This is a genomic window from Bradyrhizobium sp. UFLA03-84 (assembly GCF_002289535.1).
In the GTDB taxonomy this organism is placed as follows: Bacteria; Pseudomonadota; Alphaproteobacteria; order Rhizobiales; family Xanthobacteraceae; genus Bradyrhizobium; species Bradyrhizobium viridifuturi.
On record NZ_NSJY01000013.1, the window covers coordinates 1245140 to 1302810 of the forward strand.

General features: G+C 65.1%; 45 protein-coding genes (2 of these 45 running past the window's edge). 29 read left to right on the plus strand and 16 right to left on the minus strand.

Translation table 11 applies throughout. The features are described from left to right. Nucleotides 1-1499, minus strand: partial view of an ABC transporter substrate-binding protein gene (locus CK489_RS20010; protein WP_095733410.1) — the 5' portion only. Its footprint begins 115 nt before the window's first position; only the first 1499 of its 1614 coding nucleotides appear in the window; its start codon is at nucleotides 1497-1499; its stop codon lies beyond the left edge, outside the window. 442 nt (nucleotides 1500-1941) lie between these two features. Between CK489_RS20010 and CK489_RS20015 the strand changes: the two genes are divergently transcribed. Then, on the plus strand, nucleotides 1942-2241 hold the full coding sequence (locus CK489_RS20015; RefSeq protein ID WP_021077434.1) for an HU family DNA-binding protein: 300 nt from the start codon (nucleotides 1942-1944) through the stop codon (nucleotides 2239-2241). Nucleotides 2242-2362: 121 nt separating this feature from the next. On the opposite strand, the gene CK489_RS20020 is transcribed toward CK489_RS20015, so the two are convergent. Together CK489_RS20020 and CK489_RS20025 are read right to left on the minus strand one after the other, a co-directional pair. After that, the gene (locus tag CK489_RS20020) at nucleotides 2363-3142 is read right to left on the minus strand and encodes an SDR family oxidoreductase (protein WP_095733411.1); all 780 of its coding nucleotides are present in this window, start codon (nucleotides 3140-3142) and stop codon (nucleotides 2363-2365) included. A 364-nt stretch (nucleotides 3143-3506) separates the two neighbouring features. After that, entirely contained in the window at nucleotides 3507-4493 is a 987-nt protein-coding gene (locus CK489_RS20025) for an ABC transporter substrate-binding protein (RefSeq protein ID WP_095733731.1), read from the minus strand. Nucleotides 4494-4555: 62 nt separating this feature from the next. Between CK489_RS20025 and CK489_RS20030 the strand changes: the two genes are divergently transcribed. The 9 genes from CK489_RS20030 to CK489_RS20070 all read left to right on the plus strand — a co-directional run bounded on the left by CK489_RS20030 (nucleotide 4556) and on the right by CK489_RS20070 (nucleotide 13797). Further along, nucleotides 4556-4810, plus strand: coding sequence for a hypothetical protein (locus CK489_RS20030; protein WP_095733412.1), 255 nt, complete (start codon nucleotides 4556-4558; stop codon nucleotides 4808-4810). Nucleotides 4811-4966: 156 nt separating this feature from the next. After that, the gene (locus tag CK489_RS20035; RefSeq protein WP_095733732.1) at nucleotides 4967-6058 is read left to right on the plus strand and encodes an ABC transporter substrate-binding protein; all 1092 of its coding nucleotides are present in this window, start codon (nucleotides 4967-4969) and stop codon (nucleotides 6056-6058) included. Beyond that, on the plus strand, nucleotides 6036-7049 hold the full coding sequence (locus CK489_RS20040) for an ABC transporter permease (RefSeq protein ID WP_095733413.1): 1014 nt from the start codon (nucleotides 6036-6038) through the stop codon (nucleotides 7047-7049). The genes CK489_RS20035 and CK489_RS20040 overlap by 23 nt, the downstream gene beginning before the upstream one ends. Next, nucleotides 7043-7840 carry an ABC transporter ATP-binding protein gene (locus CK489_RS20045; protein WP_050632081.1) on the plus strand — a complete coding sequence of 266 codons (798 nt, stop codon included), beginning with the start codon at nucleotides 7043-7045 and terminating at the stop codon, nucleotides 7838-7840. Before CK489_RS20040 ends, CK489_RS20045 begins: the two co-directional genes overlap by 7 nt. Then, the gene (locus tag CK489_RS20050) at nucleotides 7834-9006 is read left to right on the plus strand and encodes an acyl-CoA dehydrogenase family protein (protein WP_095733414.1); all 1173 of its coding nucleotides are present in this window, start codon (nucleotides 7834-7836) and stop codon (nucleotides 9004-9006) included. Before CK489_RS20045 ends, CK489_RS20050 begins: the two co-directional genes overlap by 7 nt. 33 nt (nucleotides 9007-9039) lie before the next feature. Next, entirely contained in the window at nucleotides 9040-10134 is a 1095-nt protein-coding gene (locus tag CK489_RS20055) for an LLM class flavin-dependent oxidoreductase (protein WP_095733415.1), read from the plus strand. Next, complete coding sequence (locus CK489_RS20060) at nucleotides 10131-11072, plus strand: ABC transporter substrate-binding protein (RefSeq protein ID WP_095733416.1); 942 nt, start codon at nucleotides 10131-10133, stop codon at nucleotides 11070-11072. The genes CK489_RS20055 and CK489_RS20060 overlap by 4 nt, the downstream gene beginning before the upstream one ends. Nucleotides 11073-11446: 374 nt before the next feature. Beyond that, entirely contained in the window at nucleotides 11447-12292 is an 846-nt protein-coding gene (locus CK489_RS20065; protein ID WP_095733417.1) for a CmcJ/NvfI family oxidoreductase, read from the plus strand. Nucleotides 12293-12552: 260 nt separating this feature from the next. Next, on the plus strand, nucleotides 12553-13797 hold the full coding sequence (locus tag CK489_RS20070) for an MFS transporter (RefSeq protein ID WP_095733418.1): 1245 nt from the start codon (nucleotides 12553-12555) through the stop codon (nucleotides 13795-13797). Nucleotides 13798-13810: 13 nt separating this feature from the next. Here the strand turns inward: CK489_RS20070 and CK489_RS20075 are convergent, their stop codons facing one another. The 4 genes from CK489_RS20075 to CK489_RS20090 are packed head-to-tail and all read right to left on the minus strand — an operon-like array spanning nucleotide 13811 to nucleotide 17053. Then, nucleotides 13811-14575 (minus strand): anti-sigma factor family protein, encoded by a 765-nt coding sequence (locus CK489_RS20075; RefSeq protein WP_095733419.1) that lies wholly within the window; start codon nucleotides 14573-14575, stop codon nucleotides 13811-13813. Continuing rightward, complete coding sequence (locus CK489_RS20080) at nucleotides 14572-15102, minus strand: RNA polymerase sigma factor (RefSeq protein WP_050632087.1); 531 nt, start codon at nucleotides 15100-15102, stop codon at nucleotides 14572-14574. Before CK489_RS20080 ends, CK489_RS20075 begins: the two co-directional genes overlap by 4 nt. Beyond that, a complete protein-coding gene (locus CK489_RS20085) occupies nucleotides 15099-16556 on the minus strand; it encodes a YncE family protein (RefSeq protein ID WP_095733420.1) in 1458 nt (485 codons plus the stop codon). The genes CK489_RS20080 and CK489_RS20085 overlap by 4 nt, the downstream gene beginning before the upstream one ends. Further along, the gene (locus CK489_RS20090; protein ID WP_050632089.1) at nucleotides 16556-17053 is read right to left on the minus strand and encodes a DUF305 domain-containing protein; all 498 of its coding nucleotides are present in this window, start codon (nucleotides 17051-17053) and stop codon (nucleotides 16556-16558) included. The genes CK489_RS20085 and CK489_RS20090 overlap by 1 nt, the downstream gene beginning before the upstream one ends. A gap of 233 nt (nucleotides 17054-17286) precedes the next feature. Between CK489_RS20090 and CK489_RS20095 the strand changes: the two genes are divergently transcribed. The 3 genes from CK489_RS20095 to CK489_RS20105 all read left to right on the plus strand — a co-directional run bounded on the left by CK489_RS20095 (nucleotide 17287) and on the right by CK489_RS20105 (nucleotide 22489). Further along, nucleotides 17287-18939: a hydantoinase B/oxoprolinase family protein gene (locus CK489_RS20095; protein WP_095733421.1), complete on the plus strand. Its 1653-nt coding sequence runs from the start codon at nucleotides 17287-17289 to the stop codon at nucleotides 18937-18939. 7 nt (nucleotides 18940-18946) lie between these two features. After that, nucleotides 18947-20986, plus strand: coding sequence for a hydantoinase/oxoprolinase family protein (locus tag CK489_RS20100; RefSeq protein ID WP_095733422.1), 2040 nt, complete (start codon nucleotides 18947-18949; stop codon nucleotides 20984-20986). Between the two features lie 252 nt (nucleotides 20987-21238). Then, nucleotides 21239-22489 (plus strand): ABC transporter substrate-binding protein, encoded by a 1251-nt coding sequence (locus CK489_RS20105; RefSeq protein ID WP_050632032.1) that lies wholly within the window; start codon nucleotides 21239-21241, stop codon nucleotides 22487-22489. Between the two features lie 191 nt (nucleotides 22490-22680). On the opposite strand, the gene CK489_RS20110 is transcribed toward CK489_RS20105, so the two are convergent. Next, on the minus strand, nucleotides 22681-23895 hold the full coding sequence (locus CK489_RS20110) for a mandelate racemase/muconate lactonizing enzyme family protein (protein ID WP_095733423.1): 1215 nt from the start codon (nucleotides 23893-23895) through the stop codon (nucleotides 22681-22683). Nucleotides 23896-24140: 245 nt separating this feature from the next. On the opposite strand from CK489_RS20110, the gene CK489_RS20115 reads away from it, so the two are divergent. The 7 genes from CK489_RS20115 to CK489_RS20145 are packed head-to-tail and all read left to right on the plus strand — an operon-like array spanning nucleotide 24141 to nucleotide 35367. After that, nucleotides 24141-26564: a CaiB/BaiF CoA transferase family protein gene (locus tag CK489_RS20115; RefSeq protein ID WP_095733424.1), complete on the plus strand. Its 2424-nt coding sequence runs from the start codon at nucleotides 24141-24143 to the stop codon at nucleotides 26562-26564. Continuing rightward, nucleotides 26564-27640: an ABC transporter ATP-binding protein gene (locus CK489_RS20120; protein WP_095733425.1), complete on the plus strand. Its 1077-nt coding sequence runs from the start codon at nucleotides 26564-26566 to the stop codon at nucleotides 27638-27640. The genes CK489_RS20115 and CK489_RS20120 overlap by 1 nt, the downstream gene beginning before the upstream one ends. Further along, nucleotides 27637-28662, plus strand: a complete 1026-nt coding sequence (locus CK489_RS20125; RefSeq protein WP_095733426.1) for an ABC transporter ATP-binding protein — start codon at nucleotides 27637-27639, stop codon at nucleotides 28660-28662. Before CK489_RS20120 ends, CK489_RS20125 begins: the two co-directional genes overlap by 4 nt. After that, nucleotides 28659-30206, plus strand: coding sequence for an ABC transporter substrate-binding protein (locus CK489_RS20130; RefSeq protein ID WP_095733427.1), 1548 nt, complete (start codon nucleotides 28659-28661; stop codon nucleotides 30204-30206). Before CK489_RS20125 ends, CK489_RS20130 begins: the two co-directional genes overlap by 4 nt. Nucleotides 30207-30209: 3 nt before the next feature. Next, on the plus strand, nucleotides 30210-31166 hold the full coding sequence (locus CK489_RS20135; RefSeq protein ID WP_095733428.1) for an ABC transporter permease: 957 nt from the start codon (nucleotides 30210-30212) through the stop codon (nucleotides 31164-31166). Beyond that, the gene (locus CK489_RS20140) at nucleotides 31163-32047 is read left to right on the plus strand and encodes an ABC transporter permease (protein ID WP_095733429.1); all 885 of its coding nucleotides are present in this window, start codon (nucleotides 31163-31165) and stop codon (nucleotides 32045-32047) included. The genes CK489_RS20135 and CK489_RS20140 overlap by 4 nt, the downstream gene beginning before the upstream one ends. Nucleotides 32048-32064: 17 nt before the next feature. Then, nucleotides 32065-35367, plus strand: a complete 3303-nt coding sequence (locus CK489_RS20145) for an acetyl-CoA carboxylase family protein (RefSeq protein ID WP_095733430.1) — start codon at nucleotides 32065-32067, stop codon at nucleotides 35365-35367. Nucleotides 35368-35482: 115 nt separating this feature from the next. On the opposite strand, the gene CK489_RS20150 is transcribed toward CK489_RS20145, so the two are convergent. From CK489_RS20150 to CK489_RS20160, 3 genes are all read right to left on the minus strand, one after another. Beyond that, nucleotides 35483-36223 (minus strand): outer membrane protein, encoded by a 741-nt coding sequence (locus CK489_RS20150; RefSeq protein ID WP_050629696.1) that lies wholly within the window; start codon nucleotides 36221-36223, stop codon nucleotides 35483-35485. 184 nt (nucleotides 36224-36407) lie between these two features. Beyond that, a complete protein-coding gene (locus tag CK489_RS20155) occupies nucleotides 36408-36674 on the minus strand; it encodes a hypothetical protein (protein WP_050629695.1) in 267 nt (88 codons plus the stop codon). Between the two features lie 285 nt (nucleotides 36675-36959). Next, entirely contained in the window at nucleotides 36960-38594 is a 1635-nt protein-coding gene (locus CK489_RS20160; protein WP_095733431.1) for a flavin-containing monooxygenase, read from the minus strand. Between the two features lie 229 nt (nucleotides 38595-38823). On the opposite strand from CK489_RS20160, the gene CK489_RS20165 reads away from it, so the two are divergent. The 8 genes from CK489_RS20165 to CK489_RS20200 all read left to right on the plus strand — a co-directional run bounded on the left by CK489_RS20165 (nucleotide 38824) and on the right by CK489_RS20200 (nucleotide 48385). Beyond that, nucleotides 38824-40047: a cytochrome P450 gene (locus CK489_RS20165; protein ID WP_050629693.1), complete on the plus strand. Its 1224-nt coding sequence runs from the start codon at nucleotides 38824-38826 to the stop codon at nucleotides 40045-40047. Between the two features lie 64 nt (nucleotides 40048-40111). Then, complete coding sequence (locus CK489_RS20170; RefSeq protein ID WP_095733432.1) at nucleotides 40112-41713, plus strand: GMC family oxidoreductase; 1602 nt, start codon at nucleotides 40112-40114, stop codon at nucleotides 41711-41713. Nucleotides 41714-41720: 7 nt separating this feature from the next. Next, nucleotides 41721-42170 carry a hypothetical protein gene (locus CK489_RS20175; protein WP_095733433.1) on the plus strand — a complete coding sequence of 150 codons (450 nt, stop codon included), beginning with the start codon at nucleotides 41721-41723 and terminating at the stop codon, nucleotides 42168-42170. A gap of 80 nt (nucleotides 42171-42250) precedes the next feature. Beyond that, nucleotides 42251-43273 (plus strand): S1C family serine protease, encoded by a 1023-nt coding sequence (locus tag CK489_RS20180; RefSeq protein WP_095733434.1) that lies wholly within the window; start codon nucleotides 42251-42253, stop codon nucleotides 43271-43273. Between the two features lie 337 nt (nucleotides 43274-43610). Beyond that, the gene (locus CK489_RS20185; RefSeq protein ID WP_028341777.1) at nucleotides 43611-43814 is read left to right on the plus strand and encodes a CsbD family protein; all 204 of its coding nucleotides are present in this window, start codon (nucleotides 43611-43613) and stop codon (nucleotides 43812-43814) included. Between the two features lie 69 nt (nucleotides 43815-43883). Then, a complete protein-coding gene (locus CK489_RS20190) occupies nucleotides 43884-44063 on the plus strand; it encodes a DUF2934 domain-containing protein (RefSeq protein ID WP_095733435.1) in 180 nt (59 codons plus the stop codon). 474 nt (nucleotides 44064-44537) lie between these two features. Then, a complete protein-coding gene (locus tag CK489_RS20195) occupies nucleotides 44538-45809 on the plus strand; it encodes an anaerobic sulfatase maturase (RefSeq protein ID WP_095733436.1) in 1272 nt (423 codons plus the stop codon). A 122-nt stretch (nucleotides 45810-45931) separates the two neighbouring features. Continuing rightward, nucleotides 45932-48385, plus strand: coding sequence for an arylsulfatase (locus CK489_RS20200; protein ID WP_095733437.1), 2454 nt, complete (start codon nucleotides 45932-45934; stop codon nucleotides 48383-48385). A 303-nt stretch (nucleotides 48386-48688) separates the two neighbouring features. Here the strand turns inward: CK489_RS20200 and CK489_RS20205 are convergent, their stop codons facing one another. The 5 genes from CK489_RS20205 to CK489_RS20225 form a co-directional block, all read right to left on the minus strand. Further along, complete coding sequence (locus CK489_RS20205; protein WP_095733438.1) at nucleotides 48689-49468, minus strand: alpha/beta fold hydrolase; 780 nt, start codon at nucleotides 49466-49468, stop codon at nucleotides 48689-48691. Between the two features lie 4 nt (nucleotides 49469-49472). Next, entirely contained in the window at nucleotides 49473-50768 is a 1296-nt protein-coding gene (locus tag CK489_RS20210) for an O-acetylhomoserine aminocarboxypropyltransferase (protein ID WP_095733439.1), read from the minus strand. A gap of 44 nt (nucleotides 50769-50812) precedes the next feature. Next, on the minus strand, nucleotides 50813-52117 hold the full coding sequence (pncB, locus tag CK489_RS20215; protein ID WP_095733440.1) for a nicotinate phosphoribosyltransferase: 1305 nt from the start codon (nucleotides 52115-52117) through the stop codon (nucleotides 50813-50815). A gap of 61 nt (nucleotides 52118-52178) precedes the next feature. Continuing rightward, nucleotides 52179-55682, minus strand: a complete 3504-nt coding sequence (locus tag CK489_RS20220) for a molybdopterin cofactor-binding domain-containing protein (RefSeq protein WP_245350438.1) — start codon at nucleotides 55680-55682, stop codon at nucleotides 52179-52181. A 29-nt stretch (nucleotides 55683-55711) separates the two neighbouring features. Beyond that, the gene (locus tag CK489_RS20225; protein WP_095733442.1) at nucleotides 55712-56179 is read right to left on the minus strand and encodes a (2Fe-2S)-binding protein; all 468 of its coding nucleotides are present in this window, start codon (nucleotides 56177-56179) and stop codon (nucleotides 55712-55714) included. Between the two features lie 277 nt (nucleotides 56180-56456). On the opposite strand from CK489_RS20225, the gene CK489_RS20230 reads away from it, so the two are divergent. After that, on the plus strand, nucleotides 56457-57671 hold the 5' portion of the coding sequence (locus CK489_RS20230) for a 6-hydroxynicotinate reductase (protein WP_095733443.1). 234 nt of this gene lie beyond the right edge of the window; only the first 1215 of its 1449 coding nucleotides appear in the window; it begins with the start codon at nucleotides 56457-56459; the stop codon falls past the right edge of the window.

Sequence of the window (57671 nt, forward strand, 5' to 3'; positions counted from 1 at the left end):
ACCGGCAGCTCGGTGTTCACCTCCTTGACGAAGTCGGCATAGAGTGCCTTGCGCTTGACCGGATCGACCTCGGTGGCGGCATTGTCGATGGTGGCATCGACGGTCTTGTCCTCCCAGCCCCACTGGTTGGTCCACGGCGCGCCCTTGGGCTGGCCGGAGCGGTACCACACCGTGGTCGAGACTGCGGGATCGTTGCGATATTGGTGCCAGCCGGTGGCGAGGTCGAAGGCGTGGTCGTCATAGACCTGCTTGAGGAAGCCGCCGCCGTCGTTGCGCACGATGTCGACCTGGATTCCGACTTCGCCCAGCGATTGCTGGATGAAGGTCGACCACAGCGAGATGTCCTCGCCCCAGGGCGCCGGCAGCAGCTTCAGCGCGAAGCGGTTGCCGCCGCTGGCCTTGAAGCCGGCCTCGTCGAGCAGCGCGATCGCCTTGGCCTTGTCATATGGATATTGCGGCGTATTCGGCCCGGGATAGAAGTCGGTCGAGGTCGAGGGGATCGGGCCGGTGCCGAGCTTGGCGAAATCGCCCAGGAAATTCTCGATGAAGAACGGCACGTTGATCGCATGCGCGATGGCGCGGCGGACGCGGATGTCGGCCAATTCCTTGCGGCGGAAGTTGAACTCGATGGTGTTGGTGCGGGCGTTGCCCTCATTGCCCTTGGTCGAGACGATGAAGCGCTTGTCCTTGCCGAGCCGCGCCATGTCCGAGATCGTCAGCCCCGAGAACGGACTGTAGTGCAGCTCGCCGGCCTCCATCTGCGCGGCCGCGGCGGCGCGGTCGGTGATCACCTTCCAGACGATGCGGTCGAGATAGGGGGCGTTGGGTCGCCAGTAGTCCGGGTTGCGGTCGGCGATGATGTATTGCCCGCGCTCGTATTTGACGAACTTGAACGGCCCGGTGCCGACCGGCGCCAGGTTGGTCGGGTTCTGGCGGATGTCGCCGCTCTCATAGAGATGCTTGGCGGAGACATAGCCGAGGTCGGGCAGGGCGCGGAGCAAGAGGTTCAGCGGCATCGGCCGTTCGTAGCGGAAGATCGCGGTCTGCGGATCGGGCGTATCGACCGCTGTCAGGAACAGCTGCAGCGTCGATCCGTAGTTGAGGATCTTCTTCCACATGTTCATCGCGGTGAAGGCGACGTCCTCCGAGGTGAACGGCTTGCCGTCATGCCAGGTGATGCCCTTGCGCAGCTTGAAGGTGACGGTCTTGCCGTCCGGCGTCGCCTCCCAGCTCTCGGCGAGCACGCCGACCGGCTGTCCCTGGGCGTCGAGGTCGACCAGGTTCTCCTGGATCTTGCCGCCGATGATGTAGACGCCGGTCGAGGCCTGGATGCTGGGGTTGAGCTGGCGCTGCTCGGCGCCGTAATGGACGTTGAACACGCCGCCCTTGCGCGGGGTTTCCTGCGCGAAGGCCCGCATCGGATTGATGACGTTGGCCGCAATCGCGGCCGAGGTCAGAAGGGCCGTGCGGCGGTTGATCTCGAGGCGGGACAAATCCATACGCGGGTCTCCGGAACTGGTCAGGACGTACATAAAGGCTTGGATCGGGGCGGCCAGCAGGTCGGTCGTGGTGCCCTTTGCGATGTTACGATGGAATGGGAACCCGAGTCATTTTCTAATGCCTCGGCCTTTTGGAGGACCGTTTCCGAAACCTGAAGTGGCCTGCTGCAGTGCTTCGCAACCCGGATTGCGCGCCGCATTGTCGCATGGCGACGGCGCGAGATGCGCCAGGTGATTCTCTCGAAGGCCCGTTTCGGGAGCCCCGAAGCGACGCAAAGCCTGTAATTTTAGGGGTCGGAAGCACCTTGACTGGAAAAAACACTGGAAAAATCCCTGATTCGGGGGCTGTCCACAGCGATATTGTGGTGGGGAGTGCAGAAAACACTGTTTTTCTCGGCGTTTTCCGCCATATCGTGCCCACTCCAGAATCAATGGAGCAACCATGGCTACCCAACTGTCGAAGTCGCAAGTGATCGAGAAGATCGCGACCACCACCGAACTCTCCAAGCGCGACGTCAAGAACGTTTTGGACTCGCTCGTCGATGTCGGCCACAAGGAGCTGAAGAAGGCCGGGGTGTTCCTCGTCCCCGGCTTCGCGAAGTTCGTGGTCGTCAAGAAGCCTGCGACCAAGGCGCGCAAGGGCACCAACCCCTTCACCGGCGAAGAGATGATGTTCAAGGCCAAGCCGGCCCGGAAGATCGTCCGCGCACGGCCGGTCAAGGCCGCCAAGGACGCGGTTTAAGACGAAAAGGCCTCCGGTGACGGAGGCCTTTTGCTTTTGAGCCGTCGCTACCTGCCTGGGTTGCTGCCTGCCAAAGCAAGAAATCTGGAGCTCCGGTTCTGGTCGAACCAGAATCGGGGCTCTAGACCACCGGCGATCGGCCACCATCGACATTGATGGCGGTGCCGGTGATGTAGGAGCCTTGCTCCGAGGCCAGGAAGCAGGCGAGGTTGGCGAACTCCTCCGCTTCGCCGATGCGGCCGAGCGGCGTGCCCTTGGCAAGGCCCTTGGCGAATTCCCCGAAATCCATGTTCGGCGCCTGGGCAGCATGCCGCTTGACCCATTGATCGCTCATGATCAGGCCGACCAGCAGCGCATTCACCAGGATGTTGTGCTCGCCGCCCTCATTGGCCATGACCTTGGTCAGCGCCATGCCGGCGGCGCGCGACACGGAGGTCGGCGCGGAATTGCCGGCCGGCGCCTTCGCAAAGGTGTTGAGCACGTTGATGATGCGGCCCCATTTGCGCTGCTTCATGCCCGGCCAGACCAGCCGGCTGAACCGGATCGCGGCGAACAGTTTCAGGTCGAGGTCCTCTTGCCAGGCCTCGTCGCTGATGCTCTCGAACGCCAGCGTGCGCGCGGTGCCGGCGTTGTTGACCAGTACGTCGATCCCGCCGAGATCGGCGACGATCTTGTCATGGGCCGTCTTGATATCGGCGGCCTTGGCGACGTCGCAGACATAATCCCGCACCACGAGGCCGTCCTTGGCGAGCGCCTCGCGCGCCGCGGCGAGGTCGGCCGCGCCGCGGGCGAGGATCGCGACCTTGGCGCCGGATTCCGCAAACCGCCGCGCCACCGCGATCCCGATACCCTTGCTGCCGCCGGTGACCACCGCGACGCGGTCTTTCATCGATAGGTTCATTGTTGTTCTCTCCGATGGATCAAGGTCCCGGAGCGACGCTATCAAACCGACAGCGCGACCAACAAGGTCATGCAGAGCAGGTGTGCCGTGACAATAATCGCGAGATGGAGCGGGCCGGACATCGGAAGTCTCCATGGTTATGCGGGGTGAGGCACCTCGTCAGGTGAGCACGTCGCTCAGCCCCCTCTCCCGCTTGCGGGGGAGGGTTGGGGTGGGGGTCTCTCCGCGAGTCATATCGTGGAGAGAGCCCCCACCCGCCGCGTGCTGAGCGCGCGGCGGCCTCCCCCGCAAGCGGGAGAGGCGAAGGGAGTCTGCGAACACCAACGTCATACGCGTCCTTTCCAACGGGAGGTGTGCGCGCGGCCTAGTTCGACCTCGCGCCTGCGGTAAAGCTGCGGTCGACGGCCTTGCCGACATCCAGCGTCTTGCCGAGGATGCCGTAACGCGTGGCGCGATCGGAGGCGGCTTGCACCTCCTTCACCACGGCCTCGTCGATCGCGATCGGCGAGGTCCTCTGCGCTGTGTAGGCGGCGAGCAGCACGTCCTCCGGCAGCTTGGTCAGCTCGGCGGTGCTCCTGGCGTATTCTGCGAGATGGTCGAGCGACCACAGCCGCGCCTTGTTCAGCCGCTGCACCAGGTCCTGCACCGCGGCGCGCTTGGTCGCGATCGCGTTGTCGGAGGCGACGATGAAGGTCACGGTCGGCGTCAGGCCCTCGCCATCGGCAACGACCCGCGCGCCGTCCTTCAACGTCGCATAGGAGACGTAGGGCTCCCACACCGCCCAGCCGTCGATCGAACCGGCGAGCAGCGCGATCTTGGCGTCGACCGGGCCGAGCGGGGCGAAGGTCGCGTCCTCGATCCTGTTGCCGGTCTTCTCCAGCGTCGCGTCGATCAGGAACTGGCCCCAACCGCCGCGGGTGCCGGCGAGACGCTTGCCCTTCAGATCGGCCGCCGACTTGATCGACGAATCCGCGCGCACCAGGATCGCCTGGGTCTTCGGATCGGCGCGCGTGCCGCCGATCGCCTTGATCGGCGCACCGGCGGCGTAGACCGAGAGGAACGCAAGATCGCCGGTATAGCCGACGTCGAGCGCGCCGGCATTGAGCGCTTCGAGGATTGGCGCGGCGGCCGGGAGTTCCGACCATTCGATCTTGTAGGGCAGGTCCTTGGCGAAGCCGGAAATCTCCAGCAGCGAGCGGTTGCCGCCCTTCTGATCGCCGACCCGCAGCACGACGGCGTCGGCCGCGAAGGCTGCGGCGGATGTCGACAGCGTCATCGCCGCCGTGATCAGCGCGGCCGCGGTGCGGCGGGTGAGGGAATAGCGAGAGCCCGAGCGGGCGAGTTTGTGCATGTCCGTTTCTTTCCGATTCATTCGCTGCTCGCCGAAAATCGCCGCAGCGTTCGACCAAGTCTATGAGCAAGTGGTTCGCCGTCAACGAAACGGAAATCTGTATTCGTGTGCTGCACGGCAAGGATGATTTCGTCGCGCATGCCGCGCGTAGAACACATCACGCATGCGATCCCAAACCGATCGAATTTGATGCGGTCGCAGTGCTTGCGTCGCGTCGCTGCGCCGTGCCGACAGCGAAAATCCTTTCATCGTCGCGTGATGTGATCGTGGAGAGATCAGCTGCCGCGCCGACCACATTCGAAATTCCATTTCATTGACGCTGAACCTGTCGCGCCGCATCATTTGCACGTTGCTTGAGTGCAATAGCGCCGGAGAAATCCGCTTTTTCTGAACCATGAGCTTCGAACGACGGGGCGTGCAGACGGAGACGTTTTGCGCGCGGGGCGGAGCCTTGCCGAAATGCAGGAGTGAAGATGTCGACCAACAAGAAGACGGTGATGGATCGCCGCACATTGCTGCGTGCGGGCGCCGCCGCGGCGTTTGCCGCGCCGATCGGCGCCTATAGCGCACAAGCCTTCGCGCCGCGCCCGATCACGCCGGCGATCGACTTCTCGGAGTTTCCGATCTGCAAGGCCGTATCCGATGCGCCGCCGCTGTCAGGCACACCGCGCAAGCTGAAGCTGTCCTGGAACGCCGGCGCCGTCTGCCTTGCGCCGCTGCCGGTCGCGATCGACCACGGCTTCTTCCAGAAGCAGAATCTCGACGTCGAGCTGGTCAACTATTCCGGCTCGACCGATCAGCTGCTGGAGGCTATCGCCACCGGCAAGAGCGACGCCGGGCTCGGCATGGCGCTGCGCTGGCTGAAGCCGCTCGAACAGGGGTTTGACGTCAAGATCGCCGCCGGCACCCATGGCGGCTGCATGCGGGTCCTGACCCGCGCGAATTCCGGCATTGGCAATCTCGCCGATCTCAAGGGCAAGATCGTCGCGGTCGGCGACCTCGCAGGTCCCGACAAGAACTTCTTCTCAATCCAGCTCTCCAAGCTCGGCATCGACCCGGTGAGGGATGTCGACTGGCGCGTCTATCCGGGCAACCTGCTCAATGTTGCGGTCGAGAAGGGCGAGGTGCAGGCCTTCCTGTCGTCCGACCCGCTGGCCTATCTCTGGCTCAAGGATACGCAGTACAAGGAGGTCGCCTCCAACCTCGACGGCGAATACCGCGACAAGAGCTGCTGCATCGTCGGCCTGCGCGGCAGCCTGGTGCGCGAGGAGCCTCACGTCGCGCGTGCCATCACCCAGGCGCTGCTCGACGCCGCAATGTTCACCTCGCAGAACCCGGACAAGGCGGCGAAATCGTTCCAGCCCTATGCGCCGAAGGCGGCAAGCCTCGCCGATCTCGAGGCGATGGCGCGCTACCACACCCATCACCATCATCCCACCGGCGAGGTGCTGAAGCGCGAGCTCAAGGGCTACGCCGACGATCTGAAATCGGTGCAGGTGTTCAAGCAGAGCACGGACACTGCCAAATTCGCGGAGCGGATCTATGTCGACGTATTCAGTGTCTGACACGGCGGCCGCTGCGCCGCGCGCCACAGTCACGTTCGCGGATCTCTCCGGCAGCTACGGCGTCGGGCTTGCGGCGAGCCTCGCCTGGCTGGCCTTCGGCCTATCGTGCCTGTATTGGCCCGATGTCGGCGACTGGTCGCGGACCGGATCGCTCGGCATCGGCGCCATCGTCATCGCCGCCTTCATCCTGTTCGGCACGCTCAGCGCGGACTATCGCGGCAGCGCCGGGCAGGCGCTGCGCAAGCGCGCGCCGTGGCTGGTGGCGTTCGGCGCCTTCGTCACGCTGTGGGAGGTCGCCACGGCGAAATTCGCCTGGCTGCCGCTGCCGTTCTTCCCTCCGCCGCAGGCGATCCTCGAAGTCTACACCGATGATCTGCCAAAGCTGCTCGACAGCGTGCTCGCCTCGATCAAGCTGCAACTCGGCGGCTACATCATCGGCGCGACCGTCGGCTTCGTCACCGGCGTCTCGATCGGCTGGTCGCAGAGGATCGGCTATTGGGTGCATCCGGTGCTGCGCTTCATCGGCCCGCTGCCGGCCACCGCCTGGTTGCCGATCGCCTTCTTCACCTTCCCGTCGAGCTGGAGCGCCTCGACCTTCCTGATCGCGCTGGCCACCGGCTTCCCGGTAACGGTGTTGACCTGGTCGGGCGTCGCCAGCGTCAGCAGCGCCTATTACGACGTCGCGCGCACGCTCGGCGCCAAGCCGTCATTCCTGGTGCTGAAGGTCGCGATCCCCGCCGCGCTGCCGCATGTGTTCGTCGGCCTGTTCATGGGACTTGGTTCATCCTTCGCCGTGCTCGTCGTCGCCGAGATGATCGGCGTCAAGGCCGGGCTCGGCTGGTACCTGCAATGGGCGCAGGGCTGGGCGGCCTATTCCAACATGTATGCGGCGTTGATCGTGATGTCGCTGCTCTGCTCCGGTGCGATCACGCTGCTGTTCCGCACCCGTGACCGCCTGCTGGTCTGGCAGAAGGGCGTCGTCAAATGGTAGTGCTAACAGCTGCTGAGGCGATCACCTATCCCGCCGTGGGTGCCGAGCTCGACATCGAAGGCGTCAGCCACGCCTTCGACATCGACGGCGCTGTTCTGCCGGTACTCGACAATGTGAGCCTTTCGATCGCGCCCGGCGAGTTCGTCGCGCTGCTCGGCCCGTCCGGCTGCGGCAAGTCGACCTTGCTGCGGCTGGTGGCGGGGCTGGAGAAGCCGCGCGCCGGCTCGCTGCGTGAGGACGAAGCCCGCATCACCGGTCCGCACCCGTCGCGTGTCGTCGTGTTCCAGGATCCGACGCTGTTTCCGTGGCGTACGGTCTGGGACAATGTCGCGCTCGGGCTGGAAGCGCAGGGCATCCTGAAGGCGCAGCGGCACCGCGTCGATGAGGTCATCGAGCTGGTCGGGCTGTCCTCGTTCCGCAACGCCTATCCGCATCAACTCTCCGGCGGTATGGCGCAGCGGGTGGCGTTGGCGCGGGCGCTGGTCAACGATCCGAAGATCCTGGTGCTCGACGAGCCGCTCGGCAAGCTCGACTCGCTGACGCGGATCGCCATGCAGTCCGAGCTTGTGGCGCTGTGGCAGCGCAAGGGTTTTACCACGCTGCTGGTCACGCATGACGTCGAGGAGGCGCTGGTGCTTGCCAACCGCGTCATCGTGCTCTCCGACCGGCCGGCGCGGATCAAGGCCGACATCGCGGTCGCCCGGCCCTATCCGCGGCATCGCGGCGATCCCTATCTCGCGGAGCTGCGCAAGCAGATCCTCGGCCTGCTCGGACTGGAGGCGACATGGTGACGACGGCGGCGAGGGAGCTGTCGCAGGCGAACGAGCCGGAACACATTGCGCGTGCGTTGCGGCTCGCCGATCTGTTTGCCGGCCGCGCCGCGGCACATGACCGTGACGCGAGCTTTCCGTTCGAGAATTTCGCGGATCTCTCGCGCGAAGGCCTGCTGGCGCTGACCGTGCCCGCGGCGCTCGGCGGAGGCGGGGCGGGCGCGCGCGACGCCACGCGCGTGCTCGGCATCATCGGCAAGGCCGATCCGTCGACCGCGCTGGTGCTGTCGATGCATTACATCCAGCATCTGGTGATGGCGCGCAGCACGCGCTGGCCTACCCGGCTCTCGCGCGAGCTTGCCAAGGAGACGGTCGAGGGCGTCGCGCTGATCAACGCGCTGCGGGTCGAGCCCGAGCTCGGCTCACCCGCGCGCGGCGGCCTGCCAGCGACCATTGCGCGCCGCACCGAAACCGGCTGGCGGCTGACCGGCCGCAAGATCTATTCGACCGGGGCCCCGATCCTGAAATGGTATGCGGTCTGGGCGAAGACCGACGAGCAGGACGCCCGCGTGGGACAGTTGCTGGTTCCGGCCGGATTGCCGGGAACGCGGATCGAGCAAACCTGGGATCATCTCGGCCTGCGCGCCAGCGGCAGCCACACCGTGATCTTCGACGACGTGGTGTTTCCGCTGGACTACGAGATCGACGTGCGCAAGCCCGACGACTGGAAGGTTCCCGACGTCACCCAGGCGAGCGTGCATGCGATCTTCGTGGCCGCGATCTATGACGGCATTGCTCGTGCCGCCCGCGACTGGCTGGTCAAATTCCTGAAGGAGCGGGTGCCCGCCAACCTCGGCGCGCCGCTTGCGACATTGCCGCGGATGCAGGAGGTGGTCGGCGGCATCGAGACGCGGCTTGCGGTGAATGCGCGGCTGATCGACAGCTTTGCTTGCGATTTCGATAATGGCTTTCCGCTTTCCGCGATCGAGTCTAACATCATCAAGCTGACGGTGACCAATAACGCCGCGGCAGTGGTGGAGGATGCCTTGTCGCTGACCAGCAATCACGGCCTGTCGCGAACCAATCCCCTGGAGCGGCATTACCGCGACGCGCTGTGCGGTCGCGTCCATACCCCGCAAGACGATTCCACCCGTGTCTCCGCCGGACGCTTCGCGCTGGGCGTCTGAAAACAACAGCCAAAAACAACGGAGTTATCAGCCATGCCGGTCGAGTTCATCGGCTTCATCACCAACAACAATGCCTCCGAGACCATCGTCCGGTCAGGCCCGGTGCTCGATCCGCCCTATATCGAGACGGTCGCCAAGGCGCATGAACTGGCCGGCTTCGACCGCGCGCTGCTGGCGTTCCATTCGACGACTCCCGATGCGTTGCAGGTCGCGCAGCATGTGCTGACGATCACCAAACAGCTGAAGGTGATGATCGCGCAGCGCCCGGGCTTCACCGCGCCGACGCTCTTGGCACGTCAGCTCGCGACGCTGGATCAGTTCTATGGCGGCCGGGTTTCGCTGCACGTCATCACCGGCGGCAACGCCATCGAGCTGCGCCAGGACGGCAACACGCTCGACGACAAGGACGCGCGTTACGCGCGCACCAGCGAATTCCTCGACGTGGTGCGGCTGGAATGGACCAGCGAGAAGCCGTTCAACTACAGCGGCAAGTATTACAACGTCGAGAACGGCTTCTCGCAGGTGAAGCCGTTGCAGAAGGGCGGCATCTACACCTTCGTCGGCGGCGGCTCGGACGCTGCGGTCGAGGTCGCCGGCAAGCACGCCGATACGTTCGCGCTGTGGGGTGAATCTTACGCCCAGGTGCGCGACGTCACCGCGCGGGTGCGCGCGGCCGCGGCCAAGCATGGCCGGCCGACACCGCGCTTCAGCCTGTCGGTGCGGCCGATCCTGGCCGACACCGAGGAGAAGGCGTGGGCGAAGGCGGAGCATATCCTCGAACGCGCCACCGCGCTGCAGGACCAGACCGGTTATCGCCGTCCCAACCACGCGACCGACGGCGCCAAGCGGCTCCTCGCGTTGACCGATCAAGGCACCCGGATCGACAAGCGGCTGTGGACCGAAATTGCAAAGCTCACCGGCGCCAACAGCAACACGACGGCGCTGGTCGGTACGCCCGAGCAGGTCGCAGAGGTGTTTGCCGATTATTACGATCTCGGTGTCAGCCATTTCCTGATCCGCGGCTTCGATCCCCTGGTCGACGCCATCGATTACGGCCGCGAGCTGATCCCGCTGACCCGCAAGCTGATCGCCGCGCGCGATCAGCAGCGAGGGATCGCGGCCGAATGATCCGTCTCATCGTCGCGGCGGCGCTTGCGCTCGCCGCTATTGATGTCGCTGCCGCGCAGACCACGTTGCGCGTCGGCGACCAGAAGGGCAATTCGCAGGCCTTGATGGAAGCGGCCGGCGTCTTGAAGGATGTCCCCTACAAGATCGAATGGAAGGAGTTCGCCGCTGCAGCGCCGCTGCTGGAAGCGCTCGGGGCGGGCGCGATCGACACCGGCCTGGTCGGCGACGCGCCGTTCACCTTCGCGGCCGCCGCCAACGTTCCGGTCAAGGCGATCGCCGCGGTCCGGCAGTCCGGTGAGGGGCTTGCGATCGTGGTGCCGGAGAATTCCGCTATCAAGAGTTTTGACGATCTCCGCGGCAAGAAGATCGCGACCGGCCGCGGCTCGATCGGCCATCAGCTGATCCTGGCGGCGCTGGAATCCAGGGGCTGGAAGGCCAGCGACGTGCAGATCGTGTTCCTCGCGCCGTCGGACGCCAAGGTCGACTACACGCAAAGCTCGGTCGACGCCTGGTCGACCTGGGAGCCTTACGTCAGCCAGGAAGAGGTGCTGTTCAAGTCGCGCCGCGTCATCACCGCCGACGGCATCACGCCGGGCCTCGGCTTCCAGGTCGCAACGCCGGATGCGATCAAGGCCAAGCGCGCCGAGCTCGAGGACTTCGTGCGCCGGCTCGCCGCCGCGCGCGCATGGTCGCAGAGCAATGTCGAGGGCTATGCTGCGACCTGGGGCAGGCTGATGAACATCCCGCCGGCGGTGCCGCTGAACTGGCTGAGGCGGGCTAGGATCCGCATCGCGCCGATCGATGACAGCGTGGTGGCCGACGAGCAGAAAACCATCGACCTCTACGACCGCTGGGGCCTGATCCGGCAGAAGATCAACGCCGCCGATATTGTCGACCGGTCGTTTGCCGCTGCGGTGGAGAAGGGTGCGGGGCTGTAAAGCGCGACGGCATAGGTGATAGGCGCTGCAAATGCACCATCAGCGTCGTCCAGGCGAAAGCCAGGACCCATTACCCCAATCGTCTGTTTTTTGGACGACGCTGGGGCCGCTATCCGGCTCATCATCAAATTCGGTGGTTATGGGTCCTGGCTTGCGCCAGGACGACGGGCGCAGAGAGGACGCGCCAATATTCATCACGCTAACGAATCCGTGATCACCAAAATATCCGTTCGTCCCATGGCAGCCACACGGCAAGGATTTTCCTCACGTCGTACATTCCGGAACAGCAACGTTGCTATTTTCGTCATCCCCTTGCCGCGCCCTCCCGCGCCGCCAAGATCAAAAGCACGAACAATCGAGTCCGGGAGATCACCATGGGCCTTCAAGAAACTCGCATCGAGTCGCTGCCGTTTGTGACCGCTGAACTGAATTACCTCGCACCGACGCCGGGCAAGCCCCGGACCTACGCTTTCGATCCGCCGCCGGGTGAACCCAAATCCACCGCGCTACCCGAACCCCACAACGTTCCGATCTTTGACGGGCGCCTGATCGCCGACAACTTCTCGCTCGACCGTGAGGGCTTCGCGCTGGTCAAGCATCCGACCTTCGTGAAGGACTATTACGACGACAACGAAGTCCGCAACGTCTACTACCCGGCTGTCGAGGCCTTCCTGAAGGCAACGCTGAAGGCGGATCGCGTCTTTATCTTCGACCATACCGTGCGCAAGCGGGTCGAGGGCGCGGCTGACATCCGCGGCGGCGGCCCGCGCCAGCCGGCGACCCGCGTCCATGTCGACCAGACCGCCATCTCCGGCCGCAACCGCGTGTTCGAGCATCTGCCCGCCGAAGCCGAGCAGCTCGTCAAGGGCCGCGTCCAGGTGATCAATTTGTGGCGTCCGATCCGCGGCCCCTTGCGCGATTCACCGCTCGCGATGGCCGATGGCACCACGGTGGCGCCGGAGGATCTCATTGCTTCGGATTTGATCTACCCGAACCGCAGCGGCGAGACCTATTCGGTGAAGTACAATCCGAACCATCGCTGGTTCTACATTCCCGAGATGACGCCGGACGAGGCGATCCTGCTGAAGTGCTATGACTCGGCGACCGACGGCCGGACGCGGTTTGGCCCGCATACGGCGTTTGTCGACCCGACCACGCCGGCCGACGCCGCGCTGCGCGAGAGCATCGAGCTGCGCACGCTGGTGTTTCACAAGCAGTAGTCACAACTGAGCTAGCCTCGAAATCGGTGCGCTCCCTGTCCTGCTTGCGGGGGAGGGTTGGGGTGGGGGCTCTCTCCGCGGGTCATATCGCGGAGAGAGCCCCCACCCGCCGCGCTTCGCACGTCGACCTCCCCCGCAAGCGGGAGAGGTAAGGCGAGTCTGCGGATAACCCGAGCCCAATCCGCATGCCTCCAAAGTTGGCAGCATCAGCCCAATAATGTTACGCCCCTTCCCCAGGATGCTCGGGGAATAGGCGATTCATGGACGGCGTGGTGACGAAGGAAGAGGCGGGGATCGGGTTCCGTGCCCTGGTTCTGGCGCTTCTGGCATTGGCCTCGGGCCACATGCTGTCGACTTTGCTGCGGACGATCCCGGCGATCAGCCTCGACCTGATGGCGCGGGATTTCGGCACCTCGCCGCAGGCGCTCGCAAGCCTCACCTCGATCTATCATTTCTCCTTTGCCGCTTCGCAAATCCCGGTCGGTGCTGCGATGGACCGCTTTGGCGTGCGGCCGGTGTCGCTGAGCCTGCTCGCCGGTACCGTGGTCGGGACGTTGGTCTCGGCGCTTGCGACGGGGCCCGCGAGCTTCGTGCTCGGACAATTGATGCTCGGCGTTGCCACCTCGGGCATGCTGATGTGCCCGATGACGCTGGCTGCCAAGCAGATGTCGGCGGCAAAGTTCGGCCTGTGGTCCGGCCTGATCCTCTCGATCGGCAATATCGGCATGCTGTTGTCGGCGAGCCCGCTGGCCTTCGTGGTCGATCAGTTCGGCTGGCGTGCCGGCTTCTGGGTCTCGGCCGGTTTCGGCATTGCGGTGCTGGTTGCAGTGTTCACGCTGGTGCCGCGGCAGCCGGCGGCGCATGCGGATGATTCCTCGCCGCTGCACCAGATGGCCGAGGTGTTGCGGCTCGGCCTGTCGCGCGGCCTGCGCGGTCTGATCGCGCTGTCGCTGGTGTCGCTCGGCGCATCGCTGACCCTGCGCGGCTTGTGGGGTGGGCCGTGGCTGATGGACGTGAAGGGGTTGAGCCGCATCGAGGCCGGCAATGTGCTCGGCCTGTTCACGCTGGCGATGATCATTGGTCCGGCCTGTATCGGCGCTTTCGATCGCAAGTTCGGGCATCGCCGCACCATGGTGGCGGCAACGCATGCCGTCGCCGCATTGCTGCTGGTGTTGATGGCGGCCGGCGCGCCGCATTTCCCGGTCTCGAACCTGTTCGGCGTTGCCGTGATGCCGACGCAATATGACCTGGCGCTGCTGATCCTGATCGGGCTCGCGACGTCGGCGCAGCCGCTGATCTACGGCATGACCCGGCAACTGGTCGACGCCCAGAACACCGGCAAGGCGCTGTCGTCGGTCAACCTTGCGTTCTTCCTCGGAGCGGCGCTGCTGCAATCGAGCACCGCCGGCGTTGCGGCGCTGTTCGGGCTGCCGGCGGTGCTGCTGTTCATCGCCGCCGCGCTGGTGATCGGGGTCGTGCTGTTCTGGGCCTATACCAAGGCTTAGCGCTCTTCCCCGATCAGATCGCCTGCGCCTGTTTGCGGATTTCGTTGGCGAGCGGCCGCAGGGACTCGACGCCGCGTGGTCCCACGACGCTATAGCCCGTGCCGCCGTCAGCCCAGGAGAAGCCCGCGACGTCACCACCCGAATGCGCGGCCATCGGCGCGTTCTGATCTGACGTCATCGGACGGGTCAGGACCACGAGCCGCTCGCCATGATCGTCGTCATACATGAACATGGCCGCCGGACCGTGCGCAGTCGGGACTACGCGTCCGCCCATCAGGCGATACCCCGACTTCGTCAGGTCCGGCAACTTGACCGGCTGTTGCAACCTGTTCGAAACCCACTGCACCAGCTCGGCGCTGTCGCGCAGCTCGACCGGCCGGGTCCGATCGGAGGCATACACCTTGTAGGAGTCGCTTGCCTCCTGGGCGAGCGCGGCAAGGCCGCCCGCGGGGCCTTCGGTCGCGCCGCGGATCGCCCACCCGCCGACACCGCCGATTGCAAGCATCAGCATCGCCGCGATCGCCCAGCGGAAGGAGGCGGGACGGCGGCGCTTGCTCTCGATGATCCGGGACAGATTGAGCTGCGGCGGCAGCGGCTCCTCCGCAATCGGTGCGAGCGCCGCACGCAGCATGCTGCGCTGGTCGGAAAAGGACGCAACGCGCCGGGCCACATCCGGGTGGCTCTCCAGATAGGCGGCGACCTCGGCCTGACGCTCGGGCTCGAGCGCATGGTCGACATAGGCGTGCAGATCGTCCTCCGAGATCGGGCGATTGCTCATGGCTTGCTCCGCAACTGCACGACATTCCCCTGCTGGTGATCAGCGGGCCGTTCGAGTTCCTGCTGTAATCTCTCACGTGCCCGCGACAGGCGCGACATCACGGTGCCGATAGGGATGTTGAGCACCTTGGCGGCCTCCGCATAGCTCAGGTCTTCGACGGCGATGAGCAGCAGCACGGCGCGCTGCTCGTCGGGAAGCTTTGCTAGCTTCCCGAGCACGTCCTGATAGATCATCTTTTGTTCCTGCACCGCATCTTGTCCGATCTCGTGCTCGCCTGCCTCGTCGATGGCAATGTGCTGGACACGCGCGGCTGCGCTGCGGAACTGGTTGATGGCGAGATTGTGCAGAATGGCAAACAGCCACGACTTCGGGCTGCCGGTGTCGCGCCGCTGCTCCCAATGACTGACCGCGCGTTCCAGGCAGTCCTGCACCAGATCGTCGGCGGCCGCATGGTTGCGGACCAGTGCACGCGCATAGCGGCGCAGCGCTGGAATCACCGGCTCGATCTGGTGCAGCATATCGTTCATGGCGCTTGTACCTGGATCACGGCCCCGAGCTTCGCCGGCTCGCCTGATGTGATGACGAGATAGCGCCGTTCGGCCTTGGCCGCGCTCTGCACGATCTGACGGATCGGTCCGGTGGCGTTGACGATCGCCGAACCCGCCGGATTGGTCACGAAGGCGGCGAGCGGCTGCACCGATCCCGTCCCGTCGGCATGCTCGGCCAATGCTAGCACGTAGTGCTGCCTGGGTTCGAGCCCTGTGACCGATGCCTGCACCACCTGGATCAGACCCTGATCGAACAGCGAGACGCTCGTCGGCGGCTTGTCTCCCTTCGCGTGTTGCTTCGGCGTGAGCGTGAGGTGGGCGGTCTGACCGGCGAGGCCGAGGTCTTGCAGGTTCTGGCGATCATCGGGATTTGGTGCGGCGCTCGGCACATATGCTATGGCCTGCGGCGCCTGGCCGATCGGGATATTGGCGATCACCTTGTTGGTCGCTGTGTCGATCGCGGCCAGCGCATCGTCATTCTCCAGGCCGACATAGATCCGCGTGCCGTCGCCGGACGGCCAGACGCCGTGCGGGAGATTGCCGACCGGAATGGTCGCCACCTGCGAAAAATCATCGGTGCGCAACACCTTGACCTCGTTGGTTCCGCCGATCGTGATGTAGGCGAAGGTCCCCTTCGCCGTCTTCGCGAAATTGACGTGGTTGGTGATCGGGCCGGTGTCGATGGTCTTGATTGGATTGAACGGCGGCCTGGCGTTGAACACCTGCGTCTTGCCGATATCCTTCAGCGTGAACCACACCTGCTCGCCATCGGGGCTCGCCGCGATGTTGGGGCAGAACGGGCTTTCCTGCTTCACCTTCGCGACGATCTGATGATCGGCCACCGAGACCACGTCGGTTTCCGGATTGAACGACGAACAGATGTAGCCATACTTGCCGTCGGGCGAGAAGATCTGCATGCCTGGTCCCGGCGGCACCTCGATCCGCATCGTTTCCTTGAAGTTCTGTGCGTCGATCACCGAGATATAGTTCTCGCCGCGCACCGTGACCCAGACCTCCTTGCCGTCGGGCGTGAAGAACGCCTCGTGCGGCGAACGCCCGACATAGGTGACGTGCTTGACGGTGTTCGTTGCCGTGTCGATGAAGGTCACCGAATTCGAGCCGATCGAGACGATGGCAAGCGTATGATGGTCGGGCGAATAGCCCATGCCGTGGACCAGCACCTGTCCCTTGTAGAGCGGGCTGAAATTGCCGGGCTGCGGATCGCCGAGCCGGATCACCCCGAGCAGCTTGTTGTCGACGGGATCGGTGACCGACACGGTGTTCGAGAATTGCTCGGCGGCGTAGACGCGGTCGTGATGGCTGATCGGAATGTCGGGCGTGGACGCCGCGCCGGGCGCCTGTCCGGCGAAGGCGGACGTCGACAGCACGATCATGCTGGTGGCCAGCAGGCCCTTCAGGAACGGGCTCGTCATCACTTGTTCTCCTGCTTCATCATGTCGTGGTGCATGTTCATGTGATCGTGGCTGCCTGCCGCCGGGCCGGGTTTCGCACCGGGTTGGGTGGGGGCGGGCGTCGTGTCGGTGACCTGTTCGCCGAGCGCGAGCTTCATGGCGTCGATTTCCTGGCGCTGCTCGACGATGATCTCCTGCGCGATGCGGCGCAGGCGCTCGTTCTTGCCGTAGCGGAGCTCGATCACGGCCATGTCGATCGCGCCCTGATGGTGCGGCGTCATCATCGCGACGAAATCGCGATCGATATCGCCGCTCGGCTGGGCGGCCATGTCATTCATCATCTTGGTCATTGCCGCATCGTTCTCGGCGAGGAAGGCGCTCTCTTCGGCCGACTGCGCGGTCGAGGCCGGTTGGTGCGCCTCTTGCGCGAGCGCTACCGGGGAGAGAACAACGGCAAACAGCACACGCGCGCCGAGCAACGCGGCGCCGATGCCGGGTCTGAAGAATCGCAGGATCATCACGTTCACCCTGAAAGTTGGCTGGCACGGGTGGGACGCAGGACGGCGAATTCTATTCCGTCGGAGGAGCGAGGATTCGTGCCGATCACGAATTACTGAACGGCGGAATGAATTCTGCGGCCCCGGCGCCGCGGTTTGCGATCTGGAAGCGTCTGGTTATAAGAGGGAATTCCGGTTTCGGTTGACCGGTTCTCGATCCTCCCTGCGCCCGCCGGGGCGCGAATAAGGCCAAGATGTCCGCCAAGATCGATCCGATCACCCGCTCCGTCGTCCAGCACCGCCTGTCGTCGATCGTCAAGGAGATGGGCGAAGCCATGCTTCGCACCTCCTATTCGCAGATCCTCAATTCCAGCCGCGATTTTTCGCTGGCAATCTGCGACACCAGCGGTCGGCTGATCGCGCAGGCCGATCATATCCCGGTGCATGTCGGCGCCCTGCCATGGGCGACGCTGGCGGTCGAGGAACGCTTCAAGGATGTCGCGCCCGGCGACGTCATCCTGCTCAACGATCCCTATCAGGGCGGCAGCCATCTGCCTGATCTGACCGCCTTCGTGCCGGTGTTCGACGGCGGAAAAAGGCTGCTCTGGACCATCGTGCGGGCGCATCAGAGCGACATCGGCGGCGCCACCCACGGCGCCTACAATCCGGCCGCGACCGAGATCTATCAGGAAGGCATTCGGATTCCGCCGATCAAGCTCTATGAGGCCGGCAAGCCGCGCGAGGATCTGCTCGACCTGCTGGCCTTGAACATCCGCAACCCCAGAGAATTCCGCGGCGACCTTGCGGCGATGCTCGGCGCCGCGCATCTCGGCGAGCGGCGCGTCGCAAAGCTGTTCAGCGAATTCGGCGCGGAAACGGTCGAGGCCGCGATCGAGGCGATCCTCGATGCTACCGAGCAGCAGACCCGTGCCGTGGTGTCGACCTGGAAGGATGGCGTGTTCTATGGCGAGGCGCTGCTCGATGATGATGGCCACGGCCGCACCGACATCAAGATCGCCGCCAAGGTGACGAAAAAAGGCAGCGACATCGAGGTCGATCTCACCGGCTCCGATCCGCAGTCGACCAGTTTCGTCAACTCGTCGCATGCCAACATGCAGGCCGCGGTCGCGATGGCGTTTGCCTATCTGATCGACGCCGACATTCCGAAGAACACCGGCGCGCTGCGGCCGCTCAAGGTGGTGGCGAAGCAGGGCACCATCGTGTGGGCCGATCCCGGCCGTCCCGTGACCTTGTGCACCAGCCATCCCTCCAACGAGATCGTCGAAGCGATCATCAAGGCGATGTCGGCGTCCTGTCCGGATCGCGTGATGGGCGGATGGGGCCGCCGCTTTCGCATCGCGATCCAGGGCGAGGATCCGCGCAACGGGCGCAATTTCATCTGGCACATGTTCCAGGCGCGACCCGGCGGCGGCGCATCACCCGGCGGCGACGGCTATTCCTCGATCGGCGAATGGCACTCGGTCGGCGGGCTCAAATTCGGCAGCATCGAGGTCGCCGAGGTACGTTTTCCATTGTATTTCCGCCAGCACGAATTCCGCCCCGACTCCGGCGGCGACGGCCAGCATCGCGGCGGGCTCGGTGTGGCGCTCGACATGGTGCTGGAGACGCAAAAGCCGGCCCGCGGCAACACCGCCGGTGACGGCGCGCGACACGGCCCGTGCGGCATGCTCGGCGGCAAGGACGGCGAGCCGCATCGCTATCGTCTCCTGTCGGAAGGCCGCGAGCCGCGCGTGCTGAAGACCAAGGAGGTCGGCATCGAGCTGCGCCCCGGCGATTGCCTCGAGATCCGCTCGTCTGGCGGCGGCGGCTGGGGGCCGCCCGAGAAGCGCTCGGCTGAGGCGCGGGCGCGCGACGTCGCGCAAGGTCTGGTTTCGAAGGCGGTATAGGGCAGCGATGTATACGATTGGAGTTGACGTCGGCGGCACCTACACCGATCTGGTTGCGACGGATCAAACCGGGCGAACCGTGTTCGCGAAATCGCCGTCCACGCCGGCCGATCAGTCGATCGGCGTGATGGCCGGACTGGAAGAGCTGGCGCGGCGCCTCGGCGTCACGCGCGCGGCGATGCTGGCTGCGACCGATCGCCTGGTGCACGGCACCACGGTTGCGACCAATGCGCTCTTGGAGCGCAAGGGCGCGAAGGTCGCCCTGCTCACCACCGAGGGCCATCGCGACGTCGTCGAGATGCGCGAGGGCCTGAAGCCGGATCGCTACGATCTGCGCACGCCGCCGCCCGAGCCGCTGGTGCCGCGCGAGCGCCGCTTCGGCGTGCGCGAGCGGCTGAAGGCCGACGGCAGCACGGCGGTGGCGCTGGACGCTGCCGCGCTCGGCAACGTCATTGCCGAGGTGAAGCGATCAGGTGCGAACTCGATCGCGGTCTGCTTCCTGCACGCCTATCTCAACCCGGTGCATGAGCTCGCCGCGGTCGAGCGGCTGGCAAGGGAGCTGCCCGATGTCAGCGTGTCGCGCTCCAGCGACGTGCTGCCGCAGATCAAGGAATACGAGCGCGTCTCGACCACCATCGTGAACGCCTATGTCGAGCCGACGGTGCGGCGCTATCTCACCAATCTGGAGCGCAGCCTGCACGAGGCGGGCTTCAAGGGCTCGCTGTTCGTCGTGCTGTCGCATGGCGGCATGGCGCCGGTGGAGGAAGCTTCGCGGCTAGCCGCGGGCACCGTGCTGTCGGGCCCGGCCGGCGGCATCTCCGGCAGCCGCCGCTGCGCCGAGATGCTCGCCATTCCCGATCTGGTGCCGTTCGACATGGGCGGCACCTCGACCGACATCTCGCTGATTGCTGACGGCCAGGCCTCGCTGTCGGCCGACGGCATGCTCGCCGGCCAGCGCATCGCGCTGCGCAGCCTCGACATCGCCAGCATCGCCGCCGGCGGCGGCTCGATCGCGAGCGTCGACGGCAGCCGCACCTTGCGGGTCGGGCCGGAGAGCGCGGGCTCGGTGCCGGGCCCGGCCTGCTACGGCAATGGCGGCACCGCGGCTGCAGTCACCGACGCCAATGTCGTGCTCGGCTACCTCGATGCCGCCGCCTTCATGGGTGGGGCGCGGCCGCTCGATCGTGCGGCGTCGGAAGCCGCCGTCGACCGGATCGCCGAGGCGCTCGAGCTGTCGCGGATCGAGGCTGCCGCCGGCATCTACAAGATGATCAATCTGAAGATGGCCGACGGCATCCGCCTGATGACCTTGCGCCGCGGCGTCGATCCCCGCAAATTCGCGCTGCTCAGCTTCGGCGGCGCCGCCGGCATGCACGCCGCCGAGGTCGCGCGCGAGCTCGAGATCAAGCGCATCATCGTGCCGACGGTGGCCTCCGTGCTGTCGGCCTGGGGCATGCTGACCAGCGATCTGCGCTACGAGGTCAGCCGCACGCATTACGGTACCGGGCGGATTTCCGCCGACGAGGTGCGCGCCTTGTTTGCCGCGCTGGAAGCGCAGGCCGCGGGGCGGCTGCGCGACTGGTTCAAGGGCGACATCGCGATCGAGCGCTCGGCCGAGATGCGCTACGGCGAGCAGGTGTTCGAGATCGACGTACCGCTGGGCGATCTCGATCTCAACGCCGCGAATCTCGTGGCGCAAATCGAGGAGCGCTTCCACCGCCGCCATGAGGAGCTCTACACCTATGCCTCGCGCGGGCAGGAGGTGGTGTTCGTCAACGCCCGCGTGGCCGCGGTCGGCAAGGTCGCGCCCGGCAGCAGCGATGCCGGAAATGCCGCGTCCAGTGCGCCCTGCACGCCGCGCGGCAAGCGGCAGGCCTGGCTCGGTGCCTGGCGCGAGGTGCCGGTGTATGCGCTCGACGACCTCAAACCGGGGCAATCGCTGGCCGGTCCGGCTGTGATCGAGGCCGAAACCACCACGGTTCTGGTCGATGATGGCGACCGCGTCACGGTCAACCCGCTGGGCTGGCTCGACATAACATTGCGCTGATCGCCGCGTGGGAACTGCGCTCCCTCTCCCGCTTGCGGGGGAGGGGCGGGGTGGGGGTCTCTCCACCGGTCACATTGTGGAGAAAGCCCCCACCCGGATCGCATCTTCGATGCGATCCGACCTCCCCCGCAAGCGGGAGAGGTGAAGACAGGTCCACCTCCGCCATCAACATTTCATTTTTACGGCATTCGCTTGGGCGATAAGCTCCGCTCGCTGGGAGGGAGCGCCGGCCGGTCGCCGGCGTTTGTGGCGATGTTGATGCAAACAAAACGACAAGCAGTGCTTTCGACGGTCCTTGCCCTCGCAGCTGTTCTCGCGGCGGCGCCGTTGCGCGCGCAGCAGGCGCAGCCAGCGCCCGAGGCGGCCGCCGGCAGCGAGATCCGCATCGGCAATGTCATGCCCTACACCGGGCCGCTCGCCGCGTTCGCGACCATCGGGCGGGCGGAAGCAGCCTATTTCGACATGGTCAACGAGCATGGCGGCATCAACGGCCGCAAGGTCAAGTTCGTCTCGGTCGACGACAGCTCCAATCCGAAGACCGCGATGGAGCAGACCCGCGATCTCGTCGAGCAGCAGAACGTGCTGTTGATGTTCGGCTCGTTCGGCACGCCGAGCAACCTCGCCGTGCGAAAGTATCTCAACGAGAAGAAGATCCCGCAGCTGTTCGTCGCGTCCGGCGACGAGGAGTGGGCGCATCCCAAGAGCTTTCCCTGGACCATGGGCTGGCAGCCGACCTTCCGCGCCGAGGGACGGATCTATGCCAATTACATCCAGGCCGCCTATCCTTCGCGCAAGATCGCGGTGCTTTGGCAGAACGACCAGTTCGGCCGCGACCTGTTCAGGGGATTGCAGGAAGGGCTCGGCGACACCGCCGGCATGATCGTCGCGGATCTCGCCTTCGATGCGTCGGAGACCTCGATCCAAAACCAGGTCGGAATCCTGAAAAACTCTGGCGCCGACATCCTGGTGTTCGACGGCGCGCCCGCGATCGCGGCGCGCGCGATCCGGGTTGCCGCCGAGCTCGACTGGCATCCGGTGTTCATCCTCGACAATGCCTCGGCCTCGATCGCCAGCGCGTTGCGGCCAGCGGGCCTGCAGAACTCGCTCGGCGTGATCTCGACCTCGTTCCTGAAGGACGCAGGCGATGCCGCCTGGAAGAACGACCCGCAGATCAAGGCGTGGGACGCCTTCATGGACAAGTACTACCCCGACGGTGATAAGGACGACATCTACGCCGTGTTCGGCTATGCCGCCGCCGACACGCTGATGCAGGTGCTGCGGCAGTGCGGCGACGACCTGTCGCGCGACAACATCATGCGGCAGGCAGCCTCGCTGAAGGATTATCAGAGCCCGATCGCGCTGCCCGGGATCGTGATCAACACCGGGCCGAAGGATTTCCGACCCATCAAGCAGATGCGGCTGGTGCAGTTCGACGGCAACGCCTGGCAGCCGATCGGCGACGTGATCGAAAGCGCGTTCACGCCGGTGCGCGAGGATAATTGAGGGGGCGTGATCTAGATTAATACGTCGTCCCGGCGAAGGCCGGGACCCATTACCGCCGAAGCCTGTTGTTATAGCGGGCTGCAGGTCCAGCGCACCGGCTCACTCCCATTCGTGGTTATGGGTCTCGGCCCCCGTGCGCAATTGCGCACTAGGCCGGGACGACGATGGGGTGAGGGCCGGGGCAATAGTCCCTACTTCTTCAACCCGTAATTCAACAGCCCGCCCTTGTTCTTCGGCGGATGCGCGCGCAGGGCTTCCTCGTTCGGCTCGGTGCCCCAGCCCGGGCGATCCGGGATCACGAGATGGCCGTCGACGAATTCGGGCACATGGGTGAACAGCTCGTGGTCCCAGGCCAGCCGATCGATGTCAGTCTCCATGATGCGCAGGTTCGGCACCGCCGCGCAGAAATGCGCGTTCATCATGGTGCAGAGGTGGCCGTAGAAATTATGCGGCGCGACGTTGACCTCGAAATGCTCGGCGGCGGCGGCGATCTTCATCGACTGCCAGACCCCGTTCCACGGCGTGTCGATGATCGCGACATCCATCGCCTGCTCGGTGAAGTAGGACAGGAATTCGCGCAGGCCCAGCAGCGTCTCGCAGGACGAGATCGGGTGCGGGCTCTGGCGACGGATATAGCCGAGCGCCTGCGGGTTGAAGGTGTCGATCTCGACCCAGAACATGTCCATCTTCTCGATGGCGCGCAGGATTTTCAGATAGCCTTCGGTCTTGGCGTTGAAGTTGAGGTCGAGCAGCAGATCGACATCCGGCCCCGCGCCGTCGCGGATCGCCTCGAGATGCATGCAGAGATTGCGCAGCACCGTGCGATCGATGTTGATCTCGGGCTGGAACGGCGAGCCGAAGCCGGGGCGCCAGCCCATCGGCTTGCCGTCGGTGTAGACGAAGATGTTGGTCTTCATCGCCGTGAATTTCTTCTCGCGCACCTCGGCGCCGATCGCCTTGACGCCGTCGAGATCGGTGATCGCGGGCTTGTACCAGTCGGGATGATTGATGCGCCAGGTCGCGCAATGCGACCAGTAGACCCGCACGCGGTCGCGGATCTTGCCGCCGAGCAGATCGTAGCAGGGCACGCCGAGCGCCTTGGCCTTGACGTCGAGCAGCGCGTTCTCGATCGCGCCTAACGCCAGCGCCACCACGCCGCCGGCGGCGGGGCGGGTCGCGGCGAACAGCTCGACATAGATCCGCTCGTGCTCGAACGCGTTCTTGCCGACCACCCGCGCCGACAGCCGCTCGATCGCCGCGGTCACGCCGGGCGCGCCAAAACCCTCGTCATACTCGCTCCAGCCGACCAATCCGTCCGCGGTGGTCACCTTGACGAAATGATAATTCCGCCAGCCGGCATCGCAGGCGAGCGTTTCGACGCTTTTGATCGTGGTTGATTTGCTCATGGTTTCCTGCCCGGCGTTTGTTGGTGTTGAAGAGAGCACAATAGCGGATCGAGCAATGCGTCAACCGCACGGCGGCAGACCGTCAACGCACGCTTGCTGCAAAGTGCAGCGGCAATCCAGCGAATTCCGTCAAGCGGAAGAAAATTCCACTTGCATCACACAGTCGGCGCGGCTTCAAGTTCACCCCAACAAGAAACTGAATCAGTCGATGTCATCGGCTGATCATTTTGTCGCGAGGAAGCGTGATGGGCGCGTTGTCGCATCTGCGGATTGTCGAGATCGGAAGCGCGGCGGCGACGAGCTATTGCGCGCGGCTGTTCGCGGACTTCGGCGCCGATGTGCAGAAGGTCGAACCACCGGCGGGCGATCCGCTTCGCCGCACCGCGCCGCTGACGCCGCAAGGGCACAGCGCGTGGTTCGCGTTTCTCAACTTCAACAAATCGAGCGTCGTCCTCGACCAGCGCGATGCATCGCGCCTGCGTGAGCTGATCGCAGGCTGCGACATTTTGCTCGATGGGCGCGGCATCGCTGCGGCCGATTGTCCCGCGATCGATCTCGACGCGATCAGGCGCGACAATCCGGGCCTGATCCATCTCGACCTCGCCTGGTTCGGCGATCGCGGTCCGTATGCCGATTTCGCCGCGACCGACTCCACGATCCGCGCGCTGACCGGGCTCGTGAAGCTGGTCGGACCCGAGCAGGGCCCGCCGATGCACGCGCCGGATTTCCAGACCGGGATCCTGGGCGGGCTGTGGGGCTTCATCGCCGCAGCGTCATCGGTGCTCGGCCGCATGCACGATGGGCGCGGGCGGGAAAGCCATCTCAGCCTGTTCGAGGCCTCTATCGCCGTCACAGAATACATCATGTTCGAGGCGTTCCAGCGCGGCGACATCATGCGGCGGATCGGCGTCAACCGGTTCTGGCCGACCTTTCCGGTCGGCATCTACGAAACCAAACAAGGCTGGCTCGGCGTCACCACGGTGACCCCGGCGCAGTGGCGCGCGTTCTGCGAGATGCTCGGGCTGAACGAGTTGCGCGACGATCCGACGTTGGTCATGGGCGTCGACCGGCTGCAGCGCGTCGCCGAGATCGAAGGCAAGATCGTGCCCAGGCTGAAGCAGCGCACCGCGCAGGAATGGTTTGCCGAGGGTCTCAAGCGCAAGATCCCGATCGTGCCGGTGCCGGAGATATCGGACCTCATCGCCGATGACGAGAAGCGCGCCCGCGGCGCTATCGTGCCGATCACGGTCGGCGACGAGGCTGGTTTCAGCGCCGGCACGATGCAGCGGCTGACGGCAACGCCACCGCTGCGCGGCGGCCGCGTGCCCGGCATCGGCGAGCAGCAGGCTGCGCGCGAGGCCGCGCCGCGCGTGCCCACGCCGAAGCACGCTCCGACCGATCGTTTGCCGCTTGAAGGCATTCGTGTCGTCGATTTCTCGATGGGGTGGGCCGGACCGATCTGCACCCGCACGCTCGCCGATCTCGGCGCCGACGTCATCAAGATCGAGGCGACGCAGTATCCGGACTGGTGGCGCGGCGTCGATCGGCGCCCGGCCTATGTGCTGGAGCAGATGTACGAGAAGTCGGTGCGCTACTGCATCATGAACCGCAACAAACGCGGCATAACGCTCGACCTGACCCGGCCGAAAGGGCTGGCACTTGCAAAACGCCTGCTTGCCGATGCCGACCTCGTGGTCGACAATTACTCGGTCGAGGTGCTGCCCAAGCTCGGCCTCGGCTACGACGTGCTGAGCAAGCTCAACCCGAAGCTCGTGATGATGTCGATGTCGGCATTCGGCGCCGGCAGCGTGCATCGCGATTGCCGGGCCTATGGCTCGACCCTCGAGCAAGGTTCCGGCCTGCCGAGCGTGGTCGGCGATGCCGGCGGGCCGCCGGTCATGAGCCATACCGCGTTCGGCGACGCCGTCGGCGGCCTCAATGGCGCGGTCGCGGTGCTGACCGCGCTGATCCATGCGAAGCTGACGGGGCAGGGCCAGTTCATCGATCTCGCCCAGATCGAATGCATGATGCCGTTCGCCGCGCCCTGGATCGTGGCGCATTCGATCGACGGCAAGGAGCCTTCGAAACACGGCAATCGCCATCCGGATTTCGTGCCGCATGGCTGCTTTCGCTGCGACGGCGAGGACAACTGGATCGTGGTCGCGGTGTCCGACGATGCGATGTGGCCGAGGCTTGCGCGGCTGCTCGGCCGCGAGGATTGGGCGACGGACGAGAGGCTCGGCACGGCCGCGGGCCGCCGCGCCAGCGAGGCCGAGATCGAGGCTGCGATTACTGTCTGGACGTCCGCGCGCAATGCCGATGTGGCGATGGCCGCGCTGCAATCCGCCGGTGTTGCGTCCGGCGTCGCGCGGCTGCCGATCGATCTGCTCGACGATCCGCAGCTGCACGCCCGCGGCTTCATCCAGCAGGTCGACCGCGCCTTCATCGGACGGCATCCGCAGCCGTCGATGCCGTTCCGCCAGGGCGACGCGCCGTTTGCGATCCGCTCGGTGCCGCCGACGCTCGGCGAGCACAATCGCGAGATTCTCGGCGGCATGCTCGGCCTGTCCGACGCCGAGCTCGAGGAACTCACCCGCGACGGCATCATCGGCACCGAGATGCTGATGGAGGAGCAGCTGGTGAACGAGAAGAAGCGGGCGGCGGGCTGATGGGGGCAGGGCCACCGGCACAGCGCAAGGCGGAGGGCGCGCGCGACGACGCGCGGCCGCTGCTGTCCGTGCGTGGGCTCGGCATTCGTTTCAAGACCGCGCAGGGCATCTGGCAGGCCACGCGGCGGATCGACTTCGACGTTGCGCCCGGCGAGCGCATCGGCATCGTCGGCGAGAGCGGCTGCGGCAAGACCATCACCGGGCTCTCGATCCTGCGCCTGTTGCCGGGCAATTTCGCCGGGCTTGACGGCAGGATCCTGTTCGACGGCACCGATCTGGCGTCTTGCAGCGCGCGGCAGATGCGCGCCATCCGCGGCAAGCGCATCGCGATGATCTTCCAGGAGCCGATGAGCGCGCTCGACCCGGTGTTCACGGTCGGCCACCAGATCGCGGAGACGCTGCGCGTCCATAGCGATGTGTCCTATGAGGAGGCGCGCGCGAAGACGCTGGAGATGCTCCGCCGCGTCGGCATCGCCTCGCCGGAACGGCGGATCGACGATTATCCGCACCAGCTCTCCGGCGGCATGCGCCAGCGCGTGATGATCGCCGCGAGCCTGATCTGCGGGCCGCAGCTGCTGATCGCGGACGAGCCGACCACCGCGCTCGACGTCACCGTGCAGGCGCAGATCCTCGAACTGCTGCGCGACATCAGCGAGACATCGAAGACCGCGCTGATGCTGATCACCCACGATCTCGGCGTCGTCGCCGAGACCTGCACGCGGATGATCACGATGTATGCCGGCGAGGTGATCGAGGACGCCACCGTCGACGAGGCGCTGGTGCGGCCGCTGCATCCCTATACGTCGGGCCTGTTGCGCTCGCTGCCGCATTTGAGCCCGCGTCACGGCCGGCTGCCGTCGATCCCGGGCCGGGTGCCGTCGATTGCCGAGATGCCGGCCGGCTGCCGCTTCCGCGCCCGCTGCGCGCACGCAGTGAAGGGCTGCGAGGCCGAGCAGAAATTGCAGGACGCCGGCGGTGGCCGCAAGGTGCGTTGCTGGCGTTTCGCCGAGCTCAATCTGCCGGGTGCACTGCATCCGCCCGACCTCGCTGCGGGCGCGAGGGTCGCGCGCCAATGACCGCAGCCACTCCTGAGCCCCGCCGCGATGCCATTGTCTCGGTGCGCGACCTCCAGGTCCGCTTCCAGACCTCGGACCGCCGCGCCACCGTGAAGGCGGTCGATGGCGTCAATTTCGACGTCCGCCGCGGCGAGACCTTCGGCATCATCGGCGAGTCCGGATCGGGCAAGACCACGATCGGCCGTGCGCTGGTGTTCCTGCTGAAACCCAGCGCCGGCGCCATCCTGCACGACGGTATCGATCCGCTGGCGCTGTCGCGCGGGCAATTCCACCACCATCGCCGCGACTACCAGATCATCTTCCAGGATCCGAACGCCGCGCTGAACCCGCGCATGACCATCCTGGCCTCGGTGCTGGAGCCGCTCGAGCTCGCCCGCATCGGCGACCGCGCCGCGCGCGAGCGGCAGGCGAGGGAGGCGCTGGAGCGCGTCGGGCTGCCGCAGGAGTTCGGGGAGCGCTATCCGCATCAATTGTCCGGCGGCCAGAAGCAGCGCGTCGTGATCGCCCGCGCGCTGACCGTGAAGCCGAAACTGATCGTCTGCGATGAGGTGGTGGCCGCGCTCGACATGTCGATCCGCGGCGACGTGCTCAATCTGTTCGCCGATCTGCAGCGCGATCTCGGCCTGACCTACGTCTTCATCACTCACGATCTCGCCGTGGTGTCGCACATCAGCGAGCGCGTCGCGGTGATGTATCTCGGCCAGTTCGTCGAGCTTGGTCCGACCGAGGCGGTCGCCGAGCGGCCGCTGCATCCCTACACGATCGCGCTGCTCTCGGCCGAGCCGAGGCCGTTGCCGTCATCGATGCGGCAGGAGAGCCGCATCGTGCTGCAAGGCGAGGTGCCGAGCCCGATCGATCCGCCGTCAGGCTGCCGTTTCCGCACCCGCTGCCCGCATGCGCAGCCGCTCTGCACCGAACGCGTGCCGGAGTGGCGCGAGCTGGAGCCCGATCACTGGGTGGCCTGCCATTTCGCCGATCGCCCGAATTTTTCGTCTCATGAGAGTGCTGGAGAGATGCCATGACAATGACGACCAGACGCGAGGCCATGGCGCTGATCTCGGGTGCATTGGCCAGCACCACGATCGGCGGCCGCGCGTTCGCGCAAGCAGCGCCGAAGAAGGGCGGCACCTTGCGCATCTCGGCGCCGGCCAATCCGTCAAGCCTCGATCCGGCCACCGGCGGCGCCGGCTCCGACCACGCCTTCCTGTTCACCATGTACGACACGCTGGTCGAATGGGAATTCGAGACGCTGAAGCCGAAGCCGGGGCTTGCCGAGAGCTGGAAGTTCACCGATCCCAATACGCTGGTGCTCAACATCCGCTCCGGCGTCACTTTCCATGACGGCACGCCGCTCGATGCGGAAGCCGTCAAATTCAACCTCGATCGCAACCGGAGCGATGCGAAGTCGAACATCAAGGCCGATCTGCTCTCGGTCGACGCGGTCGAGGTCACCGGGGCGCAGCAGGTCACGCTGAAGCTGAAGACGCCGGACACCGCGCTGCCGGGCATCCTGTCCGATCGCGCCGGCATGATGGTGTCGCCGACGGCGCTGAAGGCGGCCGAGGGCGGCGTCGTGACGCGCAAGCCTGTTGGCGCCGGCGCCTATGCATTCGTGAGCTGGGCCGACGGCGAGAAGATCGTGGTCAAGCGCAACGAGAAATACTGGAAGCCGAACCGGCCCTATCCCGACGGCATCGAATTCTCGATCATTCCGGAACTCACCACCGGCGCGCGTTCGGTTTCCGCGGGGCAGAACGATTTGATCTATCAGCTGCCGCCGCGGCAGAAGGCGATCATCGAGCGCGCGTCGAGCGTCAAGGTGGTGCACGGCCCGACGCTCTACGTGTTCCAGATCTTCCTGAACTGGTCCAGACCGCCGTTCGACAATGTCAAGGTCCGGCAGGCGCTGAACTTCGCGATCGATCGCGAGGCCTTCGTCAAGGGCGCGCTCGCCGGGCTCGCCGAGCCGGCCTACATGAACCTGCCGAAGTCGCACTGGGCCTATGATGCCGAGGTCGCAAAACTCTATCCTTACGATCCCGACAAGGCGCGCAAGCTGCTCGCCGAGGCCGGCTTCAAGGAGGGCACCCCGATCGAGATCGGCGGCTACACCGATCAGGATTCGGTGCAGCGCGAGGAGATCCTGATCGAGCAGCTGCGCAAGGCCGGTATCAACGTGAAGTTCTCCAACGGCACGGTCGCGGAAGCCTCTGCGGCATTCTTCGGTGCGGAGAAGAAGGGGGCCGGGTTGCTCTCGGCCTGGACCGGACGGCCCGACCCGAGCCTGACCTATTCGCTGATGTTCACCGAGGACGCCTATTACAATGGCGGCCGCGCGCCTGTCCCGCCGGAGCTCGAGGCCGCGATCAAGGAGTCGCGCGCGTCCGAAGATATCGAGGTCAGGCGCAAGGCGTTCTCCACTGTGCAGCGGCTGGTGATGGAGAATGCCTTCGTGGTGCCGCTGGCGTTCCAGTTCGAGCTGGTCGCTATGAACAAGAAGGTGCAAGGCTATCGGCCGAACTTGCTCGGTAAGCCGAAATACGACGACGTCTGGCTGGAAGGTTAAACGATGGCGCGACGGTCACCGGTCAAGGTCATCGGCAGCCGCCTGGTGCAGGCGCTGCCCGTGATCCTGCTCGCGACCTTCATGGTGTTCGCGCTGCTCAAGCTGGTGCCCGGCGACATCGCCGTGACCTTGGCGGGCGACAATGCCACCGACGCGCGGATCACCGAGATCAGGCAGCTCTACGGCCTCGACCGGCCGTTCCTGGTGCAATATGGCGCCTGGCTCGGCCATGTCGTGCAGGGCGATCTCTCGCAATCGCTGCTGACCGGCGAGAAGGTCGCCGATTCCATCGGGCGCGCCTTCCCGAACACGCTGCTGATCGTGGTGATCGCGCTGGTGCTGGCGCTGGCCACCGGCATCCCGATGGGCGTGATGGCCGCCATCAAGCCTAACGGCTGGATCGACAAGCTGATCAGCATGATCGCCTCGCTCGGCGTCGCGGTGCCGGGCTTCTGGCTGGCGATGATCCTGGTGGCGGAGTTCTCGCTGAAGCTGAACTGGCTGCCGGCGACCGGCGCGAAATCCTTCAGCGCCTCGCCGATCGATGCTGTCAGGCACGCGCTGCTGCCGGGGATCGCGATCGCGGCCTACGGCATGGCCGAGGTGGCGCGCCAGCTGCGCGGGGCGCTGCTGGAGGTGCTGTCGTCGCAATATGTCCGCACTCTGCACGCCAAGGGCCTGTCGATGTCCCGCATCCTCTGGCAGCACGGCCTGAAGAATGTCGGCGTCAACCTGCTGACGATCATCAGCCTGCTGGTCAACCGGATGCTCGCGGCGACCGTGGTGATCGAGGCGGTGTTCGCGATCCCCGGCCTCGGCAGCCTGATCGTGCGCGGCGCGATCCAGCGCGATTTTCCGATCGTGCAGGGCGTCGTCTTCACCATGGTGGTGGTGGTGATCGCGGTCAATCTTATCACCGATCTGCTGTGTGCCGCGGTCGACCCCAGGATCGAGCAATGACCGACACGGCGCTCGCCCCACTGAAGGCGCCAGCCAGGCCGACCCGGCTGCGGCGTTTGTTGCGCTGGCTCGTCGGCGATCTCCGTGCCGCGCTGTCGATCCTGGTGCTATCGGTGCTCGTCATCGTCGCGATCGGCGCGCCCTGGATCGCGCCCTATGCGCCGACCGCGCAGGACGTCAACAACATGCTGGCGCCGCCGGGATCTGCGCATCTGCTCGGCACCGACGATCTCGGCCGCGATGTCTTCTCGCGCCTGATCTACGGCGCGCCCGCCACCGTCTATGCCAGCCTGCTCGCGGTCGGCGTTGCGGTCCTGATCGGGCTGCCGGTCGGCCTGGTCGCCGGCTATTTCGGCGGCTGGATCGACGACATCATCAGCCGCATCATCGATACGTTCCTGTCATTTCCGGCCATCGTGCTGGCGATCGCGGTCACCGGCGCGCTCGGCATTGGGCTCACCAACGGCATGATCGCGATCGGCATCACGATGTTTCCGGCGCTGGCCCGCATCGTTCGCGCCCGCACGCTGATCGTGCGGCAGGAGCTCTATGTCGATGCGTCCAGGGGTTTCGGTGCGCCGACCTGGCACATCCTGTGGCGGCATGTGCTGCCGAACACGCTGCAGCCGGTCATCGTACAGGTGACGCTGCTGCTCGCCGCTGCGCTGCTGGCCGAAGCCAGCCTGTCGTTCCTCGGCCTCGGCATCCAGCCGCCGGATCCGAGCTGGGGTGCCATGCTGGCGCGCGCCTATCAATACATGGAGATCGCCCCGGAGCAGATGTATGCGCCGGGCCTTGCCATTCTCGTTGTCTCCCTGGCGTTCAACGCGCTGGGAGAATCCTTGCGTGTCGTGCTCGATCCCACGATGAAGGATCGTTGACCTCTGATGGTGCTGTGATGTCCTTCAAGAAATTGCTGATTGCCAACCGCGGCGAGATCGCGATCCGCATTGCCCGCGCGGCGGCCGATAGCGGCCTTGCCACGGTCGCGATCTATCCCGCCGATGATGCGGCTTCGCTCCATGTCCGCTCGGCCGACGAGGCGCTTGAGATCCCCGGCCGCGGCGCGCGGGCCTATCTGGACATCGAGGCTGTCATCGCGGCGGCCAAGGCTGCGGGCTGCGATGCGCTGCATCCGGGTTACGGTTTCCTCAGCGAGAACACCCAGCTCGCGCGGCGCTGCGCCGAGGAGAAGATCACTTTCGTCGGTCCGTCCCCGGAAGCGCTGGATCTGTTCGGCGACAAGGCCAAGGCGAAGGCGCTCGCCAAAAAATGCGGCGTGCCGATCATTGCCGGCACATCGGGCGCGACGTCGCTCGACGAGGCCAAGGCCTTCTTCGCCTCGCTCGGTGCCAATGCCGCCGTGATGATCAAGGCGATCGCGGGCGGCGGTGGCCGCGGCATGCGCGTGGTCGAGGACTCTGCCAAACTTGACGAGGCCTATGCGCGCTGCCAATCCGAGGCCAAGGCGGCGTTCGGCAGCGATGCCGTCTATGTCGAGCGGCTGATCCGCAAGGCGCGCCATATTGAGGTGCAGATCATCGGCGACCGCCACGGCGCGATCAGCCATCTCTGGGAGCGCGAATGCACCATCCAGCGCCGCAACCAGAAGCTCATCGAGGTGGCGCCGAGCCCATCGCTGAGCGAGGCTTTGCGTGCGCGCATCATCGAGGCGGCAAAGCAGCTTGCGACCGCCGCACGCTACGACAATCTCGGCACCTTCGAATTCCTGGTCGATGACGAGGCCAGCGAAGGCGAGGACGCCTTCGCCTTCATCGAGGCCAATCCGCGGCTCCAGGTCGAGCATACCGTCACCGAAGCCGTGCTCGGCATCGACCTGGTGCGTTCGCAGCTTGCGGTCGCCGCCGGCGCGACGCTGGCCTCGCTCGGGCTGGCGCAAGCCTCAGTGCCGCTGCCGCGCGGCTATGCGATGCAGCTCCGCGTCAATATGGAGGTGATGGACGAGAAGGGGCTGACCAAGCCGACCGGCGGCACGCTCAGCGTGTTCGACCTGCCGTCCGGGCCCGGCGTCCGCGTCGATACGTTCGGCTATTCCGGCTACCGTACCAGCGCTGCCTTCGACTCGTTGCTGGCAAAAGTCATCGTGCATTCGCCGAGCCCGAAATGGACCGACGTGGTGCACAAGGCGTCGCGCACCTTGCGCGAATTCCGCATCGGCGGCGTCGCCACCAACATCTCGTTGCTCGGCGCAATCCTGGCGCATCAGAGCTTTGCCCGGAACAAGATCAGCACCAACTTCATCGATACCCATGTTGCGGCGCTGGTCGGCGCCGCGAAGGAGCATGCCGCGCCGCTGCTCGAGGTGAGTGAGGCGGCCGCGACCAAGGCTGTCGCCATCGAAGCCGCGCCGGAAGGATCGCTCCCGGTTCCCGCGCCGTTGCAGGGCACCATCGTGGCGATCGAGGTCACGGAGGGCGATCTGGTTCGTCCTGGCCAGCAGATCGCGGTGCTGGAATCGATGAAGATGGAGCATCTGGTCGCAGCACCGCATGGCGGCCGCGTGACGAAGGTCGCAGGCGGCGTCGGCGTCACCCTGATGCATGGCGACCCGATCCTGTATCTCGAGCCCGCCGAGGTCGATGGCCATCACGCGGCGGAGGAAGCCGCGATCGATCTCGATCACATCCGCCCCGATCTCGCCGAGCTGATCGCGCGCAAGGCGATCACGCTCGACGAGAACCGCCCGGCCTCGGTGGAGCGCCGCCGCAAGACCAACCAGCGCACCGCGCGGGAGAACATCGCGCAGCTGGTCGATGAGGGCTCGTTCGTCGAATACGGTTCGCTCGCGATCGCGGCGCAGCGCCGCCGCCGCAAGGTCGAGGACCTGATCAAGAACACCCCGGCCGACGGCCTGATATCAGGCGTCGCCACCGTCAACGCCCGACACTTCGGCCCCGAAGGCGCGCGCTGCATGGTGATCTCCTACGACTACACGGTGCTGGCCGGCACCCAGGGCCATATGAACCACAAGAAGATCGACCGCATGCTCGGGCTCGCCGAGCAGTGGCGGCTTCCGCTGGTGTTCTACGCCGAGGGCGGCGGCGGCCGTCCCGGCGATACCGACCGGCTCGGCATGACCGGCCTCGACGGCCCGTCCTTCGTCCAGTTCGCGAAGCTATCGGGGCTGGTACCGGTCGTGGGCGTGGTCTCGGGCTATTGCTTCGCCGGCAACGCCGCGATGCTCGGCGTCTGCGACGTCATCATCGCCACCAGGAATGCCTCGATCGGCATGGGTGGCCCGGCGATGATCGAGGGCGGCGGGCTCGGCGTCTACCATCCGGCCGAGGTCGGCCCTGTCTCGTTCCAGTCGCCGAACGGCGTGATCGACATCCTGGTCGAGGACGAGGAAGAGGCCACGACGGTAGCGCAGAAATATCTGTCCTACTTCCAGGGCGCCATCGCCGACTGGAAGGCGCCGGACCAGCGGCTGCTGCGCCGCGCGATCCCGGAGAACCGCCTGCGGGTTTACGACATCCGCAACGTGATCGACCTGATCGCGGATGAGGGCTCGGTGCTGGAGATCCGGCGCGATTTCGGCGTCGGCATGATCACGGCCTTCATCCGCATCGAAGGCAAGCCGTTCGGCCTGATCGCCAACAATCCGAAGCATCTCGGCGGCGCCATCGATGCGGCGGCCGGCGACAAGGCCGCGCGCTTCATGCAGTTGTGCGATGCCTTCGACATCCCGATCGTCTCGCTGTGCGACACGCCGGGCTTCATGGTCGGCCCCGAGGCCGAGAAGACCGCGATCGTGCGCCATGTGGCGCGGATGTTCGTCACCGGCGCCAGCATCACGGTGCCGCTGTTCGGCATCGTGCTGCGCAAGGGCTATGGTCTCGGCGCGCAATCGATGATCGGCGGCGGCTTCCACGCCTCGTTCTTCACGGTGGCGTGGCCGACCGGCGAGTTCGGCGGCATGGGGCTGGAGGGCTATGTCCGGCTCGGCTTCCGCAAGGAGATGGAGGCGATCGAGGACCTGGTCGAGCGCGAGAAGTATTTCCAGACCAAGGTCGCCGAGCTCTACGCCAACGGCAAGGCGGTCTCGATCGCCTCGGTGCTGGAGATCGATGAGGTGATCGACCCCGCCGACACGCGCCACTGGATCATGGCCGGCCTGCGCTCGGTGCCGAAGCCCGAGCCGCGCACGCACCGCAAGCGGCCGTGCATTGATGCGTGGTAGCCCTGCGTAGCAAGCGTCACCACCCGCAAGGGAGGGAAAGCTTCCGCCGGTGCTTCGCTCCCAAATAAAAGAGCCCCGGCAAAATGCCGGGGCTCCGTCGGTGAGATCGATCAGATCAATACCTGGCTACGACAGGCCCGCCGAAACGGTAGTTGAACCGTATCGTCAGCAGATCCACGTCCTGGCTGATCCGGTTAGCGGCGCCGGCAACGATGGGATTGACGACGGAGAACGTGTTGTTGGCGTCGCCCATGAAGAGGTGATCGTATTCGAGGCCAACGGACCAGTTCGGAGTGAATCCGTATTCGAAGCCGACGCCGACCGCGCCACCCCAGCGAGTCGAGGTCGCAGAAGCTACGCCGACGCCGCCGAGCGTGGTCCAGATGTCATACCGGTTGCTCGTCACCGCGGCGCCGCCCTTGACATAGAACAGTGCTGCGTCCCAGGCCCAGCCGAGCTGGCCGGTGATCAGGCCGAGGCCATCCATTTTCGTCGTGGTCGAGAAAAGCGGATTGATCAGGCTGAGACGCGAGCTCTTGATGTCGGCCCAATCACCCTGTCCCTCGAGCCCGAAAACGAATTGGCCCGCCTGCCAGCGATAGCCGAGCTGACCGCCGAAGACGCCGCCGGAACGTGAGCTGCAGCCGTCAGGAATGATCGCCCCGGCGACAGGCACGAACCCCCAGCAATTGCGGCTATCGCCCCAGCCACCGTTCGCCCCGATGTAGAAGCCGGTCCAGTTGTAGATCACGGGAGGCGGAGGCGGGACGGGGTGTGCCTTCACGGCCATATCCGCAGCCAACGCAGGCGTCGCCATGGTCAGTGCCACGGCTCCTGCAAGAAGATATTTCTTCATCTGTTATCTCCAGGTCGAGTAATTAATTATCGAAATTCGCCTCCGACGCCGCTGCGCAAGACACCTGTATCGGATCGCGTTGGAGGGTATGAGCAGCGGGCTCGAAGCCATGTGCCAAAATGGCAACAGGCTAGAACAATCGAGGCCATGGCTGCATTTCGATCGTGCGGCAGCCGCTCAGCCTCTACTCCCTCGCGGGACGCGAGTGATTCCGGGTAGTGGATTGATCGTCGCCGAGCCAGCTGGTGACGCTTTCCGAGAGGATGAGTTGCCTTGGCGAATGAGGATTGATCGTTCCGGCGAACACCACCAGGCCTTCCTCGAGCTTTGCGCGCGCGAACTGCTTGGCGTCATCTTCGGCCGCGAAAGCCCTGGTTATGCGCGGGCTGCGCTCCCTTGGTAGCAGCCCGCGTTTGCGAATTTCATAGGTCACATACCAGGTTGCTGTCATGGCAACGTTCGATCAAGGCGCAGGATCGTGCCATGAATGCGCGGTTGCCGGGGCCGACCATTGATCTGTATCAAGAAGCGCACTGACTTCTTTCGCGAGGCGAGCAGGATCGCTCGCCGTTCGCGTCTCGGCTTCCGATGACTGGGTTGCCTGTCGGCTACACCGTGGTCCTAGCCGCCGTGCTCTTTTGTCGCACAGGACCCGTGGTGCGATAGGTACCCGGCTTTCCCGGGGGCCCCCGGTCGAAGGCCGTGATGGGGCAAGCGTCTCTCGTCACCGGGAGTGTCAGCCCAGCCTCAATTCCGCGTACCCATTTGCCGCCACCGCATCGCATCGCTCGCGATAAGCCGGGGCGCTGCCGCTGTAGCGGGCGACGATGCGGGTCTGCTTGCCCTCGACATTGCGGTTGATGCCGGTCATCCAGGAATCGACCTCGTTGGAGAGCAGCCCGACACCGAGCGCCTTGACGTGATCAGTCCAGCCGGCGGTGCCCTCGGGGGTGGCGTCGAGGAAGGTCAGGCCCTTCTCCGTCGCGAAGCGGAGCAGGCCGGTGACCCAATCGACGCTGTATTCGATGCTGCGCGGGATGTTGCCGAGCGCGGTGTGCGGGCCCATCAGCATCATCATGTTGGGGAAGCCGTCGACCATCAGCCCGAGATAGGTTTCCGGCCCGTGCGTCCACTTCTCCTTCAGCCGCGCGCCATGCGCGCCGCGGAGATCGATCTTGTCGAAGCTGCCGGTGATGGCGTCGAATCCGGTGGCGTAGATGATGATGTCGAAGGCGTAGTCCTTCTCGGAGGTCCGGATGCCGTCACGCGTGATTCTTTCGATCGGCGTTTCTTTGATGTCGACCAGCTCGACATTGTCGCGGTTGTAGACCTCGTAGTAGAAGGTCTCGAGCGGCAGCCGCCGCGTGCCGAAACCGTGGTTCTTTGGGATCAGCTTCTCGGCCACCGCCTGGTCCTTGACGCGCGCGCGGATCTTGCGCGCCACGAAATCGCTGATCGTCGCATTCGCCGCGCGGTCGATCAGGATATCCTTGAAATTGCCCTGCCAGATGCCGAAGCCGCGCTCGCCATAGAGCTTCTCGTAGAACGCCTCGCGCTCTTGCTCGCTCACCTCGAACGCGCCGCGCGGATCGGGCGTATGCACGAAGCAGGCGAAGGTCTCCTTGCAGCGCGCGAAGATCTCGGGATAGCCGGCCTTGATCCTGGCTTGGGTTTCCGCGTCGATCTTGCCGTTGTGCAGCGGTGCTGCCCAATTGGCGGTACGCTGGAACACGGTGAGGTGGCCGACCTCGCCGGCGATGGTCTGGATGGTCTGGATGCCGGTCGCGCCGGTGCCGATCACGGCGACGCGCTTGCCGCTGAAATCGACCTTGTCTTTCGGCCAGCGCGCGGTGTGGAACGATTGCCCCTTGAAATCGTCGATGCCCGCGACGCGCGGCAGGGTCGGCGTCGACAGCGGACCGATCGCGGTGATCAGGAAGCGGCAGCTATGCTGTGCGCCGCTCTCCAGTGTGATCCGCCAGCTTCGCGTGTCGTCCTGGTAGACCGCTGATGTAACGCGGCTCTCGAACTGGATGTCGCGGCGGAGGTCGAACTTGTCGGCGACGAAATTGCAGTAGCGCAGGGTCTCGGGCTGGCCGGCGAAATGCTCCGACCATTCCCATTCCTGCAACAGCTCCTTCGAGAACGAATAGCCGTAGGAATAGCTTTCGGAATCGAAGCGCGCGCCGGGATAGCGGTTCCAGTACCAGGTGCCGCCGACGCCGGTGCCGGCCTCGAACACCCGTGCCGTAAGCCCAAGCTCGCGCAGCCGGTAGAGCTGGTACATGCCGGACAGGCCGGCGCCGATGATGATGACATCGTAGTCCAGCGCAGCCGTCTGGGCGCTGTTGTCCTGGCGCGATGCGGCCACCTGTCGTTGCTCCCTAAGTTGATTGCCGGCAAGGCTAGCCGGTCTTGCTGCTACCGACAAACATCGGAGCGCGGGGCTGCCATCGCGATTTGCCTGGGGCTGCCTGCGTGCATTCCGCGCGGCGGACGGTTCGCCGCGCGGCTTTACTCGGCCGCGGGATACCCGCTATCGTCGGCCCGACAAGACGATCGCCCGCCAAGCGGCGACGGAACCAGACGGGAGTGAGGCGATGGGAGAGGCGCTGCGTAGGCCGACACCGATCGATGTCAGCAATCCCCGGCTCTATCAGGACGACACTTGGCGGCCGCTGTTCGCGCAGCTTCGCCGCGACGACCCCGTGCATTATTGCGAGGCTTCACCTTACGGCCCGTACTGGTCGGTGACGCGCTACGACGACATCTTCGCGGTCGAGCTGGATCACCAGAACTATTCCTCGGCCTCCGAGCTCGGCGGTATCCAGGTCGCCGACCAGCCGAAGGGACAGGAGCGGCCGAGTTTCATCCGCATGGATCCGCCGGGTCACACCGCGCAGCGCCGCACGGTGGCGCCGATCGTGGCGCCGTCGAACCTCGCTAATTTCGATGCCTTGATCCGCCAGCGAACCTCCGCCGTGCTCGACGCATTGCCGCGCAACGAGACCTTTGACTGGGCCGAGCGGGTCTCGGTCGACCTCACCAACATGATGCTGGCGACGCTGTTCGACTTTCCCTCGGAGGACCGCGCCAAGCTGACCTGGTGGTCGGATGTCGCGATCGCCAACATCGAGTCTCCCGACGCGGTGGTGCATTCGGAGGCCGAACGCACCGCCGAACTGATCAAGATGGGAGAATCCTTCCGCAAGCTATGGGATGCGCGGGTCGATGCAGCTCCGACCTTCGACCTGATCTCGATGCTGGCGCATTCGCCGGCAACGCGGAATCTGGATGCGCGCGAGTTCATCGGCACGATCGGGCTTCTGATCGTCGGCGGCAACGACACCACGCGCAATTCGATGTCGGCCGGGCTGATGGCGCTATGTGAGAACCCCGCGCAGTTCGAGCTGGTCCGCGCCAGGCCGGAGCTGATCCCGAACCTGGTGTCCGAGACCATCCGCTACCACACGCCGGTGCTGCACATGCGCCGCACGGCGCGCAACGATGTCGAGCTTGCCGGCCGTCATATCAAGAAGGGCGACAAGGTGGTGATGTGGTACATCTCCGGCAACCGCGACGAGGACAAGATCGAGCGCGCCGACGAATTCATCATCGACCGCGCCAAGCCGCGCCAGCATCTCGCCTTCGGCGCCGGCATCCACCGCTGCGTCGGCGACCGCCTCGCCGAGCAGCAACTCCGCATCCTCTGGGAGGAGGTTTTGGCGCGCGATCTGCGTTTTGAGATCATGGGCCCACCGCAAAGGCTCTATTCCAATTTCATCCGCGGTATACGAAGCTTGCCGGTGAGAATCGTCAATTGAGCCGCCGGCCCCGTCATTGCCATCTTCCTCGCAATGACGGAAAGCGAGCCACCAGGAAATAACAATGAAGAACGATCCCGTTGACGTCCTGATCATCGGCGCCGGCGCCTCCGGTGCCGCAGTGGCCTGGAGCCTTGCCGATACCAAGATGCACATCCTCTGCCTCGATCAGGGGGGCTGGATGAATCCGGCCGAATATCCGAGCACGGGCCGCGACTGGGAGGCCAAATTCTACGGCGAGTGGTCGTCGAGCCCGAATGTCCGCAAACGGCCCGAGGACTACCCGATCAACGACGACAATTCGCCGATCAAGGTCGTCAACTTCAACGCCGTCGGCGGCTCGACCGTGATGTACACCGCGCACTGGCCGCGGCTGCATCCGTCCGACTTCAAGGTGAAGACGCTCGACGGCGTCGCCGACGACTGGCCGATCGATTACGACGCGCTGACGCCGTTCTTCGAGGAGAACGACCGCATGATGGGCGTCTCGGGCCTGTCCGGCGACCCGCTGTCGCCGCTCAGCCATCCGCCGATGCCGCCGCAGCCGCTCGGGCTGTCAGGCCCGCTGCTCGGCAAGGCCCTGAACAAGCTCGGCTGGCACTGGTGGCCGTCGGACACCACGGTCGCGACGATGGATTACGAGGGCAGGGCGCGCTGCATCAATCTCGGCCACTGCACGCCGGCCTGCGCGCAGGGCGCCAAGGCCTCGACCGACATCACCTATTGGCCGCACGCGATCCGCGCCGGTGTCGAGCTGAAGGCCCACTGCCGGGTGCGCGAGATCCTGACCAACGAGCACGGCATGGCCTCCGGCGTCGTCTATTACGACAAGGACGGCGTCGAGCAATTCCAGCCCGCAGAGGTCGTGATCATCGCCTGCAACGGCGTCGGCACGCCGCGGCTGCTGCTCAATTCGGTGTCGGGAAAATTTCCGAACGGCCTCGCCAACTCATCCGGCCTTGTCGGCAAGAATTTGATGTTCCATCCCTATGCGCAGATCTACGGTTTCGTGAAGGAGCCGACCGACAGCAACCGCGCGCCGCCGACCTGCCTGTGGAGCAAGGAGTTCTACGACACCGATCTGTCGCGCGGCTTCGTCCGCGGCTACGGCATCCAGTTCGGCCGCGGCGCCGGGCCGGTATTCGAGGCTGTCGCGAGCGAGCAGAAGGGCATCCTGCCCTGGGGCAAGGATCATCACCGCGTGTTCCGCAGGCTGAACGGGCATCGCCTCGCGGTCTCGGCGATCTGCGAGGATCTGCCCGAGGAACACAATCGCGTCACGCTCGATCCCGTGCTGAAGGACAGCCATGGCATCCCTGCGCCGAAGATCGACTACACGATCTCGGCCAACAGCCGGAAGATGATGGACCACGCGCTGGCGCGCGGCCGGGAAGTCCTCGATGCCGCCGGCGCCACCGACATCTGCATCAACGATCCGATCCCGTGGGGCGGCTGGCATCTGCTCGGCACCGCGCGGATGGGCACGGACCCTTCGCGCTCCGTGGTCAACGAATGGGGCCGCTCGCACGATGTGAAGAACCTGTTCATCGTCGACGGCAGCATCTTCGTCACCTCGGGCGGCGTGAACCCGACCTCCACCATCCAGGCCCTCGCGCTCTACATCGCCGACCAGATGAAGCAGCGCCTCGCCAATCTGTTCGATTGAGGCCGACATGTCCGATGCAAGACAACTGACCGCAGCCCAGCGCGCCGATCTCCGCACCGTCGCCGCGATGATCGTTCCCGAAAGCGCCGAGTACAGGGTGCCGGGCGCGGACGACCCTGCGATCCAGGCCGACATGCTGGCGACGCTCGGCCGCGACACCGCGCTGGTGGCGCAGGCGCTGGATCATCTGGCGCAGCTTGCCGGCAAGCCGCTCGCCGAGCTCGACGAGGCCAGGCGCGATGCGGTGGCGCAGAAGTTTCGCAAGCACGGCGGTGCTGCCGCAGCGACGCTCGTCCGCGTCGTGCTGCAATGCTACTACCGCGACGACCGCGTGCTGCGCTCGCTCGGGCTCGAGCTGCGCGCGCCATTCCCCAAGGGTCACGTGCTGCCGGAGGGCGACTGGTCGCTGCTCGATCCGGTCAGGGAGCGGGGCGGCACGCTGCGGCGGGCGACCTAGCCAGCCGGGCAGGTGCCGAGCGTAACCACTTGCAGCAGCGGGAGCCGGTCACCATCTGAGGGGACCAAAGGACTCTCGCCATGTTGGATTTTACCTCAGATACCGCCGGTGACAGGCCGTCACTGCGAACGGCCGATGCTGCCCGGGAGGATGACCGGGTCTTGCTGGATGCCTATTCCAATGCCGTGATCGACGTCACCGACCGGGTCGGCCCCGCCGTGGTCCGGGTCGAGACCGGGCCGAAGGCGCGCAATGCGCGCGAGCGCGGCGGGCTCGGCTCGGGCATCGTGATCTCGCCCGACGGGCTCGTCGTGACCAACAGCCATGTGGTCGGATCGTCGAAGGAGATCCGGCTGCGCGACACCGAGGGCTTCGTCACCGACGCCCATGTGCTCGGCGTCGATCCCGACACCGACCTCGCATTGCTGCGGGCCAATGGCGCGCGCGATCTGCCTTACGCCTCGCTCGGCAATTCCAAGACGCTGCGGCGCGGCCAGCTCGTGGTCGCGATCGGCAATCCGCTCGGCTTCGAATCGACGGTCACCGCCGGCGTGGTGTCGGCGCTCGGCCGCTCGATCCGCTCGGTCAGCGGACGGACCATCGAGGACGTGATCCAGACCGACGCCGCGCTCAACCCCGGCAACTCGGGTGGGCCGCTGGTGTCGTCGAAGGGCGAGGTGATCGGCATCAACACTGCGATCATCAACGGTGCGCAGGGCATCTGCTTTGCGGTCGCCAGCAACACCGCGCAATTCGTGCTGTCGGAGATCATCCGCCACGGCCATGTCCGCCGCGCCTATATCGGCGTCGCCGGGCAGACCGCGCCGGTGCCGCGGCGGCATGCGGTGCTGGCCGGCGTCGAGAACAAGATGGGTGCGTTGTTGATGCAGATCGAGCCGGACAGCCCGGCGGCGCGCGCGAGCCTGTTGCCGGGTGACGTCGTGATCGGGCTCGACGGCGTCGAGATCAACGGCGTCGACGACCTGATCCGCGCGCTCGATCACAGCCGGATCGACCGCACCTTGTCGATGGACATCCTGCGCCTCGGCCGCCTGCGCGCGATCGAGATCCACCCGATCGGGAGGAAGCCGGCGAAGCAATGAGCGTTGCTCTATCCGCGTGCGAGCTGCACCCTCTTCCCTTGTGGGAGAGGGTGGCGCGATCGAGCGCAGCGAGATGAAGCCCGGGTGAGGGGTTCTATCCGCGAGTTCATCTGTGGAGATAACTCCTCATCCGCTAGCCACGGGCGTACGATCCAGATTTCTGTCGCAATGTCGCAAGATGGACGGCAGCTGATTGCCTTACCTCGCCGACTGAGTGAAGCGTTCCTATGTTCACTTTGAAACACAACGTCCCTTGTAGCCAATGTGACGCAGCGTCCGTAGGAACGACCATAGCCAAGCCTAGTTGCCTATCCATTACTCGCAAAGGAGGCTAGCGATGGATTGGAATCGCGTTGAAGGCAACTGGAAGCAGGTTAAGGGCAAGGTCAAGGAGCAGTGGGGTAAGCTGACTGACGACGATCTCGACGTGATCGCCGGCAAGCAAGACCAACTTGAAGGTCGGCTGCAGCAACGTTACGGTTACGCCAAGGACCAGGCGCAAAAAGAAGTAAACGACTGGTACGGTCGCCAAAAGTGGTAAAACCCGAAGGGCCCTGTGTAAGGCAGGGCCCTTCGCTTTTCAGAATCGGGGCTATTTCCGGAGCAATTGATGTCGGGGCCAACTGAACAAGAGATTCGTACGAAAGCATATCAACTCTGGAAGGAAGCTGGCGAGCCGGCTGGCAATATGGATACGTTCTGGTACCAGGCCGAGAAGGAGCTGCTGCTGAAGGAAAGGTCCGAGCCCGGTGATCCTCCGCCTGGATTGACGGATAACCTTCCGATCTAGGCCAGCTCCAGTCCGGCACTCCTCTTTCGCCGCTGCTCGCTATCGAGCCGCAGAAACAATAACCAGCGATCGTGCATGGGGCACGGACAGCGAAGCGAACTGAAGCCGGGTGAGGGGGCAATCCGCCAGTTCACCTGTTGAGAGAACCCCTCATCCGTCGCGCATTGCGTCCGCGCCCCCTTCTCCCACAAGGGGAGAAGGAAGGGGAGTTCGCGGCAGCGCTATTGCAGTGCGGTCTGCAACTCGTCGGGCTACGCGACCACCATCATGTGGCAGGCACCCGCAGCCGCGCCGTCGAGACGGTACGATGCGCAGTTTGACTTAAATCAAAGCTATCCCACGTGCTTTGACGCTTGCTGGGGCGTCCAACGCCTCGCAACTTGGCCAGCCGGTCCTGCCATATCGTGGCCAGACAGGAGGCGCCGGCCACTGCTGGGTGACCGAACTCGGAGCAACGGACTTCGGTTGAGCGCTATGGCAGACAAGTACAGCATCCCGCAGCAGCTCGGCGCCAAAGCTCGGCGGTCTTTTCATGTCATGGCGAAGCCCGCCGGTTCGACCTGCAACCTCGACTGCCAGTACTGCTTCTATTTGAGCAAGGAACGGCTGCCAAAGGGACCCGGCACCGGATCGATGAGCGATGAGACGCTCGAACTGTTCATCCGGCAGTACATCGAAGGCGTGACCGGTCCGGAGGTGGTGTTCTCGTGGCAAGGCGGAGAACCGACACTACGCGGGCTCGACTTTTTCCGCAGCGTGGTCGCGTTGCAGAAGAAATACGCAAAGCCCAATCAGCGCATCGAAAACGACCTGCAAACGAACGGCGTTCTGATCGACGAAAGCTGGGCCGCGTTCCTCAAGGACAATCGCTTCCTGGTCGGCCTCAGCATAGACGGTCCGCGCGAACTACATGACAAATACCGGGTCAACAAAGGCGGTGCGCCGACTTTCGACAAGGTGATGGCTGCCGCCAATCTGCTGCGCAAGCACGGGGTGCGTTTCAACACGCTCACTTGCGTTCACCGCGGCAATGCTTCACGTCCGCTCGATGTCTACCGCTTCCTCAGGCGCGAACTCGACTCGACCGCGATCCAGTTCATCCCGATCGTCGAACCGAAGGATTTCGAAACGCATGCGCCGCAATCCCGCGACCAGTTGCAATTGCCGATCCTCGGCAGCCCCGAAGCGCGTCCTGGTCACCCTCGTTCCGTCGTGACGGATTGGTCGGTCGATCCCGACGAATACGGCTACTTCCTGTCGCGCGTATTCGACGAATGGGTGCGCAAGGACTTGGGGAAAGTGCTGGTCAGCCAATTCGAGACGCTGGTGGCGCAGCATCTCGGCCTACCATCGCAAATCTGCATCTACAGCGAAGTCTGCGGCAAGAACGTCGCCATCGAGCACGACGGCTCGCTCTATTCGTGCGATCACTATGTCTATCCCGAACACCGCCTGGGATCGCTACGTGAGACGCCACTCGACCAAATGGTGTTCTCCCCGACGCAGGTGAAATTCGGCTACGCCAAATCTGAAACGCTGCCGCGTTATTGTCGCGAATGCCCGTTCAAGACAGACTGCTGGGGCGAATGTCCGCGTAATCGCTTGATCCGAACACCGGAAGGCGAGCCTGGGCTGAACTATCTTTGCTCGGGCCTGCGGCGCTTTTTCAAGCACGCGATCCCTGAAGTCGAGCAGATGGTCAGTGACATTCGGCGGGAGGCGAAGTCCGTTCTGCCACGCGCTTGACGGCCGATAACGAGGGTGTCGGCCGGCTACGGCATTGATTTGCGTCAACGACAACAGGCTTGGGACGTACAAACAGGTAGTTCCATATTCTCACACTTGGCCCCGAACCGGAGCAAAAGGCGATGACACGAACAGCGAAGACCGTTGGACTTGGCATCCCGATGCTGATCGTTGGCCTGCTTTCGACGACCGCGCTCGTCGCTGCCCAGCAGGCCGCGCCGGCTGGCATTGTGCTCCCGACCGACCGCACGGTGTTGCCCATTCCGGAGCCTCAGTACCCGCATAGCACTGTGCTGGACGCGCGGAATGCTGTGCCGCCGCCGCGGTTCGAGGTCAAGGCACCAGGTAACGCGCCGAACGTCCTCATTGTGCTGATCGACGATATGGGCTTCGGCCAGTCGAGCGCCTTCGGCGGCCCGATCCGCATGCCGACAGCAGAGCGCCTTGCCAACGAAGGTCTGCGCTACAACGAATTTCATACGACTGCGCTGTGTTCGCCGACGCGTGCGGCGCTGCTCACCGGTCGCAACCACCACACGAACAATTTTGGCTCGATAGCAGAGACAGCCACGAGCTTCCCCGGGCAAACGGGACAACGCCCCAACAGCGTTGCCTCGGTCGCAGAGATGCTGCGGCTGAACGGCTACAGCACCGCGGCCTTCGGCAAGTCACACGAAACGGCCGCCTGGGAGGTCAGTCCGTCGGGCCCAACCGACCGCTGGCCGACCCGTCAGGGCTTCGACAAGTTTTATGGATTTATCGGCGGAGAGACAAATCAGTGGGCGCCGCTGATCTATGACGGCATGACGCAGGTGGAGCCGCCGAAGGATCCGAACTACCACTTCATGACGGACATGACCAACCAGGCGATCAAGTGGGTGCAATCCGAGAAGTCCCTGACGCCTGACAAGCCGTTCTTCATCTACTTCGCGCCCGGCGCCACCCATGCACCGCACCATGTGCCGAAGGAGTGGATTGCCAAATACAAGGGCAAGTTCGACCAGGGTTGGGACAGCCTTCGTGACGAGACGCTGGCCCGCCAAATCAAGTTGGGCGTGGTACCCGCTGGTACGAAGCTCGCGCGGAAGCCGGAAGCCATCAAAGATTGGAGCGCACTGACCCCGGATGAGAAGAAGGTGTTTTCACGCCAGATGGAGGTTTTTGCCGGGTTTGGCGAGTATGCGGACACCGAGGCCGGGCGACTGGTCGAAGCCATCAAAGCGACCGGTCAGCTCGATAACACGCTGATCTTCTACATCGTGGGAGACAACGGCGCGAGTGCCGAAGGAGGGATGAGCGGTCTCTTTAACGAGATGACCTACTTCAACGGAGTGCAGGAGACGGTCCAGGACATTCTCAAGCATTACGACGAGCTTGGTAGTCCGACCACCTATCCGCACTACGCTGCTGGATGGGCGGTCGCGGGTGACACACCGTTCCAATGGACGAAGCAGGTCGCATCCAGCTACGGCGGTACCCGCAATCCAATGATCGTCCATTGGCCGAAAGGGATCGCGGCAAAGGGTGAGATACGCTCGCAATGGCACCACGTCGTCGATATCGCACCGACGATCCTGGAAGCGGCGGGCCTGCCCGAACCGAAGAGCGTGAACGGAACAATACAGACACCGATCGAAGGCGTGAGCCTGGCCTACACGTTCGCGGACACCAAGGCTGCAAGCAGGCATACGACGCAGTACTTCGAGATTTTTGGCAATCGCGCCGTCTACAGCGATGGTTGGTTGGCCGGCACTGTTCACCGGGCACCGTGGGAGTACAAGCCTCGTGCAACGTTCGAAAATGACAAGTGGGAGCTCTACGATACGCGGTCGGATTTCAGCCTGGCGAATGACCTCGCTGCAGCGAATCCCGACAAGCTAAAGCAGCTGCAAGACGTCTTCTTGACGGAAGCGGTCAAATACCAGGTGCTGCCACTCGATGACCGAACCTTGGAGCGGTTGAATCCCGCTCTCGTCGGACGGCCTGACCTGATGGCCGGTCGCACCTCGCTGACGGTGCACGAGGGAATGACCGGCATGTCCGAGAATGTCTTCATCAACATAAAGAACCGCTCGCATACAATCACCGCCGAGGTGGACATTCCAAAGCAGGGCGCGGACGGCGTCATCTTGGCCCAAGCCGGACGCTTCGGCGGCTGGAGCTTGTACATCAAGGACGGCAAGCCAACGTACACTTACAATTGGCTTGGTCTGCAGCGCTACACGGTGACATCGAAACAGGCACTTGCTCCGGGGAAAGCAACTATCCGCTTCGAGTTCGCCTATGATGGCGGTGGAGTCGGCAAGGGTGGAACGGGAACACTCTTCGTCAATGACCAGAACGTCGCCGTCGGTCGGATCGACAAAACCCAGTGCTGTGGCTTTTCGGCGGACGAAGGGGCTGACGTGGGAATGGATGAAGGCACGCCTGTCACCGAGGCCTACAAGGTCCCATTCAAGTTTAGCGGCAAGATCGCCGCGGTGACGATTGAATTGAAGGAAACGAAGAGAGCGGACATCGACGCTGCCGAACAAGCTCGCAAGTCAGCGGCGTTGAAGAAGGGATTGTCCGACTGACGACGACCTGATGGCTGCCGGCAAGGTGGGCAAATCCTTATGCGGGCGTCATTTCGGCGCCCGTATGATTTTCCGTGCAGGCATGGTGGGTGAGAATAGTCAGTCGCGATCGCGGTGGACGCCGTACGCTGTTTGTGAAATTTCGGAATAATAGAAGATATCGCTGATTTGCCCGACGTGTCAAGTTGCTTGTCCGGGTGCCGGCGGTCGGCCGGCACCTTTGCATGGGGTTGTTTTCGATATTTTGGGGACTGTCGCTGCACGCCACCTTCTCCCACAGCGGGAGAAGGCTTCGCGGCGGCCCTACTGCAGCGCTGCCAGCAGTTCGTCCGGCGTCTCGACCATCATCATGTGGCCGGCGCCCGGCAGCACGACGGTCCGCGCGTTCGGCGTCGCGGCGGCGAGGGCCTTGCCGGCCTTGGCCGGGGTCATCATGTCGCGCTCGCCGAGGACGAAGGTCGCCGGCACCTTGACCGCGGCAGCGGCCGCAAGCGCGTTCTGGTAGGCGTTGCAGGCGTTGAGGTCGTTGTAGAGCACGCCGGGCTTGGCCTCCTGCAGCACACGCTGCGCGCCCTGGTGCATCCACAGGCCGGGCGCTAGGCTGCCGCCGAGCTCGGCCTTGAAGCCGAGGCCCCAGATCGAGACCATGTCGATCGCGGCGACGTCATTGGCCTCGGCGGCCTTCAGGAGGTCGGGCCCGACCGTCATGGTCGCGGCGGTGCCGATCAGCGCGAGGCCGGAGACCTTGTCGGGATGCCGCGCCGAGGTCTCGATCGCGATCAGCGAGCCCATCGAATGGCCGATCAGCCGCGCCTTCGCCGCGCCGGCCGCGGTGATCAGCGCCGCGATCCAGTCGGCCATCTCGGCAATTGTCGCGAGCGGCTTGCCGGCGGAGCGGCCGTGGCCGGGCAAATCGGGCGCCAGCACGGAATAGCCGTGATGGGCGAACCAGCGGCTGTGCAGCGCCCAGGTCGAGGAATCGAAGCCTGCGCCGTGGATCATCACGACAGCCGGCAGCGATGGGTCGAACGGCTTGCCGCCGGTCGCGATGAAGGTGTCGGATCCGTTGACGGAAAGCTGCATGGCCTTAAGTCCTTTGCGAGGCGCGCAGCGCCTGGCCGAGATCGTCGGTGATATCGTCGGCGGTTTCGATGCCGACCGACAGCCGCACCAGCTCTTCGCCGATGCCGGCGGCCTTGAGCTGTTCGGCGTCCATCTGCTGATGCGTGGTGCTGGCGGGGTGGATCACCAGCGTCTTGGCGTCGCCGACATTGGCGAGATGGCTGATCAGCTTTAACGACTCGATGAACTTCTTGCCGGCGGCGCGGCCGCCCTTGATACCGAAGCTGATGATCGAGCCGGCGCCGCGCGGCAGCAGCTTCTTTGCCAGCGCGTAGTCCGGATGCGTCTCCAGCGACGGATGCAGCACCCAGTCGACCGCCTTGTTCGCGGTGAGGAAATCCAGCACCCTATGGGTGTTGCTGACGTGGCGGTCCATGCGGACGCCGAGCGTCTCGATCCCCTGCAGCAGCTGGAACGCATTGGTCGGCGACAGGCAGGCGCCGAAATCGCGCAGGCCCTCGGTGCGGGCGCGCATGATGAAGGCGGCCTTGCCGAACTGCTCGTCGAAGACGATGCCGTGATAGCCGGCATAGGGCTCGGTCAGCTGCGGGAATTTGCCGGAGCCGCGCCAGTCGAACCGGCCGCCGTCGACGATGACGCCGCCGATCGCGATGCCGTGGCCGCCCATCCACTTGGTCGCCGAGTTCATCGTGATGTCGGCGCCGAGCTCGATCGGCTGGCTGAGGTAAGGCGTCGCGAAGGTGTTGTCGATCAACAGCGGGATCTTCGCATCATGCGCGACCTGCGCCACCGCCGGGATATCGAGCACCTCGAGGCCGGGATTGCCGATGGTCTCGCCGATCACGAGCCTTGTGTTCGGCCTGATCGCGGCGCGGAATTCGTCCAGCGCGCGCGGCTTCACGAAGGTCGTGGTGATGCCGAAGCGCGGCAACGTATGTGCGAGGAGATTGATGGTGCCGCCATAGAGCGAGGCGGAGGCGACGATATGGTCGCCGGCGTTGAGCAGGGTTGCGATCGCAAGATGCATCGCGGCCATGCCGCTGGCGGTGCAGATCGCGCCGACGCCGCATTCGAGCGCGGCGATGCGCTCCTCCAGCACCGCGGTCGTCGGGTTGGAGATCCGCGTGTAGATATGGCCGGCGCGTTCCAGGTTGAACAGCGCTGCGGCGTGGTCGGCGTCCTGGAACACGTAGGACGTGGTCTGATAGATCGGAACCGCGCGTGCGCCGGTTAAGGGATCGGGCCGCTGGCCGGCATGCAGGCTCAGGGTTTCGAAGGCAGGCGGCTTGGGTGCGGGCATGCGAAGCTCGTCAGGTCAGTCGATGAAAATGGTGAGTCCGAAGATTAGACGTGAACTGCGGTGCGAACGCGGCCGACATTGCCGAACACGCGCAAATAGCGCTCGACCTCCGAGGGGATGCCGGTCGCCTTCTCCGGATTGTCGGAGAGCTTCACGGCCGGACGTCCGTCGACCGACGTCACCTTGCAGACGATCGAGATCGGATCGAGCTCGGCGGTGCCGTCGGGGGCGCAGCCGACGAAATCATTGGTAAGGTTGGTGCCCCAGCCGAAGCTGACGCGCACGCGACCCTTGAAGTGATGGAATGTCTCCTCGATCGAGCCGACATCCATCGCGTCGGAGAACACCAAAAGCTTCTCCTTCGGGTCGCGGCCCTTCTGCTTCCACCATTTGATGATCTCTTCGCCGGCGGTGATTGGCGGCGCGCTGTCGGGACGAAACCCGGTCCAGTCGGCGACCCAGTCCGGCGCGTCGCGCAGGAACGGCTTGGTGCCGAAGGCGTCGGGCAGCGCGATCAGGAGGTTGCCGCCATAGGTGTGGCGCCACTGGTCGAGGATGCGATAGGGCGCCCAGCGCAATTCCTCGTCGGAATTGGCGAGCGCCGCGGCGACCATCGGCAGTTCGTGCGCGTTGGTGCCGATCGCCTCGAGGTCGTTGTCCATCGCCAGCAGCACGTTGGAGGTTCCAGTGAAGGACGGGCCGAGGCCTTCCTTCACCGCCTCGACGCACCAGCGCTGCCACAGGAAGCCGTGGCGGCGGCGCGTGCCGAAATCGGACAGCCGCAATCCATCCAGCTTGCGCAACCGCTCGACCTTGGCCCACAGCTTGGCCTTGGCGCGGGCGTAGAGCACGTCGAGCGCGAAACGGCCATAGGTCTTGGTTGCCGCGCGCGAGCGCAGCTCGTTGAGGATCGCGAGCGCCGGAATCTCCCACATCGTGGTGTGGGTCCACGGCCCGTGGAAATGCAGCTCGTACTGGCCGTCGACCTTGTGCAGCTCGTATTCGGGCAGGCGGAAAGTCGAGAGCCAGTTGATGAAGTCGGGCGAGAACATCTGGGTCTTGCCGTAGAACGTGTTGCCGGCGAGCCAGATCAGTTCCTTCTTGGAAAAGCGGATGGTGCGGGCATGGTCGAGCTGGGCGCGCAGCTCGCCCTCGTCGATGACCTCGGCGAGCTTGATATGGGTCGAGCGGTTGATCACCGAAAAGGTCGTGCGCGTGTCCGGATAGCATTCCCGGATCATCTGCAGCATCAACAGCTTGTAGAAATCGGTGTCGAGCAGGCTGCGCACGATCGGGTCGAGCCGCCAGCCGTGGTTGTAGGTCCGGGTCGCGATATCTGTCACGGTCATGCGGGAACCTTAGCCTGCCCCGCGCCGCCCGCCCAGTGGGTATCGGGCGGAACATGGCAGGTCAGCGCGCTATGGTCTGCCGTATACGGCCGACCGTGGCGGCGAGATCGGTCCAGGCTGGCTTGCCGGGGGCAAACTGGCTGCGGAGGAAGGAAGCAAGCTCGGCGACCTGGCCGTCGCTCATGCTGTCCTTGAAGGCCGGCATGTAGCCGAGGTCGGTCACCGCCGGCTTGGCGATGCCGTGCAGGATCACCTGGATCAGATTGTCGGGCACATCGCTGTGCAGATTGCTGTTCAGCGCCAGCGACGGCCGGCTGCCGAACAGCGGCGGGCCGCCGACCTCATGGCAGACCGCACAGGCGCCTTGGTAGATGCGGGCGCCCGCCGAGGCGGCGGTGGTCGCAGTGGTCGTGGTCTCGAGCCGCGCGGCAAGGGCATCGTGGGCAGAGCGGTCGACGGGCGTGTTGAACGAGGCGAGGTAGACCGCCATCGCGCGGATGTCCTGGTCGGGCAGTGCCGCGAGTTCACGCACGACCGGCGCCATCGGCCCCGCCGCAACGCCGTGCAGGCGGGACTCGCCGGTGCGCAGATAGGCGTACAGCTCGTCCTCGCTCCAGGGGACCGGCGCCTTCGACAGCGAGGTCAGCGCCGGCGCCTCCCAGCCCTCGGCGAAGCCGCCGGCGAGATAGGCCGCTTGCCGTTCGGCGCCGAGCGCATTGCGCGGCGAATGGCAGGCGCTGCAATGGCCGAGGCCCTCGATCAGATACGCGCCGCGATTCCAGGTCGCCGATTTCGATGGATCGGGCTGGAATATCTGCGGCTGATGGAACAATGCATTCCATCCAGCGAGCAGCGGCCGCAGGTTGAACGGAAAGGCGAGTGCGTTTGCCGGCGTCGCCGCGCGCACCGGCGCCTGCGCCATCAGGTAGGCATAGAGCGCCTGCAGGTCGGCATCACTGGTCCTGGCGAAATGCGTGTACGGGAATGCCGGGTAGAGATGGCGCCCGTCGCGATGGATGCCTTCGCGCATCGCGCGCTCGAACGCGGGATAGGACCAGGCGCCGATCCCGGTGTCGACATCGGGCGTGATGTTGGTCGTATAGATGGTGCCGAACGGCGTCTCCAGCGGCCGGCCGCCGGCATTCGCGACGCCATGCTCTGAGGTGTGGCAGACGGCGCAGGCGCCGAGTGCCGCGAGCTCCTTGCCGCGCGCGATCGTTGCCGCAGAATAGACCGAAGCATCGGGCCGGGCGATCGGCGCGATCGCGCGCCAGGGCAGTGCGGCCGCGCCGATCCCAATCGCCGCGGCGCAGAGTGCAGCAATGCCGGCGAGCATGCCGCCACGCTTGGCAAACGGATTCTGCCATCGATTGAGGTCAGCTGGCTGCACGGGCGGCGCTAGCGATGCAGGCGCTGCGGGCTGTTCGCCGTGCAACCCCTTCAGGATACGCTCCGGCGTGAACGGCAACTCGCGGAAGCGGACGCCGGTCGCATCATAGATCGCATTGGCGATCGCGGCGGCGCTCGGTACCGAGGCGGATTCGCCGACGCCGAGTGGCGGCTGGTCCTGCCGCGGCAGCATCAGCACGTCGATCTTGGGCAGCTCTGGAAACTTGATGATGGGGTAGGCGCCCCATTCCCGCGCCGCTACCGCGCCGCGCTCGAAGGAGACTTCCTCCATCAGCGCGCGGCTGGTCGACTGGATCACGTTGCCTTCGATCTGGTGCCGCACGCCGTCCGGATTGATCATCAATCCGGAGTCCTGGCCGGCGACGACACGGGTCACGCTGACATCGCCGGTCGCCTTGTTGACGGCGACGTCGGCGATCCACGCCGACCATGCCGCGCCGTAGCCGGGAAACTTGCTGTGCACGTACAGCGCATAGGCAAAGCCGCGGCCGCGCACGATATCGCCTTCCGCTTCCGGTTCTTGCCGTATCGGGCGGGGTGTCCAGCCGGCGCGTTCGGCGACTGCATTGACGAGATCGATCGCGCGCTTGTCTTTCAAATAGCGCAGCCGGTATTCGATCGGGTCGACCTCGGCCTCGGCGGCAAGCTCGTCGATATAGGATTCATGCGCAAAGGTGTTCGGCAGTGCCGAGACGCCGCGAAACCACGACGCGCGCACGATCGGCGGCATGTCGTTGGCGATCACGCGCATGTTCTCGTAGTCGTAGGGCGGGATCGCTGTGCGGTCGCCCATCTCGAACACGGCCGCTTCAGGCGCGATCCGTCCGGTGAGCAGCAGCGCCAAGGTCGGCGCGCCGTTCGACGGGTAGCGCGTGGCAAAGTCATAACCGGCGACGCTGCCGTCGGCGTTGAGCCCGCCATTGACGTCCATCAGCTGCGCGGTGCCCTTCGGCTCCCACGCATGCTCCTGCTCGCGGGTGAGCTGCACCCGCACCGGGCGGCCGACCGCGCGCGACAGCAGCAGTGCATCGGCGGTGACGTCGTCGGCGCAGTTTCGGCCGTAGCAGCCGGCGGCCTCCATCCGGATCACGTCGATCTCGGATTCCGGCCGCTGGATCAAGAGCGCGAGATCACCGCGCAGGATGTGCGGATTCTGCGTGCCGGACCAGACTTGGATCACACCGTCAGTATAGTCGGCGACCGCGCAGGACGGGCCGATCGAGCCGTGCATCTGGTAGGGCCAGACGTAAGTTCGCGGCATCGGCTTGGCGGCCGCCTTGATCGCGGCATCGACATCGCCCTTGTCGATCAGCTGGCGCGGCGTAGACGAATTGGCACGCAACGCCTGCTCGATGTCGGAGAGGTCGGTCAGACCAGGTCCCGGCTTCCAGCTCACCTTGAGCTGCGCGGCGGCCTTGATCGCATTCTCCTCACGCTCCGCGACGACGCCGATGAAATCGCCGATCCGCACCACCGCGACGAGGCCGGGAATATCGCGTACCGAGGCCTCATCGACCGCGATCAGGCTGGTGCCGACGAACGGTCCGGCATCGACGCCGGCATAGGGTGGGCGGACGACACGGCCATGCAGCATGCCCGGCACGCGCACATCATGGACATAGACCAGCTCGCCGGTGGCCTTCGCCGGAAGGTCGACGCGCGGCACCGACTTGCCGACGACCGAATATGCGCTCACCGCCTTGACCTGAACGTCGTCGGCGAGCTCGAGCCGAATGGTCTCGTCCGCGATCAGCTCGCCATAGCTGACGCTGCGGTTGTCGTGACCGCGGATCAGGCCGTCCTCGATCGTGAGGTCACTGGCCGGCAGCTCCAGCCGCTCGGCCGCGCGCGCGAGCAGAAAATGCCGTGCTTGCGCGGCGGCCTTGCGCAGGGGAACGGCGGTGATCTGGATGGTCTCGCTCGCGATCGTCGCGCCCTGGTTCGGCACCACAGCGGTGTCGCCGAGGATCACGACCACGCGGGCAAAGGAGACGTCGAGCTCTTCGGCGACGATCTGGCCGAGCGCGGTGCGAATGCCGGTGCCGAGATCGACATGGCCATTATAAGCGTTGACCGAACCGTCTGACGTGATGGTGATGAAGGTCTCGAAAGCGCCTTCCGCACCCAGCACTGCGGGGCGAATGACCGATAGCATGCCGCGTTTGGAGTGCTCCGGACCCGCCATCAATCGCGCGCCTCAAGCGCGTGGCCGGCGGCACGCATCGCTGCGCGGATGATCTCGATATGGGCGCCGCAACGGCAGAGATTGTAGCGCAGCGCTTCCAGCACCTCATGCTCGGAAGGACTTGGATTGCGCGTGAGCAGCGCCTTGGTGGTGATGATCATGCCGTTGAGGCAATAGCCGCACTGCGCGGCCTGTTCGCGGATGTAGGCCTCCTGCACGGGATCGGGATGCTCGCGCGTGCCGAGACCTTCGAGGGTGACGATGCTGCGGCCCGCGCAACCTTCGATCGGAATCACGCAGGCGCGCGCGGCGACGCCGTCGATCAGCACGGCGCAGGCGCCGCACTCGCCGAGCCCGCAGCCATATTTCGGCCCGTTCAATGCGAGGTCGTTGCGCAGCACGTAAAGCAATGCGGTGTCAGGAGCAGCGTCGACATCGTGATTCCTGCCGTTGACGGTCAGGCGCATTGCCCCGGTTCTCCCCTGACGTTTGCGCTGCAATGTTCAGCGTCCAATCGCGGGCGAGGATAACGTTTGTATACAAACGTGCAAGCGGCGGCATGCCGCGCTGCAGCGAGTGCACGCTTTATGAACAGGGTGCGCAAGCGAATGGCAGGGTTTGATTGCAAAGGCCGCTTGACAGGCTTGAGGCCCGCGCGCAGGATCATTCGTATACGAACGATATAGGCAGGGAGGCGGAAGCGCAGTATGATTGACCGCCACCACAAGTCCAGGCTTGGTCACGATGGCTGACACAATGACCGTCGCCGCCGGCGACAAGATCCGCTGCGATGCCTGTCCGGTGATGTGCTACATCAAGCCGGGCGCGGCCGGCGCGTGCGACCGTTATGCCAATCATGACGGCACGCTGGTGCGGGTCGATCCGCATGTCGTGCTGGAGCGCACCGTCTCGCATGGCGGCAAGCTGGTGCCGTTCCAGGTGAGCGGCGACTGGGATGGCAAGATCGTCAGCCAGCCCGACCTCTTCGTCACCGCGATCGGCGCCGGAACCACCTATCCGGACTACAAGCCGGCGCCCTTCATCGTGTCGTCGGAAGTCGACGGCGTCGACATGGTCACCGTGGTGACTGAGGGCATTTTCTCCTATTGCGGCATCAAGGTGAAGATCGACACCGACCGCTATCTCGGTCCGGAGACCGCGACCGTGCGCGCGGATGGCGAGGCGGTCGGCCATGTCACGACCAGCGAATACGGCTCGCAGATGCTCTCGCTCGGCGGCGTGCATCATCTGACCGGCGGCTCCAAGAAGGAAGGCCGCGTCACCTGCGACACGCTGATGGACCTCTCCAACTGCAAGGCGGTCGAGTTGACCATCGACGGCGGCGCCAGTGTCGTGGTGCAGGCGGGCAAGCCGCCGATCGTCAACGGCGTGGCGGAAGAGCGCATGCGGGTCGGCTGCGGCTCGGCGACCATCGGCATGTTCGCCAAGCAGTGGCACGGCAAGGTCGATGAGGTCGTGGTGGTCGACGACCATATCACCGGCGTGCTCAGCGAGCACCAGGCCGGCAAGCTGCTCGATATCGCCGACACCGGCATCAAGATGAAGGGGAGGCGCTCGACGCCCGGCCGCTATTTCCAGGTCGCCGATCCCGGCACCGGCTGGGGCGGCACCAACATTTCCGATCCGCTGTCGATCCTCGGCCCCTTCAATGCCAAGGAAGCGCGACCGGGTTTGACCATGCTGATGGTTTCGACCACCGGCGAGCACGCGTCATACTACGTGCTCGACGAGGCCTTGCGGCCGGTCGAGACCGAGATGCCGGCCGACCTCAGATTCTCGGTCGAGCGCATCCAGGAGAATTGCGAGCCAGCGTTGTGCACCGTGCTGTTCATGGGTGGCGCGGGCGGATCGCTGCGCGCTGGCGTCACCGACAATCCGGTGCGGCTGACCCGCTCGGTCAAGGATGCGCTCACAAGGGTGACCAGCGGCGGTGCGCCG

Bases quoted from the DNA above. Each gene is read 5' to 3' on its own strand.
- CK489_RS20080 (WP_050632087.1), bottom strand. From the start codon at position 15,102: ATGAACGATATGCTGCACCAGATCGAGCCGGTGATTCCAGCGCTGCGC.
- CK489_RS20165 (WP_050629693.1), top strand. From the start codon at position 38,824: ATGGGAGAGGCGCTGCGTAGGCCGACACCGATCGATGTCAGCAATCCC.
- CK489_RS20040 (WP_095733413.1), top strand. From the start codon at position 6,036: ATGTCGACGTATTCAGTGTCTGACACGGCGGCCGCTGCGCCGCGCGCC.
- CK489_RS20180 (WP_095733434.1), top strand. From the start codon at position 42,251: ATGTTGGATTTTACCTCAGATACCGCCGGTGACAGGCCGTCACTGCGA.
- CK489_RS20140 (WP_095733429.1), top strand. From the start codon at position 31,163: ATGACCGACACGGCGCTCGCCCCACTGAAGGCGCCAGCCAGGCCGACC.
- CK489_RS20070 (WP_095733418.1), top strand. From the start codon at position 12,553: ATGGACGGCGTGGTGACGAAGGAAGAGGCGGGGATCGGGTTCCGTGCC.
- CK489_RS20190 (WP_095733435.1), top strand. From the start codon at position 43,884: ATGTCGGGGCCAACTGAACAAGAGATTCGTACGAAAGCATATCAACTC.
- CK489_RS20205 (WP_095733438.1), bottom strand. From the start codon at position 49,468: ATGCAGCTTTCCGTCAACGGATCCGACACCTTCATCGCGACCGGCGGC.
- CK489_RS20020 (WP_095733411.1), bottom strand. From the start codon at position 3,142: ATGAACCTATCGATGAAAGACCGCGTCGCGGTGGTCACCGGCGGCAGC.
- CK489_RS20195 (WP_095733436.1), top strand. From the start codon at position 44,538: ATGGCAGACAAGTACAGCATCCCGCAGCAGCTCGGCGCCAAAGCTCGG.
- CK489_RS20045 (WP_050632081.1), top strand. From the start codon at position 7,043: ATGGTAGTGCTAACAGCTGCTGAGGCGATCACCTATCCCGCCGTGGGT.
- CK489_RS20105 (WP_050632032.1), top strand. From the start codon at position 21,239: ATGTTGATGCAAACAAAACGACAAGCAGTGCTTTCGACGGTCCTTGCC.
- CK489_RS20090 (WP_050632089.1), bottom strand. From the start codon at position 17,053: ATGATCCTGCGATTCTTCAGACCCGGCATCGGCGCCGCGTTGCTCGGC.
- CK489_RS20145 (WP_095733430.1), top strand. From the start codon at position 32,065: ATGTCCTTCAAGAAATTGCTGATTGCCAACCGCGGCGAGATCGCGATC.
- CK489_RS20175 (WP_095733433.1), top strand. From the start codon at position 41,721: ATGTCCGATGCAAGACAACTGACCGCAGCCCAGCGCGCCGATCTCCGC.
- CK489_RS20065 (WP_095733417.1), top strand. From the start codon at position 11,447: ATGGGCCTTCAAGAAACTCGCATCGAGTCGCTGCCGTTTGTGACCGCT.
- CK489_RS20220 (WP_245350438.1), bottom strand. From the start codon at position 55,682: ATGCTATCGGTCATTCGCCCCGCAGTGCTGGGTGCGGAAGGCGCTTTC.
- CK489_RS20060 (WP_095733416.1), top strand. From the start codon at position 10,131: ATGATCCGTCTCATCGTCGCGGCGGCGCTTGCGCTCGCCGCTATTGAT.
- CK489_RS20075 (WP_095733419.1), bottom strand. From the start codon at position 14,575: ATGAGCAATCGCCCGATCTCGGAGGACGATCTGCACGCCTATGTCGAC.
- CK489_RS20210 (WP_095733439.1), bottom strand. From the start codon at position 50,768: ATGCCCGCACCCAAGCCGCCTGCCTTCGAAACCCTGAGCCTGCATGCC.
- CK489_RS20015 (WP_021077434.1), top strand. From the start codon at position 1,942: ATGGCTACCCAACTGTCGAAGTCGCAAGTGATCGAGAAGATCGCGACC.
- CK489_RS20035 (WP_095733732.1), top strand. From the start codon at position 4,967: ATGTCGACCAACAAGAAGACGGTGATGGATCGCCGCACATTGCTGCGT.
- CK489_RS20185 (WP_028341777.1), top strand. From the start codon at position 43,611: ATGGATTGGAATCGCGTTGAAGGCAACTGGAAGCAGGTTAAGGGCAAG.
- CK489_RS20030 (WP_095733412.1), top strand. From the start codon at position 4,556: ATGAGCAAGTGGTTCGCCGTCAACGAAACGGAAATCTGTATTCGTGTG.
- CK489_RS20170 (WP_095733432.1), top strand. From the start codon at position 40,112: ATGAAGAACGATCCCGTTGACGTCCTGATCATCGGCGCCGGCGCCTCC.
- CK489_RS20100 (WP_095733422.1), top strand. From the start codon at position 18,947: ATGTATACGATTGGAGTTGACGTCGGCGGCACCTACACCGATCTGGTT.
- CK489_RS20155 (WP_050629695.1), bottom strand. From the start codon at position 36,674: ATGACAGCAACCTGGTATGTGACCTATGAAATTCGCAAACGCGGGCTG.
- CK489_RS20135 (WP_095733428.1), top strand. From the start codon at position 30,210: ATGGCGCGACGGTCACCGGTCAAGGTCATCGGCAGCCGCCTGGTGCAG.
- CK489_RS20125 (WP_095733426.1), top strand. From the start codon at position 27,637: ATGACCGCAGCCACTCCTGAGCCCCGCCGCGATGCCATTGTCTCGGTG.
- CK489_RS20110 (WP_095733423.1), bottom strand. From the start codon at position 23,895: ATGAGCAAATCAACCACGATCAAAAGCGTCGAAACGCTCGCCTGCGAT.
- CK489_RS20225 (WP_095733442.1), bottom strand. From the start codon at position 56,179: ATGCGCCTGACCGTCAACGGCAGGAATCACGATGTCGACGCTGCTCCT.
- CK489_RS20050 (WP_095733414.1), top strand. From the start codon at position 7,834: ATGGTGACGACGGCGGCGAGGGAGCTGTCGCAGGCGAACGAGCCGGAA.
- CK489_RS20120 (WP_095733425.1), top strand. From the start codon at position 26,564: ATGGGGGCAGGGCCACCGGCACAGCGCAAGGCGGAGGGCGCGCGCGAC.
- CK489_RS20130 (WP_095733427.1), top strand. From the start codon at position 28,659: ATGACAATGACGACCAGACGCGAGGCCATGGCGCTGATCTCGGGTGCA.
- CK489_RS20150 (WP_050629696.1), bottom strand. From the start codon at position 36,223: ATGAAGAAATATCTTCTTGCAGGAGCCGTGGCACTGACCATGGCGACG.
- pncB (WP_095733440.1), bottom strand. From the start codon at position 52,117: ATGACCGTGACAGATATCGCGACCCGGACCTACAACCACGGCTGGCGG.
- CK489_RS20085 (WP_095733420.1), bottom strand. From the start codon at position 16,556: ATGACGAGCCCGTTCCTGAAGGGCCTGCTGGCCACCAGCATGATCGTG.
- CK489_RS20025 (WP_095733731.1), bottom strand. From the start codon at position 4,493: ATGCACAAACTCGCCCGCTCGGGCTCTCGCTATTCCCTCACCCGCCGC.
- CK489_RS20200 (WP_095733437.1), top strand. From the start codon at position 45,932: ATGACACGAACAGCGAAGACCGTTGGACTTGGCATCCCGATGCTGATC.
- CK489_RS20055 (WP_095733415.1), top strand. From the start codon at position 9,040: ATGCCGGTCGAGTTCATCGGCTTCATCACCAACAACAATGCCTCCGAG.
- CK489_RS20095 (WP_095733421.1), top strand. From the start codon at position 17,287: ATGTCCGCCAAGATCGATCCGATCACCCGCTCCGTCGTCCAGCACCGC.
- CK489_RS20115 (WP_095733424.1), top strand. From the start codon at position 24,141: ATGGGCGCGTTGTCGCATCTGCGGATTGTCGAGATCGGAAGCGCGGCG.